Below are 55,716 nucleotides of genomic sequence, written 5' to 3'. Positions count from 1 at the left end.
CGTCGTCGGGCCAAAAGCACCGTCCACGTCGCGGTCCGTCAGATAGCCGCGCGCCACCAGTTCCTGCTGGATGGCTCGCGTCGTCCCTCCCGGCAGCTTGTGCAGTTGCGTGATCGGATGCGCATAGCCATCGGCGATCGACTCGACCAGCAGCGCGCCCGCGCGGGCATGATCCACCCGCACTGCCCGGCCCAGACTATAATACACCCCCAGTGAGAATTTGCCCTGCGGATAGCCCGCATTGGTCGTCTCTTGGTACAGCGCGAGAGCCTTGTCATAGTCCTGACGAACACCCAGGCCGCTGTTATAGACCACGCCCAGCGAATAGCGCGCCGGGATGAACCCGTTCATGCGCGGATCTTGCAGGATGCGCAGCGCCTCGTTGTAGCGTTTGCGGTCGATCAGCGCGCGCGCCATCCCGTAGTGGACCGCCGGGTCGTCGCTGACCTTGCGCGCCGCGCTACAGGCCAGTTCCGCCGCGCCAACATTGAAATCCTCACGCGACACCCCGGCGATGCCGTCGACCGCGAACATCGGCATCGCGACCTCCAGACAGCGGGTCACGATGGCCGGACGCGCGGTGGTGGACTCCACCGTTGCCCGCAGCGCCGCGACCTTGACCTCGGTTTCGGCGAATTGCTCGCGCGCGCTGGCGGTGCGGGCTGCGATCTGCCCCAGCCAATCCGCTGACAGGTCGGCGTTGCCTTCGATCCGCAACAGCGCTGATCTCACGTCGGCCTCACTCTTGGAGTCCGGCAGCGTGGCCAGCGTGGTCGTGATCGTATCGGTAAAGCGCTGCATGCCGTCGACACGGCTTTTCATGCGCCGAGCCTCTCCTGACAGTCCACGCGCCAGCGCCTCCCACAGGGCGGCGATGTCAGCGCTGGCCGGGCCAGAGTCCCGGTTGGCCGCCTTTGCCTGCGCATAGGCGTCGCGGATCAGGACCTCATGGACGGCATAGTGCTCCAGCGCCTCGATCCCGGCCTTGCGGGTCGCTGACAGTTGGGTCAGCGCCGATGGCAGTGCCTGCTGGATCGCCCGGCGCAAGGCGAAGGCCGGCGACGCATCGCCCTGATCCTTGACCGCGTCCTGCAACAGCACGATCACGGTTGCCTCTCCTTCGGTAAAGAGCTTGTCGATGACACTCTTGCGCGCCGAGACAAAGGCCAACCGCTCCCGGCTGGACTCTGCCAGGGTTGACGCGCGTTTGGTGGCCGCGTCCACCTCGGCCTGCGTAGTCGCGCCGCGCAGCGTGTCTAACAGCCGGTCCATGTCGGCCAGCAGGGGCGGCATCGCGTCTGCCCGGTCCGTGGCCTGGGTCAGGGATGCCTCGATCTGGTCCGCAACCCCGCGCCAAAGCCCGGCCACCTCGGCGCTGCCCGGCTTGGCAGAGGCCTCTGCATCCCCTGCCCGCGCCCGCGCGCGGGTCAACGTGCCTTGCAGGCTGCGCACCGCGCGATCCGCAGCGGCACCCTCTTTGGACATTTCGGCGCGCTGCCGTTCTGCAGTCTCCAGCCCCTTGGCGATCTCGGTCTTGAGACGCTCATCGGCGGGGTCAGGTCCCTCGACGGGCGGCGTGACCACAACATCCGTCTTGCAGGACCGTTCGGCCAGACCGCGCACCAGCGGGGCCAGAACGTGATCGCCGCATTGATCGAGGAAGGTCTGATAGCCGATGCAGCCATGTTGCTCTGCCGCACCCCACAGCACCTCACAGGCGCCTTGGGCGACCGGCGGCGGCGCAATCGGTCCCACAGGCGCTGCGGCCTTGAGGATCTTGCTTTCGGCCAGAATGCGTTTCATGGGGATGGCAAAGTTGAACCCGGTGCGGCTGTCACCCGCATGGTGCAGTGCCACAACCTGCCGGTCGGAGATGCGAAACACCGGAGAGCCCGAGTTGCCGCCCAGCGTATCGCAGCTGTGCACCACCTTGCCCTCTGTCGAAACCGGCGGATCGGCGGCGGCACAGCCCTCACGGCTGATGTGCTGCGCCTGCCCCTGCGGATGGCCGATGATCCAGAGAAATTCCGAGCTTTCGGGGTCGGCATCGGCCAGTTCGACCTTGCCATAGCGGGCCGAGGGATCGCCAAAGACGCGCAGGACCGAATAATCCAGCGGCGCGCTGGTCTCCAACGCCTGAAGCTGGACCTGGAACTTTTCCGCGCTGTCGGGATGGGCGGCATCGACATAACCCGCCACGAATTGCGCCGCCTGCACACCGGGATCGCCGACGCCGGGAATACAGTGGTTGTTGGTCACAAGGTGTTCGTTGTCGACGATGAAGGCGGTGCAATAGCCGGTCTTGCCATTGCCATAGAGCACATCCAGCCGCCCGACCGGGCGGCCAAGTCGGCGCGCGATGCTCTTTTCGCCGTAGGAGATGACGGGTTCGTTCTGGTAGTCGCCAAACGCCTGTTCCAGCACAAATCCGGTGCCAGCGGACTGTCGTTTGGCGACGACGATCTTGCCAAAGTCGGATGGGTCAAATTCGACCGGCTGCGCCTGCAGCGGCGCGGCAAAGAGTGCCAATGTCAGCGAAGTCACAAGAGATCGGCGCATCATGGCAATCGCTCCGGGTAAAGGGCTTTGCCCGAGCTTACCCTTTCGGTTGCCCCTACGCCAAGTCCGGAATCCATGCCCTGTCTTTGGCAGGCACCCTGCAAGGCGTCCCGGAGACGGACGCATCAGGTCACGATGGCCCCTTGTCGGCGGCTTTGGCGGGGCGCACCAGTGGCGGCGCACCCTTGGCTGCCCCCAGCGCGGGGCAGCGCAGGCGGGGCGTCACGCGTCGCCCCGTCCCGGTATCAGTTGATCAGCTTGGGCTTTGCCATATGCGTGGCCTGTTTGGGCATCACACCCAGACGGCGCGCGACCTCTGTATAGGCATCCGCAAGGCTGCCAAGGTCATGGCGGAACACGTCCTTGTCCAGCTTCTGGCCGGTCTCGATGTCCCACAACCGGCAGCTGTCGGGAGAGATCTCATCCGCCACGATCAAACGCTGATAGTCGCCGTCATAGACCCGGCCGACCTCGATCTTGAAGTCGACAAGGCGGATGCCGACACCGTACATCAGCCCGGACAGGTAATCGTTGACCCGCAGCGCCAGCGCCACGATGTCATCCATGTCCTGCTGGCTGGCCCAGCCGAACGCGCCGATGTGTTCCTCGGTGACCAGCGGATCGCCCAGCTTGTCGTCCTTGTAGCAGTATTCGACGATCGGGCGCGGCAGGGCGGTGCCCTCTTCGATGCCCAGACGCTTGGACAGCGATCCGGCGGCATAGTTGCGCACGATGATTTCCAGCGGGATGATCTCACAGGCGCGGACCAGCTGTTCGCGCATGTTCAGCCGTTTGATGAAATGCGTCGGCACGCCGATGCCGTTCAGGCCTACCATGAAATATTCGCTCAGGCGGTTGTTCAGAACGCCTTTGCCCTCGATCACGTCCTTTTTCTCGGCGTTGAAGGCGGTCGCGTCATCCTTGAAGTACTGCACGATTGTGCCCGGCTCGGGGCCTTCGTAAAGGATCTTTGCCTTGCCTTCGTAGATTTTTTTGCGCCGTGCCATGAGGGCCCTTTCCGGGGAAACAACGAAACCGCGCCGAAGCGCGGTGAGCGATGCCATAAGCCATGGGCGGCGCGGCTGCAAGGGACAGCCCGTCGCGTGGCGCGGCAGGGCGTGGTTGTGCATCGGAAAAGGATTCGATGCCGCAGGTCGGCAGCACAGCCTTGCGAAGTGGCGTCCGGGGCGGCATACCATGCTCAAACCCATTTTCCCGAGGGAGCGAGAGCAATGACCACCTTCGATGACCGCGAAAACGCGTTCGAGAACAAATATGCCCATGACGAGGAAATGAAATTCCGCGCCGAGGCCCGCGCCAACAAGCTGCTGGGCCTCTGGGCCGCCGAACTTCTGGGCAAGACCGGCGATGACGCCAGCAGCTATGCCATCGAGGTCGTCAAGGCGGACTTCGAGGAAGCCGGCCATGAGGACGTGGTGCGCAAGGTTGTGGGTGACCTGGGCGACAAGGCCACGGCGGACGAGATCCGATCCAAGCGCGCCGGTCTGCTGATTCTCGCCAAAGAGCAGATCATGAAAGAGGTCTGACCTGCCCGCCTTCGCACCAAGGACAAGGTCGGGCCCCTGTGGTCGGCCTTTTCATGGCGGTTTCTTTCATGCCTCAAGGCGGCTCCCCGACTCCCACACGGTATTCGGGGCGCGCATGGTTTAAGGGGGGCCAGGGGTTGCGAACCGCGCTCGCCCTTGGCCATGCGCGGTCCCCGCGCCCCATCCCACGCCCGGACGCAACCGACCGGGCCTTTATTGTTCTTCGGGCTTTTTTCTTGGTGACAAATACTCCGGGGGGACGCCCGCAGGGCGGCGGGGGCAGCACCCCATTTCCGACACTGGACATTCGCAAGGCGCTCTGAACAGATGCGCGGCGGAACGGACAGGACCAAATCCCATGCATGACACCCTGCGCGGCTGCCTCTGGATGACGGGCGCCATCGCATCCTTTTCCGTGATGGCCATTGCTGGCCGGGCGGTCAGTCTGGATCTCGACACCTTCGAGATCATGCTGTTCCGTTCGATCATCGGGATTGCCATCGTGGTCAGCGTCGCGGGACTGGCGGGACGGCTGGGCGACATCACGCGCCGCCGCATGGGCATGCATCTAGTCCGCAACATCTTTCACTTTTCGGGGCAGAACCTGTGGTTCTACTCGATCACCGCCATCCCTCTGGCGCAGGTCTTTGCGCTGGAATTCACCTCGCCGTTCTGGGTCATGGTGCTCAGCGCGCTCATCCTCTCGGAACGGCTGACACCCAACCGTGTTGCCGCCGCGATCGTCGGGTTCATCGGCATCCTGATCGTCACGCGACCCTCGCCCGAAACCGCGGATATCGGCCAGTTGACCGCAGCCCTTGCCGCCATCGGATTTGCCGGGTCGGCGGTGTTTACCCGGCTACTGACACGCACCGAAAAGATCACCTGCATCCTGTTCTGGCTGACGGTGACGCAGGCGCTGTTCGGCCTGATCTGTGCCGGGATCGACGGCGACATTGCCGTGCCTTCGGCCGCCAGCATGCCCTGGGTGGCGCTGATCGCCTTTGCCGGACTGGTGGCGCATTTCTGCCTGACGACAGCCCTGTCTCTGGCACCAGCCACGGTGGTCATGCCGATAGATTTTGCCCGCTTGCCGGTGATCGCGCTGGTTGGCGTGGCGCTTTACGCAGAGCCGCTGGACCCGCTGGTTCTGGTCGGGGCGCTGGTGATCTTTGGCGCCAATTACGCCAATATCTGGTTCGAAACCCGTAAACGCGCCTGATCCCAAAAGGTTAACGCGCCCCGACCCTATCCTTTTGACCTGTTACAAAAACGTGACGCTACGTTGCGGGCGCATTGGCTGACGCCCCGTCAAAGATTGACCCATTCCCAACTTGCCCAGTAGCGTTTCTGGCAGGAGACGCCCCGCACTCAGGGGATGAGGGATAAAAAAAATGAAAAACATGTTTGTGGGGGCCAGCGTGCTGGCCTTGACCACCGGGTCGGCCTTTGCCGCCGGACTTGATCGCTCGGGTCAGAGCGCATCGTCCATTTTCGCCGCAGACGGCACTGCCGCGCTGACCTTTGGGCTGGTGACGCCCTCTGTGACCGGCACCGATGCCGGCGGGGCCAGCTATGATGTCGCCAAGCGCTATTCGCAGACCGGCCTGACATTCACCAAATCGGTCAATGAGCGTTTCAACTGGTCGATCATCGCAGACAAGCCCTACGGCGTCGATGTCGACTACAACGCCGATCCGCTGACCTCGGCGCTGGGGGGCACCAAGGCAGATCTCAACAGCAACGCGCTGACCATCGTCGGCCGCTATAAGGTCACCGACCGCATCAGCGTCTTTGGCGGCATCGGCGCACAGAGCATTGACGCCGAGGTCTCGCTGAACGGCCAGTCCTACGCCGGCGCCATCGCCACGGCAGGCGTCGCCGCAACGGTTCCGGGCCTTGATTCCGCACTGCTGGGCGCGGCCCTGCGGGGCGATGTCGCCGCCGCAACCGCGATCGACACCACCTATGGCGCAGGCACCACCGCGGCCCTGGGCGGCGCGGTTGCCGGGGTCGTGGGCGGGTTCAACGCCACCGGCGGCTATGCTTTCCGGATGAAAGAGTCGACCAGCCCGAACTACCTGATCGGTGCGGCCTATGAGATCCCCGATATTGCCCTGCGCATCGCGGGCACATACCGGTTCGAATCCAAGCACAGCGCAACCATCAGCGAGGATCTGCTGGGCACGACCTTTGACAGCACCACGCCGGGCTATGACGATCAGATCAGCTATGTCTCCCCGCAAAGCTTTAACCTGGAACTGCAAACCGGGGTCGCGCCGGGCACGCTGGTCACGGCATCCTATCGCTGGACAGAGTTTTCGGCTGTGGACATCATACCGACCCGTCTGGGCAGTGACCTTGTGAACCTTGACGATGCGCACCGCTTTACTCTGGGTGTCGCCAAGCGGTTCAATGATCGTTTCGCCGGATCGGTGACGCTCAGCTATGAGCCCCCCACCGGCAACAACACGGTTTCGCCGCTGGGCCCGACAGACGGTCTCAAAGGGATCTCCTTTGGTGGCCAGTTCACCGATGGCCCGATCAAGATCTCCGGCGGGATCAACTATTCCTGGCTGGGCGATGCGGACGCCGGTGTGGCGGGGATCAAAGCGGCTGAGTTCCGCGACAACCATGCCGTCGGCATCGGCTTCAAGGCTGAAATGACTTTCTGATACGCTGCCTTTGGGCATCTCGACAGGGCCGCGCCCGGGACCGCAAGGTTCCGGGCGTTTCTCTGTCGGCGCATTGAAACAGCATTATCCGGATCGCCAGACATGCCCGCACCGGCTACCCGTTTTTCATGACACAGACATCCCTTTCCCCCCGCGCCTGGATCGAGCTGATCCTGCTCAGCCTGATCTGGGGCGGGTCGTTTCTGGCGATCCGCACCGCTCTGGATGAGATCGGCCCGCTGACCTCTGTCCTGTTCCGCACCGGCATTGCCGCCGCCGTCCTCTGGCCGGTGATCCTGCTGCGCGGCATTCCCTTGCCCAAGGGGCGGCGGGTCTGGATCGGGTTGTTCGGGATGGGACTGCTGAACAACGCCATCCCGTTTTCGCTGATGGCCTGGGGGCAGTTGCATATCCCCACGGGCCTGACCTCTATCCTGAATGCAACAACGGCGATCTTCGGGGTTGTGGTGGCGGCGATGGTCTTTGCGGATGAGCGCCTGAGCGCGCGCAAGGCGCTGGGTGTGGGGCTGGGCTTTGCCGGGGTTGTGACGGCAATTGGTCCGTCCGCCCTGCTCACTCTGGACCTGACCTCTACCGCGCAACTGGCTGTTATCGCGGGCACATTCTCATATGCCTGTGCGGGCGCCTGGGCGCGGGTCCGGCTGGGTGGTCTGGCCCCATTGGCGGCGGCCGCCGGGATGCTGACCTGTTCCACCGCGATCATGCTGCCGCTGACGCTGATGGCCGAGGGCGTGCCGTCGCTGGCGCTTGCCCCGGCCACATGGGCGGGCATTCTCTACTATGCGCTGGTCGCCACGGCGCTGGCCTATCTGCTGTATTACCGCGTGCTGGCGATGGCGGGATCCGGCAACCTGTTGCTGGTCACGCTGCTGATCCCGCCCACAGCGATCTTTCTGGGCGCGGCGGTGCGGGGCGAAGACCTGCACGCCGGAGCCTATGCGGGACTGGCGCTGCTGGCACTGGGCCTCAGCGTGCTGGACGGTCGGCTGTACACGCGCAAGGTCAGGGTTTGACGGCACCCGTCGCGGCGATTACTCCGTGCTGAAACCTCTGTCAGCGAAAGACCTGCGATGCTGTATCCCAATGCCCGCGCCTGGCGCGATGCGCCGCAAAAGCGCGTGGTCCTGTTTGCCATGTCGGGCCTGGGCAAGACCCATGTGTCCAACCTGCTGCGCGGTGCGGGCGGCTGGTTTCACTATTCGATCGATTACCGCATCGGCACCCGCTACATGGGCGAATACATCGTCGACAATGCCAAGCGGCACGCGATGCAGGTGCCGTTCCTGCGCGATCTGCTGATGACGGATTCGATCTACATTGGGTCCAACATCTCGTTCCACAACCTGACTCCGGTCTCGACCTACCTGGGCAAACCGGGCGACCCGGACAAGGGCGGTCTGCCGATGGACGAATATCGCCGTCGTCAGGCCCAGTTCGAGCGCGCGGAACGGCAGGCGCTGCTGGATACCGAATACTTTGTCTCGCGGGCCGAAGACCTGTACGGCTATCCGCATTTCATCTGCGACACCGGCGGCAGCATCTGTGAATGGGTCGACCCCGACGACCCGCAGGACGAGATCCTGACCGCGCTCAGCCAGCAGGCGCTGATGGTCTGGGTGCGCGGCACCGAGGCGCACACCGACGAACTGATCCGCCGGTTTGACAAGGCGCCGAAACCGATGGCCTATCGCCCGGACTTTCTGGCCGCCGGATGGGCTGAATACCTGGCCGAGACCGGATTGACCGAGGACAAGGTCAACCCGGACGCCTTTATCCGCTGGACCTATGCCCGCGCCTTGGCCCACCGCCAGCCGCTGTACGAAGGCATGGCGCAGAAATGGGGTGTCACGGTCGAGGCAGAGGACATGGCCCGCGTGCAAAGCGAGGCGGATTTCACCGACCTGATCGCGGGCGCGTTGCCGGGCTGAACCGCATGATGCCCCGGCGCACCTTGCCCCCGCGCCACCGATCCCCTATCTGAATGCCTCTTCGCAACAGGACCCCTGACATGCCCATCAAGCTGCCCTCCGATCTGCCCGCCTTTGACGTGCTCACGCGTGAGGGTGTCATGGTCATGGCCGAAGAGCACGCCGCCCGTCAGGATATCCGCCCGCTGCGCATCGCGTTGCTGAACCTGATGCCCAAGAAGATCCAGACAGAAAACCAGTTCTGCCGGTTGATCGGGGCGACGCCGCTACAGATCGAACTGTCACTGATCCGGATGAGCGAGCATCAGGCCAAGAACACCGCCGCCGAACACATGGAAAACTTTTACCGCCCGTTTTCGGACGTGGTCGAGAGCGGTGAGAAATTTGACGGGCTGATCATCACCGGCGCGCCCATCGAGCATCTGCCGTTCGAGGACGTCACCTATTGGGATGAACTGACCCAGGTCTTTGACTGGACACAGACCCATGTGCATTCCACCTTTGGCGTCTGCTGGGGCGGGATGGCGATGATCAACCATTTCCACGGCGTCCGGAAACACCTGCTAAAGGCCAAGGCCTTTGGCGCGGTGCGGCACCAGAACCTTGCGCCTGCCTCACCCTATCTGCGCGGTTTCTCCGATGACATGGTGATCCCGGTGTCACGCTGGACCGAAATCCACCGCGATGAGGTGATTGCCGCCGGTCTGCCGATCCTGATCGATTCCACCGACACCGGCCCCTGCCTGATCCAGGACCCGTGCCACCGCGCGCTCTATATCTTCAACCACCTGGAATACGACAGCGGCACGCTCAAGGAAGAATATGACCGCGACATAGAGAGCGGCACAAAGATCAACGTGCCGGCCAACTACTATCCGGACGACAACCCGGCCCTGCCGCCGCAGAACCGCTGGCGCAGCCACGCGCACCTGCTTTACGGCAATTGGATCAACGAGATCTACCAGTCGACCCCTTTTGAGCTATCCTCCATCGGGACGGCCCGCTGAAGGGCAGACGGACGGGGCAAACACGGTGCTGCGCATGATCGGAACGCTTCTTATCGCGTCGCTGCTGGGCGGCGGCGCTCTGGTGCATTGGCGCGCAGGCACGCGCGAGGCTGCGGCGCTGGACCGCTGGCCCGCCGTGGGGGCCTTTGTGACGGTGGACGGCGCGCCCATCCACTATATCCAGACCGGCAGCGGCCCGGATGTGGTGCTGTTGCACGGGGCCAGCGGCAACCTGCGCGATTTCACATTCGACCTGGTGGACAAGCTGGCGCAGAACTACCGCGTGACGGTGTTTGACTGGCCCGGACTGGGCCATAGCGGGCGGCGCGCAGAGCATCGCGGCGCGTTCAACACCGATGCGGAAACGCCGCAGGATCAGGCCGCCTTGCTGGCTTCGGCGGCGGCGCAACTGGACGTCCGCACCCCGATTGTCGTCGGTCATTCCTTTGGCGGCGCGGTGGCGATGGCCTGGGGACTGGACCAGGACGCGGCAGCCATCGTCACGCTGGGCGGCGCAATCATGCCCTGGCCCGGCAAGCTGGATTTCCAGTATCGGCTGCTGGGCAATGCGGTGGGTGGCGCGCTGGCCGCACCGTTCGTCACCGCCCTTGTCGATCCGATGCGCACCCGCGACGCGGTCGAGGGCATCTTTGCCCCGCAATCCATGCCCGACGGCTATCTGACCCACGTCGGCCCCGGTCTCAGCCTGCAACGGCATGTGATCCGCGCCAACGGGCGGCAGGTCCATCACCTGCGCCCTGCCCTGACAGAGATGTCCGCGCGCTATGCGACCCTGAGCCTGCCGGTCGAATTGTTGCACGGCACGGCCGACACGACCGTGGGCTACGACATTCACGCCGTGGCTGCCGCACAACTGCTGCCAGATGCCCGCCTGACCGCGCTGGAGGACGTCGGCCACATGCCACAGCACGCCCGCCCCGGCGCGGTGATAGAGGCCATTCACCGCGCCGCCACCCGCGCCGGGTTGCGCTGAACGACCGATCCCGAAGCGTTTGCGTTAATCCGCTTAACATTCCATAATGCCGGTCACTTAGACGGACGGAGGCCCGCATGACGCTCCCTTTCGACGGCGCGATTTCCAATTTCTATCAGAACGACGCGCCCAAAGCGGTGCGTGAGGCGATCACTCGCGCTGACAAGGACGACATTATCGACACCGGCTATCCCTATTCCGAAGGCATGAAGAGAAAGACCTACGAAAAGGAAATGGAGCGTCTGCAAATTGAGCTGGTCAAGATGCAGGCCTGGGCCAAGGAATCCGGCGAACGGGTCGCACTGGTGTTCGAAGGCCGCGATGCCGCCGGCAAAGGCGGCACGATCAAACGATTCCGGATGAACCTCAACCCGCGCGGCGCGCGGGTGGTGGCACTGGGCAAACCGAATGACCGCGAAGCGACGCAATGGTATTTTCAACGCTATGTCGACCACCTGCCCGCCGCCGGTGAAATCGTGTTCTTTGACCGCTCGTGGTACAATCGCGGCGTCGTCGAACATGTTTTTGGGTTTTGCGACAATGCGCACCGCGAACATTTCTTCAACCAGGTGCCTGACTTTGAAAAGATGTTGGTGAACGAGGGTATTCACCTGTTCAAGTTCTGGCTGAACGTCGGCCGCGCGGAACAGTTGCGGCGGTTTCTCAAACGCGAAAGCGATCCGCTGAAACAGTGGAAGCTTAGCCACATCGATGTCGAGGGCCTGGCCCTGTGGGATTCCTATTCCATCGCCATTCAAGAGACGCTGGCCCGCAGCCACACCGCTGTTGCGCCCTGGACGGTGATCCGGTCCGACGACAAGAAACGCGCGCGCCTTGCCGCCATCCGACACATGCTGACCCATCTCGACTATGCCCGCAAAGATCCCAAGGCCATTGGCACCGTGGACGCCAAAATCCTGGGCGGACCGGAGATCTGGGCAGCCTGAGGGCCGCCCGCGTGCGCAGATGATCAAGAAACGCGGTTATCATCACGGCAATCTGCGCCAAGCCCTGGTCGAGGCCGCGCTGAAGCTGATCGAGGAAAAAGGCCCGACCGGCTTTACCCTGTCGGAGGCGGCCAAACAGGCGGGCGTGACCCCCGCCGCCGTCTACCGGCATTTTTCCGGCCGTGAGGATCTGATCGCCGAGGCCGCGCTGCAAGGCTATGAGATCTTCGCCGATGTCATGGAATACGCCTATGAAAAGGGCCAGCCGTCCGATCTGGCCGCGTTCGAGGCAACCGGCCGCGCCTATCTGGCCTTTGCGCGCAAGTATCCGGGCCATTACATCGCGATGTTCGAATCCGGTATCTCGGTGAACCATTCCTCTGAATTGGCCGCCGTGTCCGCGCGGGCGCGCGGTGTGCTGGAAAAGGCCGCCGAACGGCTCTCACAGCATATCCCGCCGGAGAAACGGCCCCCGCCCGCGATGTTTTCCGCCCATATCTGGGCCTTGTCGCATGGCGTGGTCGAACTGTTCGCCCGCAACTCTCCGGGCAGCCAGGCGCCCTTCCCGCCAGAGGATCTGCTGGAAACCGGGATCGGCGTCTACCTGCGCGGACTGGGCCTGCTGCCTGCGGACAAATGAGCCGCGACCGGCGCGTCCCGATGGGCTAGAACCCATCTGACAAAGACGATGGAGCGACAATGACCAAGACCTTCTTTCTGGGCCTGGGCGGACAGAAATGCGGATCGTCCTGGATACAGGCCTATCTGGCGCGCCAACCGGGGTCCGATTTCGGGCGGCTGGGCGAATATCAGACCTGGGAACACCGGCTTGGCGGCGTCTTTGCGCGTTACCGCGCCGCCGAACCCTCCTTGCTGGGCAAACTGCGCGCCCGGACCAAGGTGGCGCTCGGCGCGCCCGAACCCGCCGCCCACCTCCGTTGGCGGCTGCAACACTCCGAGGACGCCTATTTCGAGTATTTTGCAGACCTTCTGAAACAACCCGGCGTGACCCGCACCGGCGACATCACCCCGTCCTATTCGGCTTTGCCCTCCCAGATCCTGGGCCAAATCCGCGACGGGTTCGCGGCGCGGAACATCACCGTCAAGGTCTTGTTCTCGATGAGGGATCCGGTGGACCGCCTGCGTTCTCACCTGCGCATGGAAATGGAAAAGGGGCGCCACCCGCAAAGCGCCGAAAACGACGCTCCGCTGACCGATTTCTTCGCCACCCCAGAGGCCGAGGCGCGGTCACGCTACGATCTGACTCTAGATGCCATCGAAGCGGTCTTTGCCCCCGAAGACTGCTTTGTGACCACGTTCGAGACCCTGTTCACCGCCAATGGCATCGCCGACCTGGCCCGCTTTGCCGGCGTACCGATAGATCCGCAGGCGGGCATGCGGTCGGTCAACAGCCGCGCCAAGGGCGCTGGCGTCTCCGAAACCCTAGAGGCGGACATCGCGCGCCATTACGCGCCCGTCTATAGAGCCGTGGCCCGTCGCCTGCCCCAAATTGCCGAGACCTGGCCCTCGGCGCGTTTCGCGCTCCCTCGCACGACCTGAGACCTGCGCCTACCAGCGCATGAGCCCGCAGTCGATCAACTGCTGCGCGCCCTCATAAGCCACGGAATTTTCATCCAGAAACCCGTGTTCCACGCCACGCATCTTGTCAAGCAACTCGGCGTAATAGCGGTACTTCGCGGCGGCATTGGCATGGGCCCCCCATTCCGTCGCCCGCGCGATTTTGTCCGCAAACTGCGCGGTAAAGACAAAATGCGCCACAGTCAGCAAGACCTCGGAGGACGGCGGCAGATTGCCATAGTGCGATCCCGTTAACCGACTTTGCGCATCGCGGCGCACCAAGGGCGTCTTGTGCCGCGGCGATTTCTGAAACTCTTGCGCCTTTTTGTCCTTCGAGGACATCCAGACCCGCTGCCAGCCGCGCCGAATGACTTTAGGTTTGACGTCAAACGCATTGAAAAGGCGTGCAGTTTTTGACTTTCCCATCAGGGCTGGCTGCGCGCCAACCTGCAAATCCACCAGTCTCTCACACTGGAAATAGGGATAGGCCGCCATCAAATCCGCAAAACCCTGCGGCAAGGCCCCCTCCAATCCCGATGCCGAGGCCGGAAAAAACTCCACGACCGAGGCCACGGCAGAGGGCGCACCCTCATCCGCCAGCCGTGCCACCACCTCACCAATCGACACCACCCCCGGCGGCAGGATCAGGAACTCATCCGCATCCACATAGCCGACAAACACGCCGTCAAAAAACAGATGCGGCAGCGCGATCTTGAAATAGGTTCCGGCCCGCTCCTCCCGCTCGACCCCGTCAGGATCGCGATACCGCAGCAGCGCGCCGAAACTCAAATCAGAGTGCATGACCACCACATCCGCCTGCGCCGAAAGATATTCGAACGATCCATCGTCCGAAGAATCGTCCCAAATCAGGAACTGCTCAAACCCGATCGCGCGGTGATGCGCCAACCAGGCCGGCAAGAACCCCATTTCATTCTTCATGGTGGAAAACAGCGTCAGCCGGCCCGAGTCCACGTCCCCCGACACCACACGCGCCAACCGCCCCGCATCCTCAATCCCGACGGTATCCATCACGCCCCCAGTTTCTTCTGTCTTCAAATATCCCGGGGGGCTTGCCGCAGGCAAGCGGGGGCAGCGCCCCCCACAAAACAAAAAAGAAGGGGCCCCAAAGGGCCCCTGCAATTGGATTGTCCGAAACGAAACGGTTTAGCGCTTCGAGAACTGGAAAGACCGACGCGCCTTGCGCTTACCGAACTTCTTGCGTTCCACAACACGGCTGTCGCGGGTCAGGAAGCCTGCCGCTTTCAGCGCCCCGCGCAGGCTGGGGTTGTACAGCTGCAGGGCCTTGGAAATACCATGCTTGACCGCACCGGCCTGACCGGTCAGGCCACCACCCTTGACGGTTGCCATGACGTCGAATTCACCTTCGACACCGGCCACCTGCATCGGCTGGCGCAGGATCAGCTGCAGAACCGGACGCGCAAAATACTTGTCCATTTCCTTGCCGTTCACCACAACCTTGCCGGAGCCCGGCTTGATCCAGACGCGGGCAACCGCGTCCTTCCGCTTGCCAGTGGCATAGGACCGGCCCAGTTCGTCACGAACCGGCTCACGCGGGGCCTCTTCGAGGACAACCGCGGCATCGACGCCTGCTGCGGCGCCCAGCTCTTCGAGAGAGTTGATCTGATCAGCCATTATTTCGATACCCGGGTGTTCTTGGAGTTCTTTGATTTCACGTCCAGAACTTCGGGGTTCTGGGCATCGTGCGGATGCTCGGCGCTGGCGTAGATGCGCAGGTTGGTCAGCACCTGGCGCGACAGGCGGTTGCCCGGCAGCATGCGCTTGACGGCCTGATAGACCACGCGCTCAGGGTGGGCCCCCTCAAGGATCTGTGCCTTGGTGCGCGATTTGATCCCGCCGGGGTGTCCGGTGTGCCAGTAGAAGTTTTCTTCGCGCTTCTTGCCGGTCAGCTGGATCTTGTCCGCGTTCACGATGATGACATTGTCACCCATGTCCATGTGAGGCGTGAAAGACGGCTTGTGCTTGCCGCGCAGGCGCATGGCGACGATCGATGCGAGACGACCCAGAACGATGCCTTCGGCGTCGATCACGATCCATTTCTTGTCGATGTCTGCCGGAGTCGCAGAGTAGGTTTTCATGACGATTCTTGTCCGTTCGATTGAGAAGGGCCAAGGCATCCGCCCCGGCCCGAAATCCGATTGCGCTGTTATACGCAGGCGATTTTTCCAGTCAAGCGCACAACACTTGATTTTTATGTCTAAAATCAACGTGTTAAAATAAAGGTATCTAAATACCCCACAAAATGACCCTCGACACACCGGTTTACAGAGGGTCCCGCCCTACTTGCGCCCCCGACATACCACAGGCATGAACCGGATACACGCGATCCAAGGTCCCTGACATGTTTCCCCTCGGCCCCCTTCTTGCCGGTCTTGTGCTGTTTGTGAGCGCCACCGCCTTTGGCGCGGGCGTGATGCGCAAGCTGGTGCAGGTTCATGAGGCCCGGCATGAGCTGAAGCGCGGCTCGGCTGGGTTCCTGCGCACCGTGGCGGGCTGGTCGATGATCGGTTTCTGGGCAATGGCGACATGGTTTGTTGCCACCATCATCGGGGATTGGGGGGTTTCGGGTGACCTGGGCGGCGCGGTGGCGCGGTCCTGGCTGCGGCTGGAAATCCTGCTGCATATCGCCAGCGCCCTCGCGGAGGCGGATTCATGAGCACGCCACAGACGGACCAGTCCGAGCTGAGCTGCCCGTCCTGTGGTGGCCAATGCGTGTACGACCCGAACGTGCAAATGCTGACATGTACCAGTTGCGGCACCACCCAGGGACTGGAAAGCCCGTGGGACAGTGCCGCCAGCGCCGAGACCGACTACCGCGCCGACACGCCGGAAACCCTGCCGCCGGATCTGCCCGACATGCGCGCCCACAGCTGCGAAACCTGCGGTGGCGAAGTGGTCTTTACCGGGGCATCGCTGTCAGACCGCTGTCCCTATTGCGACGGCGCCGTGGTGCTGTCGACAACCGATCACGGCTATCGCACCACGGCGTTGATCCCGTTCCGGGTGGCCGAGCAAGCGGCCCAGACTCATGCGCTGGACTGGGTCAGGGGCCGGATCGCGGCCCCCAGCGGCCTGTCCGAAACGGTGGAAAAAGGCCGTGTTGCCGGTCTTTACGCGCCGTTCTGGACATTCGACAGCCAAGAAGCCGTCGACTACTGGGCCAGCTACACCACCGGCAGCGGCAAGAACCGAACCAAGCGGCGCACCAGTGGCCAGATGAAGATCGGCTTTGACGACCTGCTGATGCCCGCCAGTCCCCATGTCACGCCGTTGATCCGGGATGGCATCCTGCACCAGTTCGACCCGCGCCGACTGCGGCCCTACCGCGCCGGGTATCTGGCCGGGTTCGCCGCCGAGCGGCATCATCAAAGTGTGGCGCAGGGACTGGGGGCCAACGAGGCCGACAAGCGCCTGCTGATCCGCAACCGCATCAAGGCCAACATCGGCAAAAGCGGCGTGTCGGACATCATCTTCAACACCGACACCACCGGTATCCGTTATCGCCGCATCCTGTTGCCGGTCTGGATCCTGCACTATCGTTGGAAGGACCAACCGATGAAGGTGGTTGTGTCCGGTCTGGATGGGCGCACCTTCGGCGAACGGCCCTTTTGCCCGCGCAAGCTGACGTACTATGCGGCGGCGGTCAGCCTTGCGGTCATTGCCTTTGGCTTGCTCTGGGGGGCGGGTGCGGCGCCGTGACAGCGTGGACCGTCACAAAACTTTCTTTGCACATGCAGAAAAAGGGGGTTGATCGACTCACGGGGCGGTCTTAGGTGAGCCTCACTTTCGGAACCGATCCCAACCCGGACGCCCAGCCATATGCTGGGCATTTGTGTCTTCGGGGGGCGCTAAGGGACCGACTGGAACGCACTACTGGATTGAAGGAGGAATGTCATGAAAGACATCACCCTCTTCCAACTGGGGTACGGTCTGGAGACAGGCGCCCATGAGGAAGACACCGACCGGGGTCTGACCCCCGCAAACGATTCCGCTTTCCCGCGCGACGTGTTCGATGCGGACAGAGAGGATCATTTTATCCGTCGCGACGGCAACGTCTTTGCCGGAACCCACCTGATCATCGAGGTGGTCGACGGGCATGGACTGGACGATGAGGCCCGCATCCAGCAGGCTTTTCGCGACTGCGTAGACACCTGCGGTGCAACCCTGCTGCACATCCACACGCACAAGTTCAGCCCCCAGGGCGTGAGCGGCGTGGCCGTGCTGGCCGAAAGCCACATCTCGGTCCACACATGGCCGGAAATCGGCTACGGTGCCTTTGACGTCTTCATGTGCGGCGACGCGCAACCGTGGAAGGCCGTCGACGTTCTGGCCCGCGCCTTCGGCACCGCCGATGTGCGCGTCAAGGAATTGCTGCGTGGCGAGGGCGTGGTGTCCGAGGCCGGCGTCGCCGCCTGATCCCGCACCCGATTGCGTGACCCCGTACAGGTCAAAGGGCGGCCTTTGCCGCCCTTTTTCATGCCCAACAGTTTTGAGATCCCAGAGCGCCCGCACCCCGCGCCCGGGACCCGCAGGAGACCGAAGATGACCGACATGCCCAACTGGATGCGCGAACAACTGCATGACCACTACGCGCAAAGCCTGACCGTCGACAAACTGCTGTACGACAGTGAGACCGACCACCAGCGCCTGCGCGTGTTCGAGAATGGCACCTTCGGCCGTGTCCTGACGCTGGACGACGTGATCCAGACCACCGAGGGCGACAATTTCATCTATCACGAAATGCTGACCCATGTGCCGATCCTCGCCCACGGCGCGGCGAAACGCGTCTGCATCGTCGGCGGCGGCGACGGCGGCATGGCGCGCGAAGTGCTGAAACACGCATCGGTCGACCATGTGACCATGGTCGAGATCGACGCCGGAGTGGTGGACTTCTCAAAGGAATACCTGCCGATGCTGTCGCAAGGCGCCTTTGACGACCCGCGTCTGGATCTGGTGATCGCCGATGGTGCCGCGTTCATGAAAACCACCCAAGGCGGCTATGACGTCATCATCGTCGACAGCACTGACCCGGTTGGTCCGGGTGAAGTGCTGTTTACCGACACCTTTTATGGTCACGCCAAACGCGCGCTGACGCCGGGCGGCATCCTTGTCACCCAGAACGGCGTGCCGTTCCTGCAGGGCGACGAGCTGACCAACACCATGCGCGCTTTTCAGGCGCTTTTCGACGACGCCACCTGTTATATGGCCACCGTGCCCAGCTATGCGGGCGGGCCGATGGCCTTTGGCTGGGGCACCGATGGCGATGCGCGGGCGGTGCCGCTGGAAGTGTTGCAAGAGCGTTTCGCCAAGGCCGGGATCCTGCCCGATTATTATACGCCCGAAGTGCACAAGGCGGCCTTTGCCCTGCCCGGCTACGTGCTGAAACTGATGCCATGACAGATGGGGGCTCTGCCCCCGTCTCCCTTCGGTCGCCCCCCCCCGGGATATTTCCGGCCAGAAGAAGCCGAAGCCTTGCGCTTCTTCTTTGCCAAAATACCCAAAATACAACTGCGCAAACCACGCAACGTCACGGCTATGCGGGCAGGCGGTGTCAACCCTATGCTCCTTGCCAGAGCCTGAGGGAGCCCATTCATGTCCAATTCCGTCATTGTCACCCGCGACGGTCCCGTCGCCGAGGTCGTCCTCAACCGTCCCGAGAAACACAACGCCGTTGATCTGTCGGTCTTTGAGGGGTTGGCGCGCGCAGGCGAAGATCTGAAACGGGCCGAGGGGTTGCGCGCGGTGATCCTGCGCGGCGAAGGCCCGAACTTCTGTTCTGGCATCGACACATCGCTGTTTACCGCCAACCCCGACCCCAAGGCCCTGATCGGCAAGATCCTCGAGCTTTCCGAGGGTGAGAGCGCCAACATGTTCCAGAAGCCCTGCACCGTCTGGCAGGAGCTGGAAGTGCCGGTGATCGCCGCCCTGACCGGCGTCAACTATGGGGCCGGATTGCAGATCGCTCTGGGGGCTGACATCCGGCTGGCCGCGTCCGACACGCGCCTGTCGGTGATGGAGATCACCTGGGGATTGATCCCCGACATGGGGATCACCACCACCCTGCTCCGACTCATGCGCGCCGATCAGGCCAAGGAGCTGATCTTTACCGGGCGTATTGTCGAGGCGGTGGAGGCGGCGGCACTGGGTCTTGTGACCCGCTTGTGCGCCGACCCGCTGGCCGAGGCGCGGGCGATGGCGCAGACCATCGCCGCCAAGAACCCCGATGCCATCCGCCGCGACAAGCGGCTGGTTGATGAGGCTTGGCACATGGACCGCGCGGCCGCGCTGCGGCTGGAGGCAGTGTTGCAGTCAGAGGTCATCGGCCAACCCAACCAGCTGGAGGCGGTTTTTGCCCGTATCCAGAAGCGCGCGCCGAATTTCAGGTAAGGTGCCCTATGTACGCGCGGGCGGGATCGAATAGGTCAGCGAGGCATGGGCCACCGGCAGGGTCGTGCCCTCGCTGAACAGCAGCACATCCGTCACCGACAGGGCGCGGCCCAGTTTCAGCACGCGCGCCTCGGCCAACAGGTCGACGCCGGACACCGGCTTGCGCATGAAATCGATCGAGCAATGGGTCGTCACCGCCAGCGCTTGTTTGCCGACAAATCCCATCGTTGCCACATAGGCCGCGACATCGGCCAGAGAGAACATCGCCGGGCCGGACACCGTGCCGCCGGGCCGCAGGTGCTTGTCATCGTTGAACAATCGCATCACCAGCAGCGACTCGTCCATCCGGTCGATCCCGAACATCCCCCGAACCTGGGGGAACACCTCATCCAGGAATCCGGTCATTTCTTCGCGGCTGATCTTGAGTTCCACGCGCTTTCCTCCTCTGTTGCGCGCAGCTAATCTGCCCCGAACAAGGAGGACAAGATGGAAATCCTGGAACGTCGCGACGCGGGCGGCATCGCCTATCTGCATATGAACGCACCGGAGCGACTGAATGCGCTCTCGGATGAAATGCTCGCCGCCCTTCAGGCGCAGATCGACGCGTTGTCAGAGGACCGCGAGACGCGGGTTGTTGTGATTTCTGGCGCGGGCAAGGCGTTTTGCGCCGGCCACGACCTGAAACAGATGCAGGCCGGACGACAGGCCGAGGACGCGGGTCGCGCCTATTTTGCCGATCTGTTCGGGCGCTGCGCCAGCGTCATGTCCGGACTGACCCGCCTGCCCCAGCCGGTGATTGCGCAGGTCCATGGCATCGCCACGGCGGCGGGCTGCCAGATGGTCGCCTCGTGCGATCTGGCGGTTGCGGCGGAGGGTACGCGCTTTGGGGTCAACGGCGTGAACATCGGGCTTTTCTGTTCGACGCCGATGGTGGCGCTGTCGCGCAATATCCCGCGCAAGAAGGCGTTCGAGATGCTGACCACGGGCCGCTTCCTGTCGACTGAAGAGGCAGAGCGCGTCGGGTTGATCAACAAGGCGGTGCCGCACGACCAGTTGGAGACTGCGACGCAGGAGTTGGCGCAGGTTTTGGCGGGCAAACTGACGGCGGCGGTCAAGATCGGCAAGAGCGCCTTTTACGACCAGATCACCATGGGGCTGGACGAGGCCTATACCTTTGCCAGCGAGGTGATGGTCGAGAACATGCTGTGGCGCGACACTGATGAGGGCATCTCTGCGTTTCTGGAAAAGCGTGCGCCGGATTGGACCGCCAAGACCGGCGACTGATCCGCCCCCGGTCCTGATCAAATCGCAGCGCGGGCTTGGCTTTGCCCGCGGGCTCGCCTAGATGCGGATCATGACAGAGAGATTGCATATCGTCGGCGGCGGCATGGCCGGATCCGAGGCGGCCTGGCAGGCTGCGAACATGGGCGTGCAGGTGGTCCTGCACGAGATGCGTCCGAAGGTGAAGACCTTTGCGCATCATACTGGAAACCTTGGGGAAATGGTCTGTTCGAACTCGTTTCGCTCGGACGATCATGAACAAAACGCCGTGGGGTTGCTGCATTGGGAGATGTTGCAAGCCGGCGGCTTGATCATGCGCACCGCCTATGCGCGGCGCCTGCCCGCCGGTGGCGCGCTGGCGGTGGACCGCGAAGGCTTTGCCGAAAGCGTGACAGAGGCCCTGACCGCGCATCCCAACATCACGATTTCGCAAGAAGAAATCACCGAACTTCCCAGTGAAGGCCAATGGATCTTTGCCACCGGCCCGTTGACCTCAGCCGGTCTTGGCGCGGCGATCCAGCAAGAGACCGGTGCCGACCGTCTGGCCTTTTTCGACGCCATCGCGCCCATCGTCTATGCCGAAAGCATCGATATGTCCGTGGCCTGGCGGCAGTCTCGCTATGACAAGGGTGAGACCGAGGAAGAACAGAAAGCCTATCTCAACTGTCCGATGACCAAGGATGAGTACGAGGCATTCATTGACGCGCTGCTGGCCGCCGACAAGACGGAGTTTCATGAGGGCGAAACGGCGGGATACTTTGACGGCTGCCTGCCGATCGAGGTCATGGCCGAACGCGGACGTGAAACGCTGCGGTTTGGTCCGATGAAACCCATCGGGCTGACCAATCCGCACCAGCCCGAGGTCAAGGCCTATGCCGTGGTGCAGTTGCGCCGCGACAACGCGCTAGGGACGCTCTACAATATCGTCGGCTTTCAGACCAAGATGAAATATGGTGCGCAAGCTGATGTTTTCAGGATGATTCCCGGCCTTCAGGAGGCCAGTTTTGCCCGTCTTGGCGGCATCCACCGCAACACTTTTCTGAACAGTCCGACGCTGTTGGACGATCAGATGCGCCTGAAGTCCAAGCCCAATATCCGCTTTGCCGGACAGGTTACGGGGGTCGAGGGATATGTGGAGTCCTCAGCCATGGGTCTGCTGGCCGGGCGAATGGCTGCGTCGGATATCCTTGGCGTTCCAATGCCTTCGGTTCCGCAGGACAGCGCCCATGGCGCGCTGATCCTCCACATCACCGGCGGGGCCGAGGCCAAGACCTTTCAGCCGATGAACGTCAACTTTGGCCTGTTCCGTCCGCTCGAAGGGTTGCGCGGGGGGCGTAAAGGCCGTCGCGAACGCTACAAGGGGTATACCGACCGCGCCAAAGAGGTGTGGACCGACTGGCTGGCGCAACAAGGGGTTGACGGAAAGGCCGCAGAGTAGAACGCTGGTGTCATGAGCGATCCCTATTTCGATAAGGTCTACAAGGCCCGCACCGAGGACGAGACCCGCGATCTGTATGACGCATGGGCCGCGACCTATGAACAATCCGTTGAGGGCGAAGGTTATGCCACGCCAAGACGCTGCGCCGAGGCACTGCATGCCACCTTGGGGCAAGCAGAGGCGCCGGTGCTCGACTTTGGCTGTGGTACGGGCCTGTCCGGAATTGCCCTGCGGCTTGCGGGGTTTACGACACTAGACGGCGTGGATCTGTCGCCCGGAATGCTGCAACAGGCGCGCGACAAGGCCATCTATCGCACCCTGACGCCAATCCGTCCCGATGATCCCGTCCCTGCGGGCTACGCCGCCATTGCGGCAATCGGGGTGATCGGTGCCGGAGCGGCGCCACTGGCGGCGCTGGACCGTATCTTTGAGGCGCTGGCGCCGGGGGCACAATGCGTGTTTTCCTTCAACGACCACACGCTTGAAGACCCGTCCTTTGAGGCGCTGGTCAACAGCCGCATTGCCGAGGGTCTCATACGGCAACTGTTCCGTGAACATGGCGACCACCTGCCCGGAAAGAACATGAAGTCCACCGTGTACGTTATTGAAAAAGCGTGACATTCACCACAAGATTTGCGCCATCCCCCACGGGGCCGCTACACCTTGGCCACGCCTATTCCGCGCTGCTCGCGCATGACATGGCGCGTGCTGCCAATGGCCGTTTCCTGTTGCGGATCGAGGACATTGACCACACGCGATCCCGCCCGGAATGGGAACGCCAGATTTACGACGACCTCGCATGGCTTGGCTTGGCTTGGGACGCTACGCCCATGCGCCAATCCGACCGGCAGGACACCTATCGCGCAGCCCTGAACGACCTCTGGTCCCGCGGGTTGCTCTATGCGTGCTCCTGTTCGAGGCGCGATATCGCCGCTGCCGTCTCGGCCCCACAGGAAGGCGCTGAACCAGCGTTCGGGCCAGACGGTTTGATCTATCCCGGCACATGCCGTCACCGCTATCCGCGCGACAGAGATTTCCCCCCCGAGGGCATGGCCTTGCGCCTTGATATGGCGGTCGCCTTGAACGCGCTGCCGCAGCCGCTGAGCGGTTTTGCCGAGATCGGGCCGGCGGGCGTGTTACCCGGTCATCTGGTTCCGGTCCGCGCCGATAATCTGACATCAAGTGTCGGAGATATTGTATTGTCCAGAAAGGATTTTCTGGGATCATACCACCTGTCCGTCGTTCTGGACGACTCGGCGCAGGAAATCACCCATGTTATCCGGGGAAAGGACTTGTACGACGCGACCCACATTCACGTCCTGTTACAAGCGGTCCTGGGAATCCAAACGCCGGTGTACCTGCACCATCGCCTGATCCGGGATGAACAAGGCCGACGTCTTGCCAAGCGGGACGACGCCCGCGCCTTGGCCACTTACCGGGCAGAGGGCCTGACACCGCTTGATATCCGAAAGAAAATTGGCCTGTAACGCACTGGTTTAATTATCGTCCATCGGCTTCATAAGCTCGACTTCACCGCCGTCTCGCACCGCCGTGTAGAAACATGAACGCCGGTTGGTGTGACAGGCGGGACCGATCTGCCGCACCAGCGCCAACAGGCAATCCCGGTCGCAATCCACCCGGAAATCGACCAGTTCCTGCACATGCCCCGAGGTTTCGCCCTTGATCCAGAACGCCTGACGTGAGCGCGACCAATAGGTCACGCGGCCGGTGTCCAGCGTCTTGGCTACCGCCTCGGCGTTCATCCAGGCCATCATCAGCACCTCGCCGCCATCCACGTCCTGCGCGATGCAGGGGATCAGGCCGCGAACGTCATACTTTAGTGTCGAGGGGTCGAAAGCCATGGGAAAAACCTTTTGCATCAGCGGCACCGCTGCCTATGTATGGGGAACCCGCAGCAGGAGAAAGCCATGAGTGGCGAAACGGACCTGATCAAGCTTTATTCTGGCCGCATACTCGAACTGGCCGCCGATATCCCGCACAACACGCGGCTGGAGTCGCCGCAGGTCAGCGTCAAGAAACGCTCGCCGCTGTGCGGGTCCACCGTGACGGTCGATATCTCGATGCGCGATGGCAAAGTGTCGGACTATGGCCAAGAGGTAAAGGCCTGCGCGCTGGGACAGGCGGCGGCGTCGGTTGTGGGTGGTGCCATCATCGGGCGCACGCCCGAGGAACTCACCGCTGCCCGGGATGCGCTGCGTGCCATGCTCAAGGAAGACGGGCCAACTCCGCCCGCGCCTTTTGATGGGCTTGAGGTGCTGCGCCCGGCGACCTCATTCAAGAACCGCCATGCCTCTATCATGCTGGCGCTGGATGCGGCCTGTGAGGCGGTACAAGAAGCGCGGCAAATCCATTCGGCTTAATCCTCTGTTGGTTTTCCTGCGCTAGTCAGGGAAAAAAGCAGAGGCAGGCCATGCATCACTCGACAGATATGTCCGCTCCGGACCGCGACCGGGAACTGGCGCGCCTGACAGAGGCCGCGACCAGCCTGGGCCGGGAAACGGTGGATATCGGCGGTTTCCTGACAGATCTTGATCAGAGATGCAGCCAGCATTTGACAGAATTGACACAGGTAGGTGGCCAGACCGCTGACCTGTCCGAGGTCAGCGCCCGGATGCACGACGCCGTGCAGAAAATGTCCGATACGGCAGAGGTGACACTGGCACGGGTGCAATCCTCGGTCCGGACGATTGGCGAAACTGGACAAAAATCGCAGGTTCTGGCCGAATGGGTGCGCGCGGTCCACGCTGGCAGCACCGAGGTCGAGGATATGCTGAACGCAGTCCAGACGTCCAACACGCTGATCTCTGACATTGCCTGGCAGGTCCATATCCTTGCGGTCAACGCCAAGATAGAGGCCGCGCGCGCCGGACAGGCGGGCAAGGGGTTTGCCATCGTCGCGGAGTCGGTTCAGGATCTCAGCCAGAAGACCGCCGATGCCGCCAAAAAGATCGACACGACCGTCGCGCGCCTGGCCGACTGGATGTCGCGCCTGCACCGAGAAGCACAGACAACCGCATTGCAGGCGGATGCGGTTCTGGAAAACGCAGGCGACACGGATCGCGCGCTTTCGGAAATCGAACAGGGGATCGGGGCGATGCGGGGTGGCGCGCTGGCCCTGTCGGATGAGGCCGCACAGGCCAAATCTGCCGTCGACAGCACGCGTGGCGCAGTGGACCGGGTTTCGGTTTCCGTGTCCAAGGTCGCCGCCGACGTGGATGAGGCGACGCGCCGTTGCATTACCCTGGTCGACACGTCCGAGAGAATCCTGCAGCACGCCGTCGCCCTGGGCGGCGATGGGGCGGATGGGCCGATGATCACCCTGGTGCAGGATCTGGCGGGTCAGGTGGCACAGGCGATGGCCCATGCGCTGGATCATGGCCGCCTCACAGAGGCCGATCTGTTCGCGCACACATATCGCCCGATCAATGGCACCAATCCTCAGCAGGTGCTGGCCCCTTTCACCGCCGTCATGGACCAGATCCTGCCGCCCATTCAGGAACCGTTGCTGGACCGCGACACACGGATCGTCTTTTGTGCCGCGGTCGATACAAACGGCTATCTGCCGACGCACAACCACAAGTTTTCGCAGCCACAAGGGGCGGACCCAGTCTGGAACGCCGCGCATTGCCGCAATCGCCGGATCTTTGACGATCGCGTGGGGTTGAAGGCCGGGCGCAATACCAGGCCGTTCCTGCTGCAGGTTTACCGGCGCGACATGGGCGGCGGCGAATTTGTGATGATGAAGGATCTGTCCGCCCCGATCACCCTGCGCGGACGGCATTGGGGCGGATTGCGATTGGCCTATCGGTTCTGAAACACCGGACCGCCAAAAAAAAACCGCCGCACTCCGGGACAGGGAGGCGGCGGCAAGGAGCGTGTCGATCTGCAGGGCCCCGGATCGTGATCGGTTACAGGCAGGAAAACCGATTGGGGGACAGGTTGCACATCGGGACAGGTGACATGCGACTAATCCGGGCTACAGACACGCAGGCAGAAACTCAGAAAACGGAGGGTAGGTGCAACGCGCCGACAAAGATCACCACCAGAGAGATGACACCAACGGTATCCTGCCAGAGCGTCGCGTTCTGGCGGTGCAAGGCGGTCTTGACGGTGTCGATCATGGCGTCTCTCCAATGTTCCGTTTGTTGACCCTTTGTTCTCATATCATTAACGTCGTGTAAAGAACTTAATGAGAACATTTGAGAACAAAACGGATCTCCTGAAGAACGCTCGTTGACTGCCGCGGTTCCGAACCGGATCTAACAGGCTGAAACTACCGGGTTTTAGGCGCTTCGCGCTCAACCCACACCGATCAGGCGGATCGCCTCGTCCTGTCGCATCAGCCAGAGCAACAAACGCGCCGCCTGCCCGCGCGCACTGTGAAGTTCGGGATCTTCGGCCAGCAGGCGTCGGGCATCTGACTGCGCCACCGCCATCAATCCGGCTTGACGTTCCAGGTCGGCCACCCGGAACCGGGGCAGACCCGATTGCGCCAACCCGATCACATCCCCGGCCCCGCGCATTTCCAGATCCACTTCGGAGATGCGGAACCCGTCTTCGGTTTCCCGCAGGGTTGTCAGGCGACGCTGCCCGCCGTCGGACAACGGCGGCTGATACATCAACAAACAGGTCGAGGCCGCCTCGCCACGCCCGACACGGCCGCGGAGCTGGTGCAACTGCGCCAGGCCAAAATGTTCGGCCCGTTCGATCACCATGATCGAGGCATTGGGCACGTTCACGCCCACCTCGATCACCGTTGTGGCCACCAGAACAGAGGTTTCGCCAGCGACAAACCGCGCCATGGCGGCGTCCTTGTCCGCAGGCGGCATCTGCCCGTGGACCAGCCCCACAACGCCATCGCCAAGCGCGGCGCGCAAATGCTGAAACCGCGCCTCGGCGGCGATCAGGTCAGAGTTTTCGCTTTCTTCGACCAACGGACAGACCCAATAGGCCTGCCGCCCTTCGGTGACGGCTTGGCGCAGGTGATTGACAACGTCTTCCATCCGCTCATTTGACAACAGCGCGGTCTTGACCGGTTTGCGCCCCGGCGGCTTTTCGTCCAGCACAGAGACATCCATATCGCCGTATTGCGCCAACGCGAGACTGCGCGGGATCGGCGTGGCGGTCATCACCAGCACATCCGCTGCCGCCCCCTTGCGGCCCAGTTCCATCCGCTGACGCACGCCGAACCGGTGCTGTTCATCAACCACCGCCAGCCGCAGATCGGCAAACTGGACATCGGCCTGAAACACCGCGTGGGTGCCGACAAGGATCTGGATGTCGCCCCGCGCAAGGGCGCGCAGCTTGGCCGACCGCTCTGCCCCCTTGTCGCGCCCGGTCAGCAATTCCAGCACCACGCCTGCGCTTTCCGCAAGCGGCCGCAGCCCGTCCAGATGTTGCCGGGCCAGAATTTCCGTCGGGGCCATCATGACGCCCTGCCCGCCCGCCTCGACCGCCGTCAGCAGCGCCATGAGCGCCACCAGCGTCTTTCCGGACCCCACATCTCCCTGCAACAGACGGTTCATTCGCTGCGGCAAGGCCATGTCCCCGGCGATCTCGGCAATGGCGCGGGTCTGTGCGCCGGTCGGCGCATAAGGCAACGCCGCCAGCACGCGGTTGCACAGCCGTCCATTGCCCCGGCTGACGATCCCGCTGGCCCGACGCCGCTGCGCGCGGGCCAGCGCAAGTGTCAGTTGATGCGCCATCAACTCATCATAGGCCAACCGGGTCCGCGACGGCGCCGTTGCGGCCAGATCGCGTGCCCCTGCGGGGGCATGGGCACGGCGCAAGGCCTCTGCCCAATCCGGCCAGTCCTCGGCGGCCTTCTGCGCCGGGTCGATCCATTCGGGCAGATCCGGCACGCGGGTCAGCGCGTCCTCCATGGCGCGGGTCATGGTCTTTTGCGTGACATTGCCGGTCAGCGGATAGACCGGCTCATACCCAGGCAGGTCGTCCGCCTCATCCGGGCGCAGCATGTGGTCGGGGTGGACCATCTGCGGCACCCCGTCGAACAATTCGACCCGACCAGACAGGATGCGCCGCTGCCCGGTTGGCAACATGCGCTGGATATAGTCGCCGTGACCGCGGAAAAAGACCACCTGAAACCGGGTGCGCGCATCATCCACCTCGACCCGATATGCACCACCTTTGCGCGCCGCCGGGCGGTGATGGCCAACCGTCACCTCGATAGTGGCGACCCCCGGCAGGTCGACGTCCAGCACACTGTCGCGCAGCGCCCGGTCGATGCCCGAATAGGGCAGCGTCAACAGCAGGTCGCGTGGCGTTTCGATTCCCGCCGCGTCCAGCGCTTGCGCAGTCTTGGGGCCGATCCCGTCCAACCCGGTCAGATCGGCAAACAGCGGCCAAAGCGTCTCAGGCCGACCGCTCATGCGCCGATCAGCTCCAGCCAGGCATCCTCATCGAGGACAGTCAGGCCAAGATCGCGCGCCTTTTGTTCCTTGCTGCCTGCCCCCGGTCCGGCAACCACGATGTCGGTCTTTTTCGAGACCGATCCCGACACCTTTGCCCCCAGGGCTTCCGCCCGCGCCTTGGCCTCGGCCCGTGTCATCCGTTCCAACGAGCCGGTAAAGACGACGGTCTTGCCCGCGACGGGGGAGCCTTCGCTTGCGGGGTGGTCCGGCGGCTGGATGTCCAGATGCGCCACCAGCCGGTCTATCGAGGCGCGCTCCTGTGGGTTTGCCAGTGCGTCCGACAGGGATTGCACAAGGACAGACCCGATCCCGTCGATGCCGGTCAGTTCGGCCCAGCTGTCCAGCGCGGTTTGCGGCACGTCGCGGGCGGCGATGACGGCGTCGCGGGTTTCCTTGATCCTGGCGCGGCGGCTGTCTTCTGCGGCTGTCGCGCGTTCTGTCCGTTCAGCCTCATCGGCTGCGCGGTGCGCAAGAATTGCGGCACGCGCGGCATCGACGGTGTTTGTCAGCGCCTCCCAACTGCCAAAATGCAAAGCAAGATCGCGCGCCGCCGCCTCTCCGACGTGGCGGATGCCCAGAGCAAAGATCATGCGTTCCAAGGCGATACGCCGCCGCGTCTGAATGGCGGCAAACAGGTTGGTGGCTGATTTGTCGCCCCATCCATCGCGGTTTTTCAGCTTGGCCAAGGTTTGGCCATCTCGCTCCTCCAGCGTGAAGATATCCGCCGGTTCACGGATCGCAAGGCTGTCATCTCCATGAAACATCTCGACCTGTTTCGCGCCCAGCCCCTCGATGTCAAAAGCCCCGCGGGAGACGAAATGTTTCAGCTTTTCAACCGCCTGCGCCGGGCAGATCAGACCGCCGGTGCAGCGGCGAATGGCATCGCCCTCTTCGCGGATCGCGTCGGACCCACACTCCGGGCAGACCGTCGGGAACGCGAAGGGCTGCGCGGTTTCAGGACGTTTCGACAGATCGACATCGGCCACTTTGGGAATCACATCCCCGGCGCGGTAGACTTGGACCCAATCGCCAACGCGGATGTCCTTGCCCTCACGGATCGTCTGGCCCTGACTGTCGCGACCGGCAATGTAGTCCTCATTGTGCAGCGTCGCGTTCGACACGACGACACCGCCGACCGTGACTGGCGTCAGACGTGCCACCGGGCTGAGCGCGCCGGTGCGCCCGACCTGGATGTCGATCGCCTCCAGCCGTGTCCAGGCCAGTTCTGCCGGGAATTTATGTGCAATGGCCCAACGCGGCGTGGTCGAGCGGAACCCAAGCCGCCCTTGCAGGCCGAGGTCGTCGACCTTGTAAACCACCCCGTCGATGTCATAGCCCAATGTCGCGCGCTGTTCCTCGATCCGCGCATAGTGGGCCAGCATATCATCCGGCCCGTCGCAAAGCCGCGTCAACGGATTGGTTTGAAAGCCAAGTTGCGCCAACCGCTCAATCGCGCCGATCTGGGTTTCCGCCAAAGGCTCCGACAGTTCACCCCAGGAATAGGCGAAGAACTTCAACGGCCTGCTGCGCGTGATCTCTGGATCAAGCTGGCGCAACGATCCGGCCGCAGCGTTGCGCGGGTTGGCAAAACTCTTGCCGCCCCGCTCCGTCTGGCGCGCGTTCAACGCCTCGAAATCCGCATGGCTCATGTAGACCTCGCCTCGCACCTCAAGAAGGTCCGGCGCGCCGCGCAGGGTCTGGGGAATGTCATCGATCGTGCGGGCATTTGCGGTGACATTTTCACCCACGGACCCGTCGCCGCGCATGGCTGCCTGGACCAATTGGCCCTTTTCATAGCGCAGCGCCAGCGACAGGCCGTCAATCTTGGGTTCTGCAGAGAAGGTGAGCGCGGACCCCTCGCCCAGCCCAAGGTATCGGCGAATCGAAAGGTCAAAATCGGCAATATCCCCGTCCTCAAACGCATTGGACAGCGACAGCATCCGGACACTGTGCCGGACCTTGGAAAAGCCTTCGGCCGGGGTCGCGCCAACCTGTTCGGTCGGGCTGTCGTCGCGTTTCAGGGACGGAAACAGCGCCTCGATGTCGATGTTGCGCCGTTTCAGCCTGTCATAATCGGCGTCCGAAATCTCTGGCCTGTCTTGGCCATGATAAGCCTCGTTCGCACCAGCCAGAACATGCGAAAGAGACGCAAGTTCCACTTGCGCCTCTGCCTCGGTCAGCTCTGTGACCTCTTTCTCATAGAACGGTGTCTCGCCCATCCCCGCCCCCGCATTTTCACCTGAATGAGTGATAGGCGCACGCCGGGATGAGGTCCAGCGCTCAGCCGGTTGCGGCAATCGCCTTGGTTTCGTCCTGGCTGGGCTCGGGATCGCGCAGGACATAGCCACGGCCCCAGACGGTCTCGATATAGTTATCGTCGCCGGTCGCCTCGGACAGTTTCTTGCGCAGCTTGCAGATAAAGACGTCGATGATCTTCAGTTCCGGTTCATCCATGCCGCCGTAAAGGTGATTGAGGAACATCTCCTTGGTCAGCGTGGTGCCCTTGCGCAGCGACAGCAATTCCAGCATCTGGTATTCCTTGCCGGTCAGATGCACCGACTTGCCAGACACCTCGACCGTCTTCGCGTCAAGGTTGACTGAAATCTTGCCTGTCCGAATGATCGACTGCGAGTGCCCTTTCGACCTCCGGATGATGGCATGGATGCGCGCCACCAGCTCATCACGGTGGAACGGCTTGGTCATGTAGTCGTCGGCGCCAAAGCCAAAGCCCTTGATCTTGGACTGGGTATCATCCTCGCCCGTCAGGATCAGGATCGGCGTGTCGATCCGCGCCACCCGCAACTGGCGCAGCACCTCATGCCCGTTCATATCCGGCAGATTGAGATCCAGCAGGATCAGATCGTAGTCATACAGCTTGGCCAGATCGATCCCCTCCTCGCCCATATCCGTCGAATAGACGTTGAGGTTGGCGTGGCTCAGCATCAGTTCGATGCTTTTCGACGTGGTTGGATCGTCTTCAACCAGCAAGATACGCATGTGCTGTCTCCGGGCATTGTCTTCGGTTGAGATACAACCTGAGCGAAAAAGGTTAACGCCCCCTTACCATACCCGTCCAGAGACGCAATTCAACTCAAGGTTGCCGATATTTTTGCACGCGTGTGACCTTCAGCGCATCTTCGCCGTGCCGTGTTGCCGCCTGGACCCATTCCAGCAACTCTTCATCGCTGAGACTGTAGTGGTCTTTGGCCTGATCATGGGTCAACAGCCCGAACGTGACGGCCCTGACCACCGCCGCCTTGCGCGACGCGACCCATCGCCGGGTTTCCTTCGGAGGCAGGTCAGCGCGTGTCATGGTGCTGCCCTCCGGCAACCTGACCGCGCGCGGACCTTCGATCTTCTTGAGGTACATTTTCGGCACTCCAACACTTCGGTGGCGGCCATAAACGCACGCGGCACTTAACGACCACTGAAATGCCCCCCTTGAGAGTAGTTCGGATTTTCCTATATTCCGCGCATTCCAAGGAGAGTCGCCATGCCCCTCGACACGCGCCCGCTGAATTCGCTGGGCCTGCCCAAACCGCCGTCGGAAACCCGCGTCGTCGTCGCCATGTCCGGTGGCGTCGACAGCTCTGTCGTGGCCGCGATGCTGAAAGAAGAGGGGTATGACGTCATCGGCGTGACCCTGCAACTCTACGATCACGGTGCTGCACTGGCTAAAAAGGGGGCGTGCTGCGCCGGCATAGACATTCACGATGCGCGCCGCGTGGCCGAGGAAATGGGCTTCCCGCACTACGTCCTCGACTATGAGAACATCTTCCGCGAGGCGGTGATCGATGAATTTGCCGACAGCTACCTGGGCGGTGCCACGCCAGTGCCCTGCATCCGTTGCAATGAACGTGTAAAATTCAAGGATCTTCTTGAGACCGCCAAGGATCTCGAGGCCGATTGCATGGCCACCGGCCACTACATCCAGCGCATGACGGGCACACAGGGGGCGGAGCTGCATTCCGCCGCTGACGCCTCGCGCGATCAAAGCTATTTCCTGTTCTCGACCACGCCGCAGCAGCTCGACTTCCTGCGCTTTCCGCTGGGACATCTGCCGTCAAAGGATGACACCCGCGCGCTGGCGGCGAAATACGGGCTGAGCGTGGCGATGAAACCGGACAGTCAGGACATCTGCTTTGTCCCCGACGGCAATTACGCCGCCGTGATCGAAAAACTGCGTCCCGGGTCCGCGGAACCGGGCGAAATCGTGCATGTGGACGGTCGCGTTCTGGGCGAACACAACGGCGTGATCCACTATACCATCGGCCAACGTCGCGGCCTTGGCATCGGCGGGCTGGCCGATCCGCTCTATGTGGTGAAACTGGACGTGGACACGCGCCGCGTGATCGTCGGGCCCAAAGACCTGCTGGCCACCCGCACGGTCCCGGTGCGCGAAATCAACTGGCTTGGGGACGTCCCCTTCACCAGCCAGAAGGAATGGCAACTGAACGTCAAGGTCCGCTCCACCCGCCCGCCGCGTGAGGCCATCGTGCGCCCGATCTCGGACACCGAGGCCGAGGTCGAACTGGTCGTCGCCGAAGAGGGCGTCAGCCCGGGTCAGGCTTGCGTCTTCTACGCCCCCGAAGGCTCCCGCATCTTTGGCGGCGGCTGGATCTGGCGCGGACACTGAGCAACAGACGGGGCGACCCACAAACTGCCCCCGACTTCTTCTTTGCTAAAATACTCCCGGGGGAGCGCAGCGCCGGGGCAGCGCCCCGCCTCCGAGGGGGTGGCCAAAGGCCACCGCCGAGACACCCGGCGCGCCGCAAGGCGCACAATTGGATCACCGCAAGATCAGGCGCGCCCCAGCACCAGCACCGCGTTCAGCCCGCCAAAGGCAAAGGCGTTCGACAGCACCACATCCACCTCGGCCTCACGCGCCTCATTCGGCACCACGTCCAGCGCGCATTCCGGGTCCGGTTCCTCATAACCGATGGTCGGCGCGATCACACCGTCCTTCAGCGCCATCAGGCAAGCCAACAACTCCACCGCCCCGGTGCCGCCAATCAGGTGGCCGTGCATCGACTTGGTGGAGGAGATCATCAGGTCATCCGCATGGGTGCCAAACACGTCTGCCACGGCGGCGCATTCCGTCTTGTCGTTGGCCGCCGTGCCGGTGCCGTGGGCGTTGATATACCCCACCCGCGTCTTTTCCACTCGTGCGTCGCGCAGCGCGCCCGATATGGCCCGCGCGGCCCCGTGTTTCGAAGGCATCACGATGTCCGACGCGTCCGAGGTCATGGCAAACCCCAGCACCTCGCCCAAGATCTCGGCCCCGCGGGCCCGCGCGTGCTCATACTCCTCAAACACAAAGACCCCGGCGCCCTCGCCCTGAACCATGCCATTGCGGGTGGCGGAAAACGGACGGCACGCATCCTTGGACATGACCCGCAGACCTTCCCAGGCCTTGACCCCGCCAAAGCACAGCATCGATTCAGACCCGCCGGTGATCATGGCGGTACACATCCCCGACCGGATCATGTTGAACGCCTGCCCCATCGCGTGGTTGGAACTGGCGCAGGCGGTCGCCACGGTAAAGCTCGGCCCCTTGACGTTGAATTCCATGCTCACATGGCTGGTCGCGGCGTTGTTCATCAGCTTGGGCACGATAAAGGGGTGAACGCGGTTCTTGCCCTCTTCGTAGACGGCGCGGTAATTGTCATCCAGCGTGGTCATCCCGCCGCCGGATGTGCCCAGCACCACCCCGGAACTGTCGGCAAGGTCGCCCTTGAACTCCAGACCCGACTGCGCCACCGCCTCACGCGCCGCCAGCAGGGTGAACTGGGTGAACCGATCATACAGCGCCATCTGCTGGCGGTTAAAAACCGTCTCCGGCTCAAATCCCTTGACCTGCCCGCCGATGCGGATCGCCAGACGCTCGACGTCGCGGAACTCCAGTTCCCCGATGCCGCACCGCCCCTCGCGCATCGCCTCGAACGTGGCAGGCACATCCTGGCCAAGCGCGTTGATCGTGCCCGCCCCGGTAATGACGACCCGTTTCACGTCTTCTGCTCGGCGATCAGTTTTTCGATGCCTTCGACGATCTTTGCGACGGACGAAATATCGAAATCCGACTCAGACGGATCATTCGCGTTGAACGGCACCGAGATGTCGAACTGCTCTTCGATGGAAAAGATCGCCTCGACCAGACCCAGCGAGTCGATGCCCAGATCCTCGGGCGTGCTGTCCATCGACACGTCCGAGACATCCAGCATCGCCTGGTCCGCAATGATCTGAAGAACCTGTTTCCTGACGTCCATGATCTTGGCCTCACGCTTGTCCAGAATTGCCGGACACTTAGTCATTTCCCATGAGCTTTGAAACCGATTTCTTGATCTCCGCGACGTCGCGGAACAGCCGCGGAAGCCGGCGCAAACCTTTGTAGGCCTCGACATGGGCCTCCATCTTCATGGCCGGATAGCCCAGCATCACCCGACCCGCAGGCACATTGGACAGCGCCACCGTGGCCCCGCCAAGGATGGCACCGTCGCCAATGCGCAGGTTGTCCGACACCCCGACCTTGCCGCCCAGCACCACATTGTTGCCGATCACGGTCGACCCCGCGACAGCCGCATTGGCGCACAGCAGACAGTTGCGCCCGATGACAACGTTGTGGCCGATCTGCACAAGGTTATCCAGCTTGGTGCCGTCGCCGATGCGTGTGTCGCGGATGGTGCCCTTGTCCACCGTCGACCCGGCGCCGATCTCGACATCACAACCGATAGTCACCGCCCCCAGGCTGGCAATGCGTGCCCAAGTCTGCACGCTGTCGGTGCCTTCGCCACCCAGGGAGGCGCGCGCCTTTTCCACGCCCGACACCTCGGGTGTGACAAAGGAAAACCCGTCGCCGCCGATGACCACATTGGGCTGTGCGATGAAACGGTCGCCGATCGCCACCCGCGCCATGATCCGCACGCCACTGTGCAGCATGGACCCCGCGCCGATCACCACATCGCGCCCGACATAAACCTGCGGCCCGATCACCGATCCAGCCCCGATCCGGGCACCCGCCTCGATCACCGTGAACGGCCCGACGGACACGCCTTCGCTCAAATCCGCCGAGGCGTCGATCACCGTTTGCGGGTGGATGCCGGGGCCGTAGCCCGCTCCGGGGTCCATCATCGCGGTCAACCCCGCCATGGCATAGCGCGGACGGTCGGCCAGGATCGCCGCCTCCAGCCCCAGCGCCCGCCAGTCCGTGCCTGCCGCCAGCAGCGCGGTGCGCGCGCGGCCCCGTCCCAGGGCAGCGATGTATTCAGGCCGCGACGCAAGCGCCAGGTGCTCTGGCCCGGCATCCGCCGGTTCGGCCAGCCCGCTGACGGTCAACATAAGATCGCCCTCGGCAGTCATACCGAGGGCGTTGGCGATGTCTTCGATAGTATAAGGCATGTGTTCTCCCGGACAAAGCGCGGCTCAGTCCGGGGCAGGTTTAGCTGCGCCCCGACCGCAGGGCCACCCCTTCGTCGTTCAAGGCACGCCACAGGATCTGATCGCGGCCATAGACATCGTCGCGATAGTTCATCTGGCCCTTCGCCTTGGTAAAGGCGGTGCGATAGATCAGATGCACCGGCACCGGCGTTTCCAGCGGCACCTTGGTGTTCTGACCAGAGCGCAGCGTGGTCTGGAAATAGGTTTCGGGGTCGTCGATCTGCTTGGCCAGCAGCGCATAGGCAAAGTCATGCGGATCGTCGAGCCGGATGCAACCATGGCTGAAGGTGCGCACTTCACGCGAGAACAGATGCTGTGACGGCGTGTCGTGCAGATAGATGGCATAGGCGTTCGGGAACATGAACTTTACTGTCCCCAGCGCGTTGCCCGGCCCCGGCGGCTGGCGCATCGTGTAGGGGAATGCCCCACCCGACGCCGCGTAGGATGCCGCAGCGGCCCGGCTGACCACGCGCCCGCGATAGTCCACAAATTCCAGATGCCCGACCGCGTAGGGGTTGTTGCGCAGCGCCGGCAGGTATTCGCCCCGGATGATCGACTGCGGCACATACCAGTACGGGTTGATGACCATATGTTCCATCACATCCGAAAATTCGGGCGTGCGCCGGTCTCGCGCCTGATGGCCGATGACCGATTTTGTCTCAAAGGTCAGCTTGTCGTCGTCAATGATCTGGGCGTGGAAATCGACCAGATTGACCAGAACATGGCGTTTGCCTCGCCCCTCGGGCAGGTTCAGCCAGCGTTCGCGCTCCATCGCGACCATGATCGATTTCAGCCGCTCTTCGGGCGCGACGTTGATGGCGCGCATGGTGCCACCACCTGCCACACCGTCCATCGGCAGCGCATGATCTTCCTGGAACTCACGGACCGCGGCTTCCACTTCGCTGTCATAGGACATGCTGAGCGACGGTTTCATATACCCCATCAGGGCCAGCCGATTGCGCAGGGCCACAACCGCGTTGCCGGTATTGCCCGGACGCAGGCTGCCGGCAGAGACCGTCGGCCCCCAGCCGCCCTGGCGGATCTTGTGTTCCATCCGCAGCTTGGCGCGCATCAGGCGGGTGTATTCGGGGCTGTTGGGCACCAGGCTCAGGAACACGGCTGACGGGTTTTCTTCGGTCAACCGGGTCAACAGCATCTGCGGATCGCGGCGCGGCAATTCACGCTTGATATCGTCGATGATCTTGCCGGGGTCCAGAACGCCGGTTTGCAGGTCGTTGGCAAACTGGATGAAGGTGCGGGTCAGCTCGACCTCCAGCAAACCGCGGGACCGGCCGTCACCCGCCTGCGCCATACGGTTCAGCAGGCTCTGGGCGTTGTAGCGGTTGGCGGGCAGGCCATGCACATCGGCAAGCGAGAACGCCTCGATCAGCGCCAGCCTGCGGGCGCGGTCCGCGTCCCCGGCCCCGGTCCAGATCGGTTCGAAATCGCGGGAGCGATAAAACGCGGCCACGCTGTCATTGTCGGCGATGCTTTCGGCAACGGCCTGTTTGAACGCGGTGACCTTAAGTGTCAGACCATCCTGCGCCGCCAAAGGCAGCGCCGCACCAAACCAGACCGCACCGGCCACGACAACGGACCGCAATACGGCCCGCTTGTTGCTGATGTGCATTCCCAATTCCTTCCCCAAATCCTTCATAGACCAACCATTTTACGACCATTTCCCGAACTCTACAGTGCAGACAGGGCGATGCATCTGTCTATTCACATTTATGCCAGCATGTCGACCGTGGCCAAAACATGTCAGGCCTGCGCAATCGCGCCACAGTTCGGCGACAGTGGGCAGAATCCCGCCAATTCCCCCTTGATCATTACAAATCACAACAAATCGCTCTTTTTGACAGACTCGATTCGTGCCATACACTTCGTGGCATCTGGGGATAGATGGCAGAAGGCGCACAACGCTGCGCCCACAGGTAACACGGCGACCACGGGACAGGCGCTCACATGACAGAGATGACTTCTGGCGGCCTCACACGCCGCGCACTTCTTGGCGCATTTGCAGCCACCGCTGTTGCGGCAGCACCCACCTATTCGAACGCAGCAGGGTTCCTGCGCGGTGCAGGCGATGTTCGCCGCATCCGCATGTACTCTGGCCGCACCGGAGAGCGGGTGGACATGATCTACTGGATCGAAGGCGAATACATCGCCGACGCGGTCAAAGAGGTCAATTATTTCATGCGCGACTGGCGCAATGATGAAATCAAGGCAATCGACCTGCGGACAGTCGATATCATGACCGCAGCGCACAACCTGTTGGATGTGTCTGAGCCTTACATGCTTATTTCGGGCTACCGCAGCCCGTCGACTAACGCGATGCTGCGCGCCCGCTCTTCGGGCGTGGCCAAGAACTCGCGCCATCTTTATGGTCAGGCAGCGGATCTTCGGCTCGCCTCTCGCTCCGTCGGCCAGATGTACAGCGCCGCAAAGGCCTGTGGCGGTGGCGGCGTCGGCCGCTACACCCGGTCTGACTTTGTCCACATGGACTGTGGTCCGGTGCGCAGCTGGGGTAGCTGATCCCACTTGTCCATCCGTCGTGTTTGTCCAGGCGTCCCATGCGGGGCGCCTTTTTTCTTTTCGCTCACATATTCTTTTCGCTCATCGGCCGGGGACGGGACAGTCAGGTATTCCTTACGCCGCCTGCCCCGCACGCCCCGGTGTTTGAAAATACAACACGCAGACCCCCCATCGGGTTCCGCGCGACGTCGACTTTTTTTCAGGAAGGGCCTCCAGAGGAGGAAATGGCGCGGTTGACGGGGCTCGAACCCGCGACCCCCGGCGTGACAGGCCGGTACTCTAACCAACTGAGCTACAACCGCGCATTTACGCCGGACGTACCAGAGTTCGGGGCAGTGTTGGCGCGGTTGACGGGGCTCGAACCCGCGACCCCCGGCGTGACAGGCCGGTACTCTAACCAACTGAGCTACAACCGCTTGACTGCCGCCGTGACCTCTAGGCCGTGGCGTGAGCGGTCTTCTATGCGCAGGCCCCTGCCCCGTCAAGCAGTTTCGACCCGGTTTCTGGTGCATTTTTTCAGAGGATTTCGTGCCACAGTTCGTTGCCGATAAGACACGGCAAGCCGTCGGCGCTTTCCCGCCTTCGGGAAATACCTTGCCAATCAAGGACAGCCCGGCTTGTGTCGGAGGGTCTGCCCGTCCTCCATTGCCAAGGTCGTATCATGTCACATTTTTCACGTCGGACATTCCTGTCCGCCGGCACTGCTGCTCTTGCCCTGTCCCGCCCCGATACGCTTTGGGCCGCGCCGCAAATCTCCCTGCCGCAGGACATGGTGTCCAAGGACTGGGTGACTGTGACGGCGGTCAATACCGCGTCTCCGGTGGTGGCGATGACATTTGATGACGGGCCGCATCCGACCCTGACTCCTAGACTCCTCGATATGCTCAAAGCCCGTGGTCTGCGCGCCACGTTTTATCTCATTGGTCGCAGGGTCGTCACCTGGCCGGATATTGTCAAGAGGATTGCAGACGAAGGTCACGAGATCGGCAACCACAGCTGGTCGCATCCCAATCTTGCCGGGTATTCGGACAGCTATGTCCTGAACCAGATCGACCGCACCTCTGACGCGATCTTCAAGGTGACGGGCCGCCCGCCGGTCACGTTCCGCCCGCCGTATGGGGCCTTCACCCATCGGCAACGGCAAATGCTGTACCGCTCGCGCAGCCTGCCGACGATCCTGTGGTCGGTTGATCCGCAGGACTGGCGCCGCCCCGGGGCCAGCGTCGTGGCGCGGCGCATCCTGTCGCACTCACGCCCCGGCTCGGTGATCCTGACTCACGACATCCAGAGCGGGACCGTCCGCGCCATGCCGCAGACTTTTGACGGCCTGACAGCCCGCGGCATGAAATTCGGCACCATGAGCCAGATGATGGGTTGGCCGCTTTGGCAAAAGCGCAACTTTGTCCAAACCGTCGCCTCTGCAGGGTGATCTGGTCATCCGCCGGGTTTGAGGCGGTTGCCGATTGACTCCAGCTCTGCCGCCAGCAGCATCAGTCGGGTGACAGGACCACCGCTGGAATGACGGCTGGTGACATAGGCTGCATGTTCGACAAGCGAAGCTGCGGCGTGCAACACGTCGGGCACGCTCTCTTGGCCAGAGCAATTTCGCACAACCTCGATCAAGTCGTGAAGGCCGTCCTGTCCTGCGCCGCGTTGGGCGCTGTCACGCGGGATCTGGGTCATTACCGGGTCCGATCGAAGATGAGTATTTCAGACTAAAGGCGAGTTGATCGCACACTTTACAGCTAATGCGCGAACTCCCGCTTGTCAAAGAAGTTTACCAATTTTGCGGTTGCAAGAGCCCGAACCCGGCAAAGCCCACCGCGCGATCCACGCGCCAAAAGCGCGATCGACGCACCATCGTCCCCGGCAGGAAAGACAAATGCCCCTGTCGCCTATCGCCGCCGGCCTCCTGCCCGCCGCTGCCATGCGCCCGCGTAACACCGCCGGATGAACCGCGTTCGGGGTCTTGTTGCCGCGCGGGGGGCTTGGTACGGCTGTAATGGCTCTGAGAGGAGGGCCATATGGACGACCAACAAGATCCGCTCCCCGACATGATCCGCTTTGGGTGGGAAGAATGGGTCTCGCTCCCCGATCTCGGCCTTCCGGCACTGCGCGCCAAGGTTGACACCGGCGCCCGCACCTCGGCGTTGCACGCCTTCGACATTGAAACATTCGGCCCGGCGTCGTCGCCCAAGGTTCGGTTCACCGTTCATCCGGTTCCCGGGCGCGAGGATCTGGTGATCCCCTGTTCGGCCCGCATCGTCGACCGCCGCAACGTCACCTCCTCCAACGGAGAGACGGAATCGCGCTATGTCATCGCCTCGACCATCCGGGTCGGCGACGAAAGCTGGCGCATTGAAATGACGCTGACCGACCGGTCCACCATGGCGTCACGGATGTTGCTGGGCCGCGAGGCGCTGAAGGATCACATCACCATCGTCGCCACCGACCGCTTTCAACAGCCGCGACTGTCCTACGATGTCTACACCACCGCCCGCGTGCGGCAGGCCGCGCCGAACCGCAGCCTGCGCATCGCGGTTCTCAGCCGCGAGGACAATTATTCCACCCGCCGCATGGTCGAAGAGGGCGAGGCACGCGGCCATACGGTCGAGGTGATTGACACCACCCGGTGCTACATGGCGATCAACGCCCTGTCGCCAGAGGTGCATTACGACGGCAAGCGCCTGCCGCGCTACGACGCGGTGATCCCGCGCATCGGGGCATCTGTCACCGCCTACGGCACTGCCGTGATCCGTCAGTTCGAAACCATCGGCACCTTTTGCGTCAACGGCTCTCAGGGCATCTCGGCCTCGCGGGACAAGCTGTACGCCCACCAGCTGATGGCGCGGCACAAAATCGGCATGCCCAACACTGCCTTTGCCGCCTCGCCCAAGGACACGCAGTCGCTGATGCGGCTGGTCGGCACTGCGCCGATGATCGTCAAGCTGCTGGAATCGACCCAGGGCAAGGGCGTGGTGCTGGCCGAAACCAAAAAGGCCGCCGAATCCGTGATCGACGCCTTTCGCGGCCTCAAGGCAAATTTCCTCGTGCAGGATTTCGTCAAGGAGGCGGCGGGTGAAGACATCCGCTGTCTGGTCATCGGCGGCAAGGTCATCGCGGCGATGAAACGCACCGGGGCCGAGGGCGACTTTCGCTCCAACCTGCATCGCGGCGGATCGGCCAAGGTGGTGCGCATCACCAAGGAAGAACGCGACTCGGCGGTGCGCGCGGCGCGCGCGTTCAAGCTCAACCTTGCCGGGGTGGACCTGCTGCGCTCGGAATCCGGCCCCAAGGTGCTGGAGGTCAACTCCAGTCCCGGATTCGAAGGTATTGAAACCGCGACCAAAAAGAACATCGCCGGGATGCTGTACGAGCACATAGAGGCAAAGGTGCGCCCGACCCCGGTCAAGCGGATCGTTTCGGACGACGATTCCTGAGCCAGAATCAGCCATCTGGCGTTCCGCGCAAGCGATGGATTTCGCGGAACGCCTTTACCTGACTATCCCGGTCGCCTATATCCCGGTAGAGCAAGAACACCGAAGGATCGTCATGACCGAGCCCAACGCGCAGATGGAAGGCGCCCCGCTGATCGCCCCGTCAAGCACCGACCACCCTCTGTACGATACCGTCGTCGAGGCGTGCCGGTCAGTCTATGACCCGGAAATCCCGGTCAACATTTATGATCTGGGTCTGGTCTATACCGTCGACATCAATGACCAGAGCGAGGTCCGCATCATCATGACGCTGACTGCGCCGGGCTGTCCCGTGGCCGGAGAGATGCCGGGCTGGGTCGCCGAAGCGGTCGAGCCGCTGCCGGGTGTGAAACACGTCGATGTCGAACTGACGTGGGAGCCGCCCTGGGGCATGGACATGATGTCCGACGAGGCGCGGCTGGAACTGGGTTTCATGTGATTTCCTGCGGGCCTGTTATCCGGCCCGCATTATCTGGCCCGCAGAACATGTATCGCAGGGGCATCCTTTGAAAATGGTCCCATGCGTCCTGTTCCCTCACAACCTCCCCGGCTGCGCACACTTGTCCTGATCACCATTCTGGGCATCGTGTCGGTCAACATGTTCCTGCCGTCGCTGCCGAACATGGCCAGTGCCTATGCAATCACCTACGCGCAGGCCAGCCTGTCGATCTCCGTATTCATGCTGATCACGGCGGTCTTGCAGGTGATCATCGGCCCGTTGTCGGATCTCTACGGACGCCGTCCGGTGCTGCTGTGGTCGCTGGCGATCTTCACGCTGGCCTCGCTGGGCACCGCGCTGGCGCCGGATTTCACCAGCTTCATGATATTCCGTGTCCTGCAATCCTCTGTCATTGCGGGCAATGTGCTGTCTCGCGCCATCGTGCGCGACACCTCTCCCCCGTCCGAGGCCACCGCGCGGCTTGGCACCATCGGCATGGCCATCGCGCTGGGGCCGATGTTGGCCCCGGTGGTCGGCGGCACGCTGGATCAGCTGATGGGGTGGCGTGCGACGCTCTGGGTGTTCTTTGTCGCCGGGGCGGGGCTGGTCTGGCTGTGCTGGCACGACCTTGGAGAGACCAATGCCACCCGTGGTCGCGGCTTTGCGGCGCATTTCCGATCCTATCCGGCGCTGCTGAGCAACCTCGCATTCTGGTCCTATACCTTTTCCGTGGGGTTTGGCCTGGGGATCTTTTTTGCCTATCTGGCGGCCACGCCGATCCTGGCCGTCGCCGTGTTTGACCTGCCCGAAGGCGTCGTTGGCGCGCTGATCGGCCTGCCGCCGGTCGGGTTCATCTGCGGCAGCTATCTGTCGCGGCGCTTTGGCGGACGCTGGGCGACGGCGCATATGGTGGTGATCGGGCGGCTGGTCTCGGTCGTCGGGCTTGGCGCCGCCTTGCCGCTGTGGTGGCTTGGGTCGGGGTCTGCGCTCAGCCTGTTTGTCATGATGCCGGTCATTGGCCTGGCCAATGGCATCAGCACACCGGCGGGTCTGGCCGGTGCCATGTCGGTGCGTCCGGATCTGGCGGGCAGCGCGGCTGGACTGTCCGGCGCGGTCACGGTCGGATGTGCTGCGGCCATGACTGCGGTCTCGGGCGCGCTGCTGGGGGCCACGGCGGATCCCGCGCGGATGCTCTGGCTGCTCTTGGGACTGGCCCTGCTGTCGGTTCTGGCCGCCCTTCCCGCTCTGCGATCGCACGTCAGCGCGCCGTCCCAAACCTGACAACCGCGCAGGACCGTCATGCAGGCGTCACCGCGCAGTCACGGACACGTCATGCCCGGTGTGGTAATCTGGACCTCTCAACTGGAGGTTTCCCAATGTCATCCTTTCGCATCCTGTCGCTGGCCGCGCTTGTCGCCTCACCGGCCCTGGCCGAGACCCACGCGACCCCTTATGACGCCGCCCTGACCTATGGCGTCCGCCCCGCCTACCTGATTTCGCAAATGGAAGACGGCGCGCTGAAGGACACGCTGCAGTCCTGCCTTGGGCAGACACCCGCGCGCTCCAAGTTCTCCATCGGGCACCGTGGCGCGCCGCTCATGTTCCCCGAACATACAGAGGAATCGAACCGCGCCGCCGCCGGCATGGGCGCCGGTATCCTTGAATGCGACGTGACCTTTACCGCGGACAAGGAGCTGGTCTGCCGCCACGCCCAGAACGACCTGCACACCACCACCGACATCGTCGCCACCGATCTGGGACAGAAATGCACCACACCCTTTGCCCCCGCCTCGGGGGATCAGACCGCCACAGCCGAATGCCGCACGTCGGACCTGACGCTGGCCGAGTTCATGACGCTGAAGCCCAAGATGGACGCCGCCGACCGCAGCGCCACCACGGCAGAGGCCTACTTGGGCGGCACCGCCGACTGGCGCACTGACCTGTATGTCAACAACGCCACACTGATGACCCACGCCCGGTCCATCGAACTGTTCGACAGCCTTGGCGCGGATTTCACACCCGAACTCAAAAGCCCCTCTGTCGAGATGCCCTTTGACGGCTTCAGCCAGCAGGACTACGCGCAAAAGCTGATCGACGCCTACAAGGACGCCGGGATCGACGCCAGCCGCGTCTGGCCGCAATCCTTCAACCTTGACGATGTGCTTTACTGGATCGAGGCAGAGCCGGAATTTGGCGCGCAGGCGGTCTACCTGGTCGAGTGGACAGACGGTTTTGACGAACAGGCCGCCGACACATGGCTGCAGGATTTCGCCGCGCTCAAGGAACAGGGCGTCAACTACCTGGCCCCCTCTCTGAACATGCTGCTGACCCTTGAGGACAACGGCGACATCGGCGCAAGCGCATATGCCCTGGCCGCCAAGGAGGCCGGACTGGAACTGATCACCTGGACGCTGGAACGCTCTGGCCCGCTGGCGACGGGCGGCGGCTGGTACTACCAGTCGGTGGCCGAGGCCATCGACCGTGACGGCGACTATTTCGAGGTTCTCGACGTGGTGGCGCAGGACGTGGGCGTGATCGGCGTCTTCTCTGACTGGCCCGCCACGGTGACCTACTACGCCAACTGCATGGGCCTCTGACCCTATCGGGGCCGCCCCTTGCCGGGCGGCCCCGGACCGCGTGTCGGCCCTCCGGCCCGGTCCCTTTTACGGAACCAACCGCCGGCCTGCCGCGTTAATCGCCCGATGCGACGTATTCCCGGCCCCCGCCTGTCCCCGCTTGTTCCGCTGCTTGTGTCCCTGTGGGTGATCCTGCTGGGCACCATGCTGCCCGCGCAATCCGACGACCCGTGGTTTGAGGTCGACACCCTCAATCCCGGCCTGGGGGCCGCGCCCGACTGGCTGGATCGCAGCACGCCCCGCGCCACGATGGAGGCGCTCCTGCGCAGCGCCCGCACAGACCCCGAGGCCCTGTCGCGCGCCCACCTGCTGGACCTGTCCAACCTCGACCCAAAGGAACAGCCCGCCAGCGGCCCGCGTCTGGCCCGCGAACTGGTGACAGTGATCGAACGCCGCGCCGTGCTGGACTGGGGCCAGATCCTTGACCGGCCCGATGCGCTGAACACCCGCCAGACCTCCAGCGCCGCAACCGCCGGGATGAAACGCCGCTCGCTGCTGGTCTGGGAGATCGAGCTGGACGGCATCCCGGTCGCCATCCGCCTTGACCGGATCAAACCGGCCGATGGTGATCCGGTCTGGGTGATCTCGCGCCAGACCGTGCAAAAGATCCCCGCGCTCTACGAGGCGTATGGCCCCTCGCACTATGAACGGCTGCTGCCCGACTCGCTGCGCGAACACGCCTTCTGGCGGCTGATGTGGTGGGAGGTGTTCGGCCTGCCGCTGCTGGCGCTGCTGGCGGCGCTGGCCGGTCAGGGCACCGCCGTCGCCCTGCGCCGCGTGGGGCGTCACGCCACGCGCCGGATCACAACCGCCGCCTTTCGCGCCGCGCGCACGCCGATGGTGCTGGCCGCCGTGGCCCTTGTGCTGGCCATCGGCACCCAGACTGTGTTCGTCTTTTCCGGCCGCCTGAACACCGTCCTGACACCGCTGATCGCCGCCTGTTTCGTGACTGCGGCGCTGATGCTGATCGTCAACGTCGTCGAGGTCATCCTTGACCAGATCACCGGCTTTGACGAAATGGACCTGACCCGCCAGCAATTCGATGAGGCCCGCACCCGCGCCACCCGCATCGCCGCCGTGCGCCGCATCCTTGTGATCATCGTTTTCCTGTTCGGCTTTGGCATCGTGCTGGCCTCGGCCAACCTGTTTCGCACCTACGGGTTTTCCCTGCTGGCCTCGGCGGGCGCGCTGACCCTGATCCTTGGCTATGCCGCGCGCACCATCCTGACCAATATCCTGGCCTCGCTCCAGATTGCCCTGAACCAATCCGCCCGCATCGGCGACCGCGTCGTCTACCGCGACGCGCTCTGCCATGTGGAGCGGATCAACTTCACCTATGTGCAACTGCGCGACTGGGATGGCACCCGGCTGGTGGTTCCGGTCAGCGAATTTGTCTCGTCCACCTTCGAGAACTGGACGCTGAAAGAACCGGAGATGCTGCGCGTGCTGAAATTCAAACTGGCGCCAGAGGTCGACATCGACCGCCTGCGCGCCTGTTTCGAACAGGTGCTGGACTCGCTCGACCAGGCCGATCTGGACGACCGCGACAAATCCGCCGTGCGCGTTACCGGGCAGGACGCCTATGGCATCGATGTCTGGTTCATGGTGCCGTGCCGCGACCCCAACAGCTCGTGGGACACCGCCTGCCTTGCGCGGGAGGCGCTGATCACACGCCTGAACCGGATCGAAACCGAGGAGCACGCCACCATCTTTCCCGATGTGGCGCTGCCCGCCGACCCAGAGCCGCCCAAGCCCGCCGCCGCCTGACCAATTCGTGTTCCGATCCGTGTCGCGCCGCCGGACCGCCTCTTGTTCTGGCCCACCGCATACCCTAGGTTTGCAGTCAGAAAAGGAGTATCCGATGTTCGGCATCCCCGGCCAAGCCCCAGTGACCATTACCCCCGCCGCCGTGCGCCAGATCCGCAAGCTGATGGAGCGTGACAATCGCTTCGGGCTCAAGATCGGCATCAAGAAGGGCGGCTGTGCGGGCATGGAATACACCATGGACTATGTCGATGCGGCAGAGACCAACGACGAGGTCGTGGAACAGGACGGCGCGCGGGTTCTGATCGCGCCCATGGCGCAGATGTTCCTGTTCGGCACCGAAATCGACTATGAAACCGCGCTGCTGGAATCCGCGTTCAAGTTCCGCAACCCGAACGTGACAGACGCCTGCGGCTGCGGCGAGTCGATCAAGTTCAAGGATGTCGAGGAACTGACCGCCGGACAGGACGCCCAGGGGTGAGCGTCTCGCCCGAAGAGATCGCGTTTGCCCGCGATCTCTTTTCGGGGCTTGGAGAGATCACCACCCGCAGAATGATGGGCGGCCTCTGCCTCTATCATGACGGCACGATCTTCGCGATCCTGCACTCTGACGGCGGCATTCTCCTCAAGGGTGCAGGCCCCTTCATCGACCGTCTCGAATCCATGGGCTGCACCCGCTGGACCTATACCCGCAAGACCGGGCACAGCGCCGCCATGCCCTACTGGACCCTGCCTGGCGCGGCGCTCGACGATCCCGATGAGGCGGTCGCCCTCGCCCGTGAGGCCCTCCGCCACCTCTGATATCCCTCACACAGCCTGTTCCTTGATGAGTCCCGAAGCGAAAAACGCGCCGCAAGGCGCGCCCGCCGGGCCATGCGGCGCGCCGGACGACGCTCCTACCCTTTCTGCAAATGCAGATAGGTTTCGTTGAACCGCCGCGACAGATGATCCCCCGCCCGCACAATCTCACCCGATCCCATCGGCGCGACATTGGTCTCGAACCCCGGGTTAAAGAACAGCGGCACCGAAATCCGCTCCTGCGCCGACCCGCGCACCCGGTGCGGCGTCGCCCTGACCCGTCCCTTGGTCCAGATCTCCAGCATCTCGCCAAAGTTGATGATGAACTCGCCGGGCTGCGCCTCGACCGCCAGCCAATCGTCCCCCCGCGTCAACACCTCCAGCCCCGGCACACCGTCCGTCCCCAACAGCGTCAAACAGCCGTAATCCGTATGCGCCGCAATGCCGAAATCCCGGTCCCCCGCCCAATCAGGACGCGGTGGATAATAATTGCCGCGCAACAGCGCCATGGGTCGCGCGAACTTGTCGTCGAAAAACCCGCGCTCTTCACCGATCGCCTCGGCGATCCCGCGCAGCAGGTCCATCGCCACCGCCAGCGCATCGCGGTAATAGGCCCCGATGACCTCGTGGAACCCTTCGGGACGCGCGGGCCACAGGTTGGGCGCATAGACCGACAGGTCGGACCCCGGCACCTCGAACCCGCAGTCGAACACCTGTTTGTAGTCGGGGTTGGCCTGCGGATCGACCTGCTCGCTCTGTGGCGCGCCCCAGCCCCGGTTCGACCCCGTCGCCGCCATGTCCACCACGCGCTTTTCCGCCTCCGGCTGATCAAAGAACGCGCCGTACGCCGCCAGCACAAACCGCATCCGCGCAGGCGTGATCGCGGTATTGAACACCGTCAGGAACCCGCTGTCCTCTGCCGCCACCCGCAACAATTCCAGCGTCTCAGCCTCTCGCGCCGCGATCTTCTGCGCATCCAGTCTGGGGATCATCCGCACTCTCCTATGGCGATTGACCAAGCGCCCGAACATGCGCCCGCGATACCGGCATTTGTCACGTCGTCGCGTGCCTCGCAACCGGGCTTGACGCCGCGCCCTGCCCGGTGACACTGAACGGCAAAACAGGGAGACGCACATGCGACGCAAACTGGCCGCAGGCAACTGGAAAATGAACGGGACAAAGGCGTCCCTGGCCGAACTGTCGGCAATGGCCGCCGCCGCCGACGGCACCGCAGAGGTGCTGATCTGTCCGCCCGCCACGCTGATTGCCCTGGGCGTCGACACCGCCCCCGATATCGCCTTTGGCGGGCAGGACTGCCACACAGCCCCCTCGGGCGCACACACCGGCGACCTCTCCGCCGCCCAGCTGGCCGATGCCGGGGCCAGCTATGTGATCCTTGGACATTCGGAACGCCGCGCCGACCATGGGGAAACGGACACCCAGGTCCGGGACAAGACCCGCGCCGCGTGGGAGGCCGGTCTGACAGCCGTGGTCTGCGTCGGTGAGACACTGGACCAGCGCGAACACGCCAACACGCTGGACATCATCGGCGGTCAGCTGGCCGGGTCGATCCCCGACGGCGCCACCGCCCACCGCCTTGTGGTGGCCTATGAACCGGTCTGGGCCATCGGCACCGGCAAGGTGCCGACCATGGACCAGATCAGCGAAGTCCACGGCTTTATCCGCGCCCGTCTGGAACGCCGCTTTGGCGCAGGTGTGGGCCGCTCCACCCGCATCCTCTACGGCGGCTCGGTCAAACCCTCCAACGCGGTCGAGATCTTTGCCGTCCCCAACGTCGACGGCGCTCTGGTCGGCGGGGCCTCCCTCAAGGCCACGGACTTCGGCCCCATCATCGAGGCGCTGAACAAGGCCCCGTCCGAGGCTTAAACCGCCCCCGACTCCGCCCCCGACCCCCCGCAGGCCGGGCTTCAGCCCGGCACCTCCGGTCCACCACTCCAAAACACCCGCCCCACAAAAAAACGGCGCTCCCCCAGAGCGCCGTTTTCCAATTCCCCGGCCCCTCAATGCCCGGGCCGCACCGCAAGCGTGAAATACACAAACATCGCCACCTCGCTCACCAGCGCTTTGTCACACAGAGACATCTCCGCCGCCGCATAAACCGCCGCCAACACCAGATACATCGCGTGATGGCACGAGGCCATCTCCACCAAACGCCGCGCCAGTCCGATCATCATTCCCATTTCGCTCTCCATTAAGTCTTTGAGGGCTGGCCAGCCGGTTGTTAAGGTTTGTCCCAAGACACCCTGAGGATGCGGCAATTGCGCCGCCGACCGTGACGTCGGTCTTGGGACGGAACAGGACGATTGAGGACGAATGGCTTCTTTTGGGGAACTACTGGGGGCTGAAATCCTCGAAGCGCGCGAGGAGCAGCGGCTGACACAACTGGTCTTGGCCCAAGAGGTCTTTGACGACGAAAACTACGTCCGCCGGATCGGCGATTATGAGACGGGCAAGGTCGCCCGCCCGCAAGCCAAGGTCTATCGCCCGATATGTGACTTCCTTGGGATCACATCCCAAACCATCGGCGCGCTCAAGGCAAAGGCCACCGACGCCAAAACCGTCACCGACGACGAACTGCTGGCGCTGCGCACCGAAAAAGGCTCTCTCGAACAGGCCCTGTCCGACCTGCAAGGTACATCCCGTGGACTGGGCTTTGACGCAGAACAACCTCGCCGGTGCGCTCGGAGACCAAGGGGAACGCACCGAAGGCCCCGAGGGTGCGGCGCTGCTGGTGCAGGCCGTTAACGCCTACTGCGCAGCACTGGAAGTCCTCACCCGCGAGGCGCATCCCGTGCACTGGGCACAGACACAGGAAAACCTTGCCATGACCGAAGAGGCGATTGCCGGACACGACACCTGCTCCGATGCCGCACCGCACCTGCGCGCCGCGCTGGATCATGTCACCGCCGCGCTACAGGTCTATGACCCCGAACACATGCCCTACGATTTCGGCACGGCCACCAAACTCAAAACCCGTCTCAAAGAAAAACTCGCCGCTCTCAAAACCCCGTAGGGTGGGTTTTCAACCCACCGCCCGCGCCAAACCTTAACTCAAAGTAAAACCGCCCCCACAACCCCTTGATCTTACACACCCGCCACGCTGTCCACACGTGGACACAAGAAAAAAGGGCCGGTCTCCCGGCCCTTTTTTGTCACTTCGATCGCGCCTCGCAGAAGGCTGCTTCCAACTGGTTCGTCGGCGGCGCGCCCTCGCAATTGATCTGCGGCCCCATCACCGCGTCCGGCAGCACCGTCGAGATGATCGGAATATAGGTCACCATGATCAAAAAGACGAAAAGCACGGCCAAAAACGGCAGCGCCGCCTTCACGACGCGCATCATCGGCATGCCCGCCACACCAGAGGTCACGAAGAGGTTCAGACCCACAGGCGGCGTGATCATCCCGATCTCCATGTTGACCACCATGATGATGCCCAGATGGATCGGATCAATCCCCAGTTGCAGCGCGATGGGAAACACCAGCGGCGCCACGATCACCAGCAGGCCCGACGGCTCCATGAACTGGCCGCCAATCAGCAGGATCACGTTGACGATCACAAGGAACATGATCGGACCAAAGCCCGCGTCCAGCATCGCCCCCGCGATCTTCTGCGGTATCTGCTCATCGGTCAGCACGTGCTTGAGGATCAGCGCGTTGGCGATGATAAACATCAGCGTGACCGTCAGCTTGCCTGCCTCGAAAAGCGTGTCCTTGGTGTCCTTGTGAAAGAACGCGGTGACCAGCGCGATGGGCTTGCGCATCAAGGGCGTGTTTGGTCCGCCCTCCTTGTTCGCCAGCGGCCCCATGTCGCGATAGACAAAGGTCGCGATGATAAAGGCATAGACCGCCGCAACCGCCGCCGCCTCTGTCGGTGTAAAGATACCGCCGTAGATGCCGCCGAGGATGATCACGATCAGCAGCAGACCCCAGAGCGCATCGCCGCCGGACTCGGCCACCTCACCCCAGCCCTTCCATTCACCTTTGGGCAGGCTGCGGACGCGGGCGATGATGTAGATCGTGGCCATCAGCATGGTGCCCGCCATCAGGCCGGGAATGACGCCGGCCATGAACATCCGGCCAACCGACACATCGGTGGCCGAGGCATAGACCACCATCACGATGGACGGCGGGATCAGGATGCCCAGTGTGCCAGCGTTGGCGATGACACCAGCGGCAAAGTCCTTGGAATACCCGACCTGCCGCATCCCGGCGATCACGATAGAGCCGATCGCAACCACCGTCGCGGGCGATGACCCGGACAGCGCGGCGAACAACATGCAGGCAAAAACGCCCGCGATGGCCAAACCGCCGGGCAGATGCCCGACACAGGCGATGGAAAAGCGGATGATCCGCTGCGCCACGCCACCTGTCGACATGAACGACGAGGCCAGCACAAAGAACGGGATCGCCAGCAGGGTATAATGCCCCGCCATGGCCTGAAAGAAGGTCTGGGCAATCGAGGCCAACGAGGTGTCGCTGAGCACCAGCAGAAACACGATCGAGGAAAACCCGAGCGAGACGGCAATCGGCACGCCGATCAGCATCAGGCCGATCACCATGGCGAAGAGAATGACAACATCCATGGGTTCAGTCCTTGTTCAGATGCGCGACGTCTTCGACCGCGTCTTCGGCTTCGTGGCTGACGATCAGGCTTTCATCGTTGCCGCGCCAGATGCGCACGGTGGCCTGGATGAACCGCAACAACAGCAAGGCCGCGCCAAAGGGCAGGATGAAATAGGGAATGAAACGCGGGACCTTTTCATAGGCTTCGCCCTCGTTGACCCACGGTTCGATAAAGCGCAGCCACTCGGGCATCCGAATATCGACGACCTCGTACCAGCTGCGATAGGACGTCCGGGTCATTTCCTCAAAGCCGGTCGGGAACCAACGTCCCGTGGTCTGTGGCAGGTTGGCAAAGTTGGCCCAGTAGTCCCATGCTCCCTTGAGCAGCAGGAACGCATAGGCAAGGCAGACCGCCGCCGCAATCAGGGTCAGCGTTTTGCGAACGGGAGCAGATACGAGGTTCAGAACCGCGTCGACACCCAGATTGGCGGTCTTCTTGACCGCATAGCTGATACCGAACAGCACCAGCCAGGCAAACAGGAACGAGGTCGCCTCAAGTCCCCAGATCAGGCCACCGGGCAGGTCGATGCCCAGGGAGTCCTCGACCCAGCGGCCGAACTGACTGTTCACGCCATAGCGCAGGACCACGTTGATGAAGGTAATGATTGTCATTGCGCCAAGAATGAGCGCAATCACCGTCTCTTCCAATTCGTCGATGAAACGCCCGAACATCCCGTTCGGTGGATTATGAGCTGACATGGTCCCCCCTCGTCGTCCCGTTTGCGGATACAAAAAACCCGGCCCCTATCCGTTCACAGGGGCCGGGTCACAGGCATTCCGGCCTGTTACATGCTTTCGTTGATCGCCTGTGCCGCGTCGATGTTGTCCTGGCCCACGTCCTTGACGAACTGTTCCCAGACTGGCTTCATCACGTCGACCCAGGCCTGACGCTGTGCGGCATCCAGTTCACGCACCACGCCGCCCGCGGCGATGATCGCCTCTTTGGCTTCCTGGTTGACCTTGAACGACTCAGAGTTGCGCGCCTCTGTCACCTCGGCGAGAATGGTGCTCAGCTGATCACGGACGTCCGCGTCCAGACCTTCCCACCAGTCGACATTGGTCACGACCAGATAGTCGATCACACCGTGGTTGGTTTCGGTGATACCGTCCTGAACCTCAAAGAACTTCTGGCCATAGATGTTGGACCAGGTGTTTTCCTGACCGTCCACAACGCCGGTCTGCAGCGCGCCGTACACTTCGGAAAAGGCCATCGGCTGCGGGCTTGCGCCCAGGGCTTCCATGTTGGCCTTCAGCACGTCGGACGGCTGCACCCGGAATTTCAGGCCCATGGCGTCGGCAGGCGACATCAGCGGCTTGTTGGCGGAAATCTGCGTGACGCCATTGTGCCAGAAGGCCAGACCCAGCAGGCCGCGGCGGGTCATCGATTCCTTCATCGCCTGACCAGTGTCAGAGTTCTGGAACGCGTCGACCGCGTCGATGTTCTTGAACATGAACGGCAGGTCAAAGATGCGGAACTGCTTGGTGAACTGCTCGAACTTCGACAGCGACGGCGCGGCCATCTGGACGTCGCCCTGCAGCATCGCCTCAAGAACCTGATCGTCGTTGTACAGGGTCGAGTTCGGGAACACTTCCATGCAGGCCTTGCCGTCCATCTCGGCATTGACGCGCTCCATCAACAGGGTCGCGGCGATGCCTTTGGGGTGACGGTCGGTGTTGGTGACATGGCTGAACTTGATGACAAGCTCACCCTCGTCGCAGGCAGCCTGTGCGGTTGTAGCGGCACCAGACATCAGTGCGGCGGCCGCCACGGCGGTCATCAGAAACTTTTTCATGGGTATCCTCCCAGATACATGTTGGACGTTTTGCGGCGCCCCTCCTCGGGCACCGAATACGCATAACAAAGCCGCGTGACACGAATCAGATCAAGGGTGAGTCGCGCAGGTGGCACATTTTCGGTTTTTATGGCTTTATTACATATGCTTGAAACCGGTCTTGCGCTGAATCTCGGCGTTGGCATCACGGGACCGTGTGAAACTCCGCACAGGTGTTTCCGCTCTCAGTGCGGAAATCCGCACAGTTTTTGATCGGCTGGCGAATCCCTGCGCGCCCGACAGACTGTGGTCATGAGCCGCTTCTGCCGGGAGAACGCTCGTCCTTTGATTTCAATAAGTTATGCGACAACCCTTTGAACTAACTTTATTTCTCAACCGCACGACGCCGCAGCCAGACGCCGCCGACGGATCGAAACGGAGAACGAAGTCGTTACACCGGTTGACCTATTGTTGACCCGCGTTCCCCGCGCAATGTTAAGACTGCTTCTTGCCTTAGGCCCACCCGGCCCGCATTAGCGCTGCAAAATCTCGGCGGGACAGGACTTGGCTACAATCCCGCCAGTCCTTTTCACTGGGTTCAGACGTAGCTTGATAGCGCAAGTCGAAGCCTGTCGCCTCCTTTTGGGCATCAATATACTCGTCCATTTTTTCACCAAGCGTCTCGATATCATCGATCCACTCATCTTTGATAGTATCTGGCAGAGAACCAAAAAGATTGTATCGATCGCGCATTCGCTCGGATAGTCGCTCGTAGACCTTTTCATCGACAGTCTGCTCGTTGACGAGATTGAGCATGTCAACTTTCTCGCGTGCCTGTCCGAAGCGCTTAATCCGTCCAATACGCTGTTCAAGCCGTGTCGGGTTCCAGGGCAAATCAATATTGATGAGAGTACCTAGCGTCTGGAGGTTCAAACCCTCGCAGGCTGCATCGGTTGCGACCATGATCTTTAGGTCGTGCGCGGCAACCATTTTCTTGAGCGTTTCTCGTTCGATGCTGACACTTTCGCCTGCCTGGGGCTTTGTTGCGCAAAGGCTGGTTGAGGGATTCATCTCGTGAATCCAGCGTGGTAGCTGTCCTGCATGAGCAGACCGATCCCGCCGAGCTACAAGACCAAGAACTGGCCGGCCTACAACGAAGCGCTGAAGCAGCGCGGCTCCCTGACGATCTGGTTCGACCCGGACATGGTCTGGGTGCCACCGCCGACCGGCAAGCGAGGCCGGCAGCCGCTCTATAGCGACGCCGCGATCCAGGCATGCCTGACGATGAAAGTCCTTTTCGGCATGGCGCTCCGGCAGACGACCGGGTTCGTTGAAAGCCTACTGAGCCTGGTCGGCCTCGACTGG

General features: G+C 62.8%; 57 protein-coding genes, 2 tRNA genes and 1 pseudogene (1 of these 60 only partly in view). 34 read left to right on the top strand and 26 right to left on the bottom strand.

What is annotated here, in order from left to right; all coding sequences use genetic code 11:
* Both CHB90_RS12120 and purC read right to left on the bottom strand, forming a co-directional pair.
* A protein-coding gene (locus tag CHB90_RS12120; RefSeq protein WP_170941052.1) for a trypsin-like peptidase domain-containing protein crosses the window boundary here: on the bottom strand, positions 1–2,562 show its 5' portion. It extends 42 nt beyond the left edge of the window; the window shows 2,562 of its 2,604 coding nt (coding positions 1–2,562); its start codon is at positions 2,560–2,562; its stop codon lies off the left edge, out of view.
* A 242-nt stretch (positions 2,563–2,804) separates the two neighbouring features.
* Positions 2,805–3,566 (bottom strand): phosphoribosylaminoimidazolesuccinocarboxamide synthase, encoded by a 762-nt coding sequence (purC, locus tag CHB90_RS12115; RefSeq protein ID WP_089278130.1) that lies wholly within the window; start codon positions 3,564–3,566, stop codon positions 2,805–2,807.
* A 225-nt stretch (positions 3,567–3,791) separates the two neighbouring features.
* On the opposite strand from purC, the gene CHB90_RS12110 reads away from it, so the two are divergent.
* The 10 genes from CHB90_RS12110 to CHB90_RS12065 all read left to right on the top strand — a co-directional run bounded on the left by CHB90_RS12110 (position 3,792) and on the right by CHB90_RS12065 (position 13,238).
* Entirely contained in the window at positions 3,792–4,106 is a 315-nt protein-coding gene (locus tag CHB90_RS12110; protein WP_089278129.1) for a DUF1476 domain-containing protein, read from the top strand.
* Between the two features lie 358 nt (positions 4,107–4,464).
* Positions 4,465–5,328, top strand: a complete 864-nt coding sequence (locus CHB90_RS12105) for a DMT family transporter (protein WP_089278128.1) — start codon at positions 4,465–4,467, stop codon at positions 5,326–5,328.
* Between the two features lie 172 nt (positions 5,329–5,500).
* Positions 5,501–6,781: an outer membrane protein transport protein gene (locus tag CHB90_RS12100; RefSeq protein ID WP_089278127.1), complete on the top strand. Its 1,281-nt coding sequence runs from the start codon at positions 5,501–5,503 to the stop codon at positions 6,779–6,781.
* A 128-nt stretch (positions 6,782–6,909) separates the two neighbouring features.
* Positions 6,910–7,815: a DMT family transporter gene (locus tag CHB90_RS12095; protein ID WP_089278126.1), complete on the top strand. Its 906-nt coding sequence runs from the start codon at positions 6,910–6,912 to the stop codon at positions 7,813–7,815.
* Positions 7,816–7,872: 57 nt separating this feature from the next.
* Entirely contained in the window at positions 7,873–8,730 is an 858-nt protein-coding gene (locus tag CHB90_RS12090; protein ID WP_089278125.1) for an ATPase, read from the top strand.
* Positions 8,731–8,810: 80 nt separating this feature from the next.
* On the top strand, positions 8,811–9,737 hold the full coding sequence (locus tag CHB90_RS12085; protein ID WP_089278124.1) for a homoserine O-succinyltransferase: 927 nt from the start codon (positions 8,811–8,813) through the stop codon (positions 9,735–9,737).
* A gap of 34 nt (positions 9,738–9,771) precedes the next feature.
* The gene (locus CHB90_RS12080; RefSeq protein WP_089278150.1) at positions 9,772–10,731 is read left to right on the top strand and encodes an alpha/beta fold hydrolase; all 960 of its coding nucleotides are present in this window, start codon (positions 9,772–9,774) and stop codon (positions 10,729–10,731) included.
* 77 nt (positions 10,732–10,808) lie between these two features.
* Entirely contained in the window at positions 10,809–11,678 is an 870-nt protein-coding gene (gene ppk2, locus CHB90_RS12075) for a polyphosphate kinase 2 (RefSeq protein WP_089278123.1), read from the top strand.
* A gap of 19 nt (positions 11,679–11,697) precedes the next feature.
* Complete coding sequence (locus CHB90_RS12070; protein WP_089278122.1) at positions 11,698–12,318, top strand: TetR/AcrR family transcriptional regulator; 621 nt, start codon at positions 11,698–11,700, stop codon at positions 12,316–12,318.
* Positions 12,319–12,377: 59 nt separating this feature from the next.
* Positions 12,378–13,238, top strand: coding sequence for a hypothetical protein (locus tag CHB90_RS12065; RefSeq protein ID WP_089278121.1), 861 nt, complete (start codon positions 12,378–12,380; stop codon positions 13,236–13,238).
* A gap of 9 nt (positions 13,239–13,247) precedes the next feature.
* Here CHB90_RS12065 and CHB90_RS12060 read toward each other — a convergent pair whose 3' ends face one another.
* The 3 genes from CHB90_RS12060 to rplM form a co-directional block, all read right to left on the bottom strand.
* Complete coding sequence (locus CHB90_RS12060; protein WP_089278120.1) at positions 13,248–14,285, bottom strand: glycosyltransferase family 2 protein; 1,038 nt, start codon at positions 14,283–14,285, stop codon at positions 13,248–13,250.
* A 135-nt stretch (positions 14,286–14,420) separates the two neighbouring features.
* Positions 14,421–14,909 carry a 30S ribosomal protein S9 gene (rpsI, locus tag CHB90_RS12055; protein ID WP_089278119.1) on the bottom strand — a complete coding sequence of 163 codons (489 nt, stop codon included), beginning with the start codon at positions 14,907–14,909 and terminating at the stop codon, positions 14,421–14,423.
* Positions 14,909–15,373, bottom strand: a complete 465-nt coding sequence (rplM, locus tag CHB90_RS12050; protein WP_089278118.1) for a 50S ribosomal protein L13 — start codon at positions 15,371–15,373, stop codon at positions 14,909–14,911. The genes rpsI and rplM overlap by 1 nt, the downstream gene beginning before the upstream one ends.
* Positions 15,374–15,636: 263 nt before the next feature.
* On the opposite strand from rplM, the gene CHB90_RS12045 reads away from it, so the two are divergent.
* The 5 genes from CHB90_RS12045 to CHB90_RS12025 all read left to right on the top strand — a co-directional run bounded on the left by CHB90_RS12045 (position 15,637) and on the right by CHB90_RS12025 (position 19,682).
* On the top strand, positions 15,637–15,951 hold the full coding sequence (locus tag CHB90_RS12045) for a hypothetical protein (RefSeq protein ID WP_089278117.1): 315 nt from the start codon (positions 15,637–15,639) through the stop codon (positions 15,949–15,951).
* The gene (locus CHB90_RS12040) at positions 15,948–16,994 is read left to right on the top strand and encodes a hypothetical protein (protein WP_141135860.1); all 1,047 of its coding nucleotides are present in this window, start codon (positions 15,948–15,950) and stop codon (positions 16,992–16,994) included. Before CHB90_RS12045 ends, CHB90_RS12040 begins: the two co-directional genes overlap by 4 nt.
* A gap of 195 nt (positions 16,995–17,189) precedes the next feature.
* Positions 17,190–17,711 (top strand): adenosylmethionine decarboxylase, encoded by a 522-nt coding sequence (gene speD, locus CHB90_RS12035; protein WP_089278115.1) that lies wholly within the window; start codon positions 17,190–17,192, stop codon positions 17,709–17,711.
* Positions 17,712–17,837: 126 nt separating this feature from the next.
* A complete protein-coding gene (gene speE, locus CHB90_RS12030) occupies positions 17,838–18,692 on the top strand; it encodes a polyamine aminopropyltransferase (protein WP_170941051.1) in 855 nt (284 codons plus the stop codon).
* Positions 18,693–18,887: 195 nt separating this feature from the next.
* Positions 18,888–19,682 (top strand): crotonase/enoyl-CoA hydratase family protein, encoded by a 795-nt coding sequence (locus CHB90_RS12025; protein ID WP_089278114.1) that lies wholly within the window; start codon positions 18,888–18,890, stop codon positions 19,680–19,682.
* Positions 19,683–19,688: 6 nt separating this feature from the next.
* Here CHB90_RS12025 and CHB90_RS12020 read toward each other — a convergent pair whose 3' ends face one another.
* The gene (locus tag CHB90_RS12020; RefSeq protein ID WP_089278148.1) at positions 19,689–20,087 is read right to left on the bottom strand and encodes a PaaI family thioesterase; all 399 of its coding nucleotides are present in this window, start codon (positions 20,085–20,087) and stop codon (positions 19,689–19,691) included.
* A 72-nt stretch (positions 20,088–20,159) separates the two neighbouring features.
* Between CHB90_RS12020 and CHB90_RS12015 the strand changes: the two are divergent.
* The 4 genes and pseudogenes from CHB90_RS12015 to gluQRS form a co-directional block, all read left to right on the top strand.
* Positions 20,160–20,966: pseudogene (locus CHB90_RS12015) on the top strand (enoyl-CoA hydratase); the annotation flags it as partial.
* A 70-nt stretch (positions 20,967–21,036) separates the two neighbouring features.
* Positions 21,037–22,401 carry a methylenetetrahydrofolate--tRNA-(uracil(54)-C(5))-methyltransferase (FADH(2)-oxidizing) TrmFO gene (gene trmFO, locus CHB90_RS12010; RefSeq protein WP_089278147.1) on the top strand — a complete coding sequence of 455 codons (1,365 nt, stop codon included), beginning with the start codon at positions 21,037–21,039 and terminating at the stop codon, positions 22,399–22,401.
* A gap of 12 nt (positions 22,402–22,413) precedes the next feature.
* Positions 22,414–23,019 (top strand): class I SAM-dependent DNA methyltransferase, encoded by a 606-nt coding sequence (locus CHB90_RS12005; protein WP_089278112.1) that lies wholly within the window; start codon positions 22,414–22,416, stop codon positions 23,017–23,019.
* Positions 23,016–23,888, top strand: a complete 873-nt coding sequence (gluQRS, locus tag CHB90_RS12000) for a tRNA glutamyl-Q(34) synthetase GluQRS (RefSeq protein WP_089278111.1) — start codon at positions 23,016–23,018, stop codon at positions 23,886–23,888. The genes CHB90_RS12005 and gluQRS overlap by 4 nt, the downstream gene beginning before the upstream one ends.
* 9 nt (positions 23,889–23,897) lie before the next feature.
* On the opposite strand, the gene hisI is transcribed toward gluQRS, so the two are convergent.
* Positions 23,898–24,281: a phosphoribosyl-AMP cyclohydrolase gene (gene hisI / locus CHB90_RS11995; RefSeq protein WP_089278146.1), complete on the bottom strand. Its 384-nt coding sequence runs from the start codon at positions 24,279–24,281 to the stop codon at positions 23,898–23,900.
* Between the two features lie 48 nt (positions 24,282–24,329).
* Here hisI and CHB90_RS11990 point away from each other — a divergent pair, with 48 nt between their 5' ends.
* Together CHB90_RS11990 and CHB90_RS11985 are read left to right on the top strand one after the other, a co-directional pair.
* On the top strand, positions 24,330–24,782 hold the full coding sequence (locus tag CHB90_RS11990; protein ID WP_089278110.1) for an iron-sulfur cluster assembly scaffold protein: 453 nt from the start codon (positions 24,330–24,332) through the stop codon (positions 24,780–24,782).
* Positions 24,783–24,832: 50 nt separating this feature from the next.
* Positions 24,833–26,236 (top strand): methyl-accepting chemotaxis protein, encoded by a 1,404-nt coding sequence (locus CHB90_RS11985; RefSeq protein ID WP_089278109.1) that lies wholly within the window; start codon positions 24,833–24,835, stop codon positions 26,234–26,236.
* 184 nt (positions 26,237–26,420) lie between these two features.
* Here the strand turns inward: CHB90_RS11985 and CHB90_RS27325 are convergent, their stop codons facing one another.
* From CHB90_RS27325 to sciP, 5 genes are all read right to left on the bottom strand, one after another.
* The gene (locus CHB90_RS27325; protein WP_281256103.1) at positions 26,421–26,543 is read right to left on the bottom strand and encodes a hypothetical protein; all 123 of its coding nucleotides are present in this window, start codon (positions 26,541–26,543) and stop codon (positions 26,421–26,423) included.
* Between the two features lie 177 nt (positions 26,544–26,720).
* Positions 26,721–28,811 carry an ATP-dependent DNA helicase RecG gene (gene recG / locus CHB90_RS11980; RefSeq protein WP_089278108.1) on the bottom strand — a complete coding sequence of 697 codons (2,091 nt, stop codon included), beginning with the start codon at positions 28,809–28,811 and terminating at the stop codon, positions 26,721–26,723.
* The gene (gene ligA, locus CHB90_RS11975; RefSeq protein WP_089278107.1) at positions 28,808–31,072 is read right to left on the bottom strand and encodes an NAD-dependent DNA ligase LigA; all 2,265 of its coding nucleotides are present in this window, start codon (positions 31,070–31,072) and stop codon (positions 28,808–28,810) included. Before ligA ends, recG begins: the two co-directional genes overlap by 4 nt.
* A gap of 61 nt (positions 31,073–31,133) precedes the next feature.
* Positions 31,134–31,850, bottom strand: a complete 717-nt coding sequence (gene ctrA / locus CHB90_RS11970; RefSeq protein ID WP_089278106.1) for a response regulator transcription factor CtrA — start codon at positions 31,848–31,850, stop codon at positions 31,134–31,136.
* Positions 31,851–31,944: 94 nt separating this feature from the next.
* A complete protein-coding gene (gene sciP, locus CHB90_RS11965) occupies positions 31,945–32,223 on the bottom strand; it encodes a CtrA inhibitor SciP (protein ID WP_089278105.1) in 279 nt (92 codons plus the stop codon).
* 123 nt (positions 32,224–32,346) lie between these two features.
* Here sciP and mnmA point away from each other — a divergent pair, with 123 nt between their 5' ends.
* The gene (gene mnmA / locus CHB90_RS11960; protein WP_089278104.1) at positions 32,347–33,489 is read left to right on the top strand and encodes a tRNA 2-thiouridine(34) synthase MnmA; all 1,143 of its coding nucleotides are present in this window, start codon (positions 32,347–32,349) and stop codon (positions 33,487–33,489) included.
* A 164-nt stretch (positions 33,490–33,653) separates the two neighbouring features.
* Here mnmA and CHB90_RS11955 read toward each other — a convergent pair whose 3' ends face one another.
* From CHB90_RS11955 to CHB90_RS11940, 4 genes are read right to left on the bottom strand one after another with little or no spacing between them, the layout of a single operon-like run.
* Positions 33,654–34,862 (bottom strand): beta-ketoacyl-[acyl-carrier-protein] synthase family protein, encoded by a 1,209-nt coding sequence (locus CHB90_RS11955; protein WP_089278103.1) that lies wholly within the window; start codon positions 34,860–34,862, stop codon positions 33,654–33,656.
* Complete coding sequence (locus tag CHB90_RS11950; RefSeq protein ID WP_089278145.1) at positions 34,859–35,119, bottom strand: acyl carrier protein; 261 nt, start codon at positions 35,117–35,119, stop codon at positions 34,859–34,861. The genes CHB90_RS11955 and CHB90_RS11950 overlap by 4 nt, the downstream gene beginning before the upstream one ends.
* A 37-nt stretch (positions 35,120–35,156) precedes the next feature.
* The gene (gene lpxD, locus CHB90_RS11945; RefSeq protein ID WP_089278102.1) at positions 35,157–36,248 is read right to left on the bottom strand and encodes a UDP-3-O-(3-hydroxymyristoyl)glucosamine N-acyltransferase; all 1,092 of its coding nucleotides are present in this window, start codon (positions 36,246–36,248) and stop codon (positions 35,157–35,159) included.
* Between the two features lie 40 nt (positions 36,249–36,288).
* Complete coding sequence (locus CHB90_RS11940) at positions 36,289–37,917, bottom strand: L,D-transpeptidase family protein (RefSeq protein WP_089278101.1); 1,629 nt, start codon at positions 37,915–37,917, stop codon at positions 36,289–36,291.
* 335 nt (positions 37,918–38,252) lie between these two features.
* Between CHB90_RS11940 and mepK the strand changes: the two genes are divergently transcribed.
* Entirely contained in the window at positions 38,253–38,822 is a 570-nt protein-coding gene (gene mepK, locus CHB90_RS11935) for a peptidoglycan L,D-endopeptidase MepK (RefSeq protein ID WP_089278100.1), read from the top strand.
* Between the two features lie 225 nt (positions 38,823–39,047).
* On the opposite strand, the gene CHB90_RS11930 is transcribed toward mepK, so the two are convergent.
* Positions 39,048–39,124, bottom strand: a tRNA-Asp gene (locus CHB90_RS11930).
* Positions 39,125–39,161: 37 nt separating this feature from the next.
* A tRNA-Asp gene (locus tag CHB90_RS11925) sits at positions 39,162–39,238 on the bottom strand.
* 245 nt (positions 39,239–39,483) lie between these two features.
* On the opposite strand from CHB90_RS11925, the gene CHB90_RS11920 reads away from it, so the two are divergent.
* Positions 39,484–40,251: a polysaccharide deacetylase family protein gene (locus CHB90_RS11920; RefSeq protein ID WP_089278099.1), complete on the top strand. Its 768-nt coding sequence runs from the start codon at positions 39,484–39,486 to the stop codon at positions 40,249–40,251.
* A 5-nt stretch (positions 40,252–40,256) separates the two neighbouring features.
* Here the strand turns inward: CHB90_RS11920 and CHB90_RS11915 are convergent, their stop codons facing one another.
* Positions 40,257–40,505 (bottom strand): hypothetical protein, encoded by a 249-nt coding sequence (locus tag CHB90_RS11915; RefSeq protein WP_089278098.1) that lies wholly within the window; start codon positions 40,503–40,505, stop codon positions 40,257–40,259.
* 341 nt (positions 40,506–40,846) lie between these two features.
* Between CHB90_RS11915 and rimK the strand changes: the two genes are divergently transcribed.
* The 7 genes from rimK (at position 40,847) to CHB90_RS11880 (ending at position 47,938) form a co-directional block, all read left to right on the top strand.
* On the top strand, positions 40,847–42,262 hold the full coding sequence (gene rimK / locus CHB90_RS11910) for a 30S ribosomal protein S6--L-glutamate ligase (protein ID WP_245823233.1): 1,416 nt from the start codon (positions 40,847–40,849) through the stop codon (positions 42,260–42,262).
* Positions 42,263–42,374: 112 nt separating this feature from the next.
* Positions 42,375–42,737, top strand: a complete 363-nt coding sequence (locus CHB90_RS11905) for an SUF system Fe-S cluster assembly protein (protein ID WP_089278143.1) — start codon at positions 42,375–42,377, stop codon at positions 42,735–42,737.
* 81 nt (positions 42,738–42,818) lie between these two features.
* Positions 42,819–44,018: a multidrug effflux MFS transporter gene (locus CHB90_RS11900; protein ID WP_089278097.1), complete on the top strand. Its 1,200-nt coding sequence runs from the start codon at positions 42,819–42,821 to the stop codon at positions 44,016–44,018.
* Between the two features lie 95 nt (positions 44,019–44,113).
* Positions 44,114–45,334, top strand: a complete 1,221-nt coding sequence (locus CHB90_RS11895) for a glycerophosphodiester phosphodiesterase family protein (RefSeq protein WP_089278096.1) — start codon at positions 44,114–44,116, stop codon at positions 45,332–45,334.
* Between the two features lie 105 nt (positions 45,335–45,439).
* On the top strand, positions 45,440–47,140 hold the full coding sequence (locus CHB90_RS11890; protein ID WP_089278095.1) for a mechanosensitive ion channel family protein: 1,701 nt from the start codon (positions 45,440–45,442) through the stop codon (positions 47,138–47,140).
* Positions 47,141–47,234: 94 nt separating this feature from the next.
* On the top strand, positions 47,235–47,618 hold the full coding sequence (locus CHB90_RS11885) for a HesB/IscA family protein (RefSeq protein WP_089278094.1): 384 nt from the start codon (positions 47,235–47,237) through the stop codon (positions 47,616–47,618).
* Complete coding sequence (locus CHB90_RS11880) at positions 47,615–47,938, top strand: TfoX/Sxy family protein (protein ID WP_089278093.1); 324 nt, start codon at positions 47,615–47,617, stop codon at positions 47,936–47,938. Before CHB90_RS11885 ends, CHB90_RS11880 begins: the two co-directional genes overlap by 4 nt.
* Before the next feature lie 95 nt (positions 47,939–48,033).
* Here CHB90_RS11880 and CHB90_RS11875 read toward each other — a convergent pair whose 3' ends face one another.
* The gene (locus CHB90_RS11875) at positions 48,034–48,927 is read right to left on the bottom strand and encodes an isopenicillin N synthase family dioxygenase (protein ID WP_089278092.1); all 894 of its coding nucleotides are present in this window, start codon (positions 48,925–48,927) and stop codon (positions 48,034–48,036) included.
* A 142-nt stretch (positions 48,928–49,069) separates the two neighbouring features.
* Between CHB90_RS11875 and tpiA the strand changes: the two genes are divergently transcribed.
* The gene (tpiA, locus tag CHB90_RS11870; RefSeq protein ID WP_089278091.1) at positions 49,070–49,822 is read left to right on the top strand and encodes a triose-phosphate isomerase; all 753 of its coding nucleotides are present in this window, start codon (positions 49,070–49,072) and stop codon (positions 49,820–49,822) included.
* A gap of 134 nt (positions 49,823–49,956) precedes the next feature.
* Here tpiA and CHB90_RS11865 read toward each other — a convergent pair whose 3' ends face one another.
* Positions 49,957–50,136, bottom strand: a complete 180-nt coding sequence (locus tag CHB90_RS11865; protein WP_141135859.1) for a hypothetical protein — start codon at positions 50,134–50,136, stop codon at positions 49,957–49,959.
* Between the two features lie 151 nt (positions 50,137–50,287).
* On the bottom strand, positions 50,288–50,587 hold the full coding sequence (locus CHB90_RS11860) for a hypothetical protein (protein WP_089278089.1): 300 nt from the start codon (positions 50,585–50,587) through the stop codon (positions 50,288–50,290).
* Between the two features lie 10 nt (positions 50,588–50,597).
* On the opposite strand from CHB90_RS11860, the gene CHB90_RS11855 reads away from it, so the two are divergent.
* Positions 50,598–50,969 carry a hypothetical protein gene (locus CHB90_RS11855; RefSeq protein WP_089278088.1) on the top strand — a complete coding sequence of 124 codons (372 nt, stop codon included), beginning with the start codon at positions 50,598–50,600 and terminating at the stop codon, positions 50,967–50,969.
* A 139-nt stretch (positions 50,970–51,108) separates the two neighbouring features.
* On the opposite strand, the gene CHB90_RS11850 is transcribed toward CHB90_RS11855, so the two are convergent.
* The 4 genes from CHB90_RS11850 to CHB90_RS11835 form a co-directional block, all read right to left on the bottom strand.
* Positions 51,109–52,539: a TRAP transporter large permease gene (locus tag CHB90_RS11850; RefSeq protein ID WP_089278087.1), complete on the bottom strand. Its 1,431-nt coding sequence runs from the start codon at positions 52,537–52,539 to the stop codon at positions 51,109–51,111.
* 4 nt (positions 52,540–52,543) lie between these two features.
* Complete coding sequence (locus CHB90_RS11845) at positions 52,544–53,278, bottom strand: TRAP transporter small permease (RefSeq protein ID WP_089278086.1); 735 nt, start codon at positions 53,276–53,278, stop codon at positions 52,544–52,546.
* Between the two features lie 86 nt (positions 53,279–53,364).
* Positions 53,365–54,372 carry a DctP family TRAP transporter solute-binding subunit gene (locus tag CHB90_RS11840; protein WP_089278085.1) on the bottom strand — a complete coding sequence of 336 codons (1,008 nt, stop codon included), beginning with the start codon at positions 54,370–54,372 and terminating at the stop codon, positions 53,365–53,367.
* A gap of 492 nt (positions 54,373–54,864) precedes the next feature.
* Entirely contained in the window at positions 54,865–55,422 is a 558-nt protein-coding gene (locus tag CHB90_RS11835) for a helicase-related protein (RefSeq protein ID WP_212591594.1), read from the bottom strand.
* 30 nt (positions 55,423–55,452) lie between these two features.
* Here CHB90_RS11835 and CHB90_RS11830 point away from each other — a divergent pair.
* On the top strand, positions 55,453–55,716 hold a 264-nt coding region (locus CHB90_RS11830), incomplete at its 3' end, for a transposase (protein ID WP_170941050.1).

Origin of the sequence: Antarctobacter heliothermus (assembly GCF_900188425.1) — a bacterium.
In the GTDB taxonomy this organism is placed as follows: Bacteria; Pseudomonadota; Alphaproteobacteria; order Rhodobacterales; family Rhodobacteraceae; genus Antarctobacter; species Antarctobacter heliothermus.
The sequence above is the reverse complement of the archived record's forward strand: the minus strand, read 5'-3'. Positions and strand labels throughout refer to the sequence as shown.

Coding starts and splice junctions, on each gene's coding strand:
- CHB90_RS11920 (WP_089278099.1), top strand. CDS start 39,484: ATGTCACATTTTTCACGTCGGACATTCCTGTCCGCCGGCACTGCTGCT.
- tpiA (WP_089278091.1), top strand. CDS start 49,070: ATGCGACGCAAACTGGCCGCAGGCAACTGGAAAATGAACGGGACAAAG.
- CHB90_RS11915 (WP_089278098.1), bottom strand. CDS start 40,505: ATGACCCAGATCCCGCGTGACAGCGCCCAACGCGGCGCAGGACAGGAC.
- speD (WP_089278115.1), top strand. CDS start 17,190: ATGAAAGACATCACCCTCTTCCAACTGGGGTACGGTCTGGAGACAGGC.
- CHB90_RS12020 (WP_089278148.1), bottom strand. CDS start 20,087: ATGACCGGATTCCTGGATGAGGTGTTCCCCCAGGTTCGGGGGATGTTC.
- rpsI (WP_089278119.1), bottom strand. CDS start 14,909: ATGGCTGATCAGATCAACTCTCTCGAAGAGCTGGGCGCCGCAGCAGGC.
- lpxD (WP_089278102.1), bottom strand. CDS start 36,248: ATGCCTTATACTATCGAAGACATCGCCAACGCCCTCGGTATGACTGCC.
- ppk2 (WP_089278123.1), top strand. CDS start 10,809: ATGACGCTCCCTTTCGACGGCGCGATTTCCAATTTCTATCAGAACGAC.
- CHB90_RS12025 (WP_089278114.1), top strand. CDS start 18,888: ATGTCCAATTCCGTCATTGTCACCCGCGACGGTCCCGTCGCCGAGGTC.
- CHB90_RS11885 (WP_089278094.1), top strand. CDS start 47,235: ATGTTCGGCATCCCCGGCCAAGCCCCAGTGACCATTACCCCCGCCGCC.
- CHB90_RS12070 (WP_089278122.1), top strand. CDS start 11,698: ATGATCAAGAAACGCGGTTATCATCACGGCAATCTGCGCCAAGCCCTG.
- rplM (WP_089278118.1), bottom strand. CDS start 15,373: ATGAAAACCTACTCTGCGACTCCGGCAGACATCGACAAGAAATGGATC.
- rimK (WP_245823233.1), top strand. CDS start 40,847: ATGGACGACCAACAAGATCCGCTCCCCGACATGATCCGCTTTGGGTGG.
- CHB90_RS11835 (WP_212591594.1), bottom strand. CDS start 55,422: ATGAATCCCTCAACCAGCCTTTGCGCAACAAAGCCCCAGGCAGGCGAA.
- purC (WP_089278130.1), bottom strand. CDS start 3,566: ATGGCACGGCGCAAAAAAATCTACGAAGGCAAGGCAAAGATCCTTTAC.
- CHB90_RS11845 (WP_089278086.1), bottom strand. CDS start 53,278: ATGTCAGCTCATAATCCACCGAACGGGATGTTCGGGCGTTTCATCGAC.
- mnmA (WP_089278104.1), top strand. CDS start 32,347: ATGCCCCTCGACACGCGCCCGCTGAATTCGCTGGGCCTGCCCAAACCG.
- CHB90_RS11890 (WP_089278095.1), top strand. CDS start 45,440: ATGCGACGTATTCCCGGCCCCCGCCTGTCCCCGCTTGTTCCGCTGCTT.
- sciP (WP_089278105.1), bottom strand. CDS start 32,223: ATGTACCTCAAGAAGATCGAAGGTCCGCGCGCGGTCAGGTTGCCGGAG.
- CHB90_RS12040 (WP_141135860.1), top strand. CDS start 15,948: ATGAGCACGCCACAGACGGACCAGTCCGAGCTGAGCTGCCCGTCCTGT.
- CHB90_RS11865 (WP_141135859.1), bottom strand. CDS start 50,136: ATGGGAATGATGATCGGACTGGCGCGGCGTTTGGTGGAGATGGCCTCG.
- trmFO (WP_089278147.1), top strand. CDS start 21,037: ATGACAGAGAGATTGCATATCGTCGGCGGCGGCATGGCCGGATCCGAG.
- CHB90_RS12065 (WP_089278121.1), top strand. CDS start 12,378: ATGACCAAGACCTTCTTTCTGGGCCTGGGCGGACAGAAATGCGGATCG.
- CHB90_RS11875 (WP_089278092.1), bottom strand. CDS start 48,927: ATGATCCCCAGACTGGATGCGCAGAAGATCGCGGCGCGAGAGGCTGAG.
- ctrA (WP_089278106.1), bottom strand. CDS start 31,850: ATGCGTATCTTGCTGGTTGAAGACGATCCAACCACGTCGAAAAGCATC.
- CHB90_RS11990 (WP_089278110.1), top strand. CDS start 24,330: ATGAGTGGCGAAACGGACCTGATCAAGCTTTATTCTGGCCGCATACTC.
- CHB90_RS12100 (WP_089278127.1), top strand. CDS start 5,501: ATGAAAAACATGTTTGTGGGGGCCAGCGTGCTGGCCTTGACCACCGGG.
- CHB90_RS11950 (WP_089278145.1), bottom strand. CDS start 35,119: ATGGACGTCAGGAAACAGGTTCTTCAGATCATTGCGGACCAGGCGATG.
- CHB90_RS12105 (WP_089278128.1), top strand. CDS start 4,465: ATGCATGACACCCTGCGCGGCTGCCTCTGGATGACGGGCGCCATCGCA.
- CHB90_RS12095 (WP_089278126.1), top strand. CDS start 6,910: ATGACACAGACATCCCTTTCCCCCCGCGCCTGGATCGAGCTGATCCTG.
- CHB90_RS11850 (WP_089278087.1), bottom strand. CDS start 52,539: ATGGATGTTGTCATTCTCTTCGCCATGGTGATCGGCCTGATGCTGATC.
- CHB90_RS11900 (WP_089278097.1), top strand. CDS start 42,819: ATGCGTCCTGTTCCCTCACAACCTCCCCGGCTGCGCACACTTGTCCTG.
- CHB90_RS11940 (WP_089278101.1), bottom strand. CDS start 37,917: ATGCACATCAGCAACAAGCGGGCCGTATTGCGGTCCGTTGTCGTGGCC.
- recG (WP_089278108.1), bottom strand. CDS start 28,811: ATGAGCGGTCGGCCTGAGACGCTTTGGCCGCTGTTTGCCGATCTGACC.
- speE (WP_170941051.1), top strand. CDS start 17,838: ATGACCGACATGCCCAACTGGATGCGCGAACAACTGCATGACCACTAC.
- mepK (WP_089278100.1), top strand. CDS start 38,253: ATGACAGAGATGACTTCTGGCGGCCTCACACGCCGCGCACTTCTTGGC.
- CHB90_RS12090 (WP_089278125.1), top strand. CDS start 7,873: ATGCTGTATCCCAATGCCCGCGCCTGGCGCGATGCGCCGCAAAAGCGC.
- hisI (WP_089278146.1), bottom strand. CDS start 24,281: ATGCAAAAGGTTTTTCCCATGGCTTTCGACCCCTCGACACTAAAGTAT.
- CHB90_RS11985 (WP_089278109.1), top strand. CDS start 24,833: ATGCATCACTCGACAGATATGTCCGCTCCGGACCGCGACCGGGAACTG.
- CHB90_RS11905 (WP_089278143.1), top strand. CDS start 42,375: ATGACCGAGCCCAACGCGCAGATGGAAGGCGCCCCGCTGATCGCCCCG.
- CHB90_RS11895 (WP_089278096.1), top strand. CDS start 44,114: ATGTCATCCTTTCGCATCCTGTCGCTGGCCGCGCTTGTCGCCTCACCG.
- ligA (WP_089278107.1), bottom strand. CDS start 31,072: ATGGGCGAGACACCGTTCTATGAGAAAGAGGTCACAGAGCTGACCGAG.
- CHB90_RS12110 (WP_089278129.1), top strand. CDS start 3,792: ATGACCACCTTCGATGACCGCGAAAACGCGTTCGAGAACAAATATGCC.
- CHB90_RS12085 (WP_089278124.1), top strand. CDS start 8,811: ATGCCCATCAAGCTGCCCTCCGATCTGCCCGCCTTTGACGTGCTCACG.
- CHB90_RS11840 (WP_089278085.1), bottom strand. CDS start 54,372: ATGAAAAAGTTTCTGATGACCGCCGTGGCGGCCGCCGCACTGATGTCT.
- CHB90_RS12045 (WP_089278117.1), top strand. CDS start 15,637: ATGTTTCCCCTCGGCCCCCTTCTTGCCGGTCTTGTGCTGTTTGTGAGC.
- CHB90_RS12005 (WP_089278112.1), top strand. CDS start 22,414: ATGAGCGATCCCTATTTCGATAAGGTCTACAAGGCCCGCACCGAGGAC.
- CHB90_RS27325 (WP_281256103.1), bottom strand. CDS start 26,543: ATGATCGACACCGTCAAGACCGCCTTGCACCGCCAGAACGCGACGCTC.
- CHB90_RS12080 (WP_089278150.1), top strand. CDS start 9,772: ATGATCGGAACGCTTCTTATCGCGTCGCTGCTGGGCGGCGGCGCTCTG.
- CHB90_RS12060 (WP_089278120.1), bottom strand. CDS start 14,285: ATGGATACCGTCGGGATTGAGGATGCGGGGCGGTTGGCGCGTGTGGTG.